Raw genomic sequence first — 56256 nt, 5'->3', positions numbered from 1 at the left:
CGGAGGGCGGCGCGAAGCTTGGTCAGGGTCGCCGCGCAATATTCCTCGCGTTCGCGCTCGAACCGCTCCTGATGCTTGCGGAAATTCGCGATCCTGGCCTGCATCTCGATCCGGAAATCGCCGCCGGGGCGAGGCGGCGGGATCTGGGCGGGCCGGGCTTGGGGGGCGGGCGGAGATGCGGCCGGCGGCAGCTCGGTTTCGACCGCAACAGCCTCCACGGTCACGATCTCCGTGGTGATCGTGAATGCAGCAGGCGGGAGCTCCGGCGGATGGAGCTCATCCTTCTTGCCGGTTACGGATTGGACGAAGGCCAGTGTCTGCGCGATCAGTGCGTCGCGCTCCGCGATCCACTTCATTGGCGACCCCTGTTGGGCCATTTCATCAAAGCTGGAGGGTCGAATCAAGGAGGTAATCCTGCAAGGGGATTGCATATTTTTCCCGGTCGCCCGACAGTGGGTGGATGAATGCCGGGAAAGAAGACGAGTCGCTCGAAGTGGAGGGCTTGAGGCTTGTGCGCGCCTTCCTCTCGCTGCCGCCCGAGAAGAGAGCGGAGGTGATCGCATTCGTCGAGGAGCTGGCCCATATGCATGCCCAGGCCGAGGAGAGCGAGGGCACGCCGGCGAGATGAGTGCTACCGCTCGCGCGGTTTGACGTTCGGCACGAATGGTGCGCCGACCACCCGGACCGCCGGCGGCGCAGCGACATCGGCAGATTTGCTCTCCGCGACCTGCCTCTCCGGCGCCTGCCCAAAGAGGGGCTCGAGCAGCGCAAGCGTGCCGGCCACGATGGTGCAGCAAAGCGTCACCGCTCCCAACAGAAACATGTTTCGATTTTCTTCCCGGATTCGCATCGGGCCGAAAACGATCGACGCGGAGGATTGGTTCCGGTCGGCTGGGCGCCACCAGATGCCGGCAAAACGCGCCCAAGCTTACGCGAAGCTTACGGGGAGGCAGCGGAAGGTTATTTTTCCGTAAGACGACCCGGCCATTTGGTATCAAATTTTAACGTCCGCCGAGCTCCAATGCACGTTGCTGGGATTATGCCCTGCCCGAAAATTCATTGGACGGCTGAGATGAGCTTTTTGAACAATCTGAAGATCGTGTGGAAGGTTGCGCTGATCGTGGCCGTGATGGGCTGCGCGATGATCGCCGTCGCGGGCTTCGGCGCGCGCGAACTCTCCGCGACCGTCGATGGGTTCAGCGAGCTCGCTGCCGCGCAATCCTCCGCCCTCAACCTGACGCGCGCCCAGCGCCGCGCCGAGACCTATCATGCGGCGCTCTATGCGGTCTTCACCGAGGCGACAGAGGCGGGCAACGCCGCCCGTCTGAAGACCGCGAACCAGAACCGCAACGAGATCGGCCAATACCTCGACGTGGCGGAGAAGGACGATCCCTCCCGCGCGAGCCAGATCAGAAGCATCGCGGACCAGCTCAAAGCCGCGTTCGTCAGCTGCGATCCGGTGCTCCAGGCCGGCGCGCAGGCGAGCAGCGTGGAGGAGAACGCCAAGGCTGCCGATCGCGCGCACAAGGAGTGCGATCCGGTGCTGGATGCGGCCCTCGCACGCATCGTGCAGTTCGTGACCGACACTGCGCAGGCGGCGGGCAAGCGCAAGGAAGCCATCAACCGCGATGCCCGGTCTGCGACCTGGACCGTGGTGGGCGTCAGCGCGGGCGGCCTGATCCTCGGAATTGCGATCGCGCTGTTCATCGGCCTCAATGCGATGTCCCGGCCGATCGCCCGGCTCAAGCTCGCCATGGAAGGGCTCGCCCGCAACGATCTCAAGATCGAGGTGCCCGAGAAGGAGCGCCGCGACGAGATCGGCGACATGGCCAAGACCGTCGAAATCTTCAAGACCAACGGGCTCGAGGTCGAGCGGCTCAAGGCGGCGCAGGCCGAAGCCGAGAAGCAGGCAGCCGAGCAGCGCCGCCGCGACATGATCAACCTTGCCGACGGCTTCGAGCGGGCGGTCGGCGAGATCATCGAGACGGTTGGATCGGCGTCCACCGAGCTCGAGGCATCGTCCTCGACGCTGGCCACCACCGCGCATCGCGCGCAGGAGCTGACCTCGGTCGTCGTGGCCGCCTCGGGCGAAGCGACTGGCAACGTGCAGTCCGTTGCGACCGCGACGGAAGAGCTGTCCTCTTCGGTCAACGAGATCAGCCGCCAGGTTCAGGAGTCGGCGCGGATGGCGGGCGAAGCCGTCACCCAGGCGCGCACCACGACCGAGCGCGTCAGCGAGCTCTCGGTCGCCGCCACCCGCATCGGCGACGTCGTCGAGCTGATCAACACCATTGCCGGCCAGACCAACTTGCTGGCGCTCAACGCCACGATCGAGGCGGCGCGCGCCGGCGAGGCCGGCCGCGGCTTCGCGGTCGTTGCCTCCGAAGTGAAGACGCTGGCCGAGCAGACCGCGAAGGCCACCGGCGAGATCAGCCAGCAGATTTCCGGCATCCAGACCGCGACGCAGGAATCGGTGAACGCGATCCGCGACATTTCCGCGACGATCGAGCGGCTCTCGGAAGTGTCCTCGACCATCGCTGCGGCCGTCGAGGAGCAGGGCGCTGCGACCCAGGAGATCTCGCGCAACGTGCAGCAGGCCGCGCACGGCACCCAGCAGGTCTCCTCGAACATCACCGACGTGCAGCGCGGCGCCGCCGAGACCGGCTCGGCGTCCTCGCAGGTGCTCTCGACCGCGAAGATGCTGGCGAACGACAGCACCCGGCTGAAGGACGAAGTCGGAAAATTCCTGCGCACGGTGCGCGCGGCGTAAGGATGAACGGCGGCATTCGTCCCGCCGCACTGATAGCGCCTATTGCGGCAGCAGTAGTGCAAGAACGATAACGAACAGCACGGCCGTCATGATGACGGCCGTAGCCGCACCGGCGACCATCTTGGCCTTTTCCTTGGCGGTGGTGGAAGGCATGGGATGCGCATGCTACCTCATGTTGAACTCTGACCCAACCTGTCGTCAGTAGCCGTCCCCGCGCAGTGCGCGACCAACATGAATTCCCGAAGGTCGATCCATGAACGAAGTCAGCGACGGCCGGACAGCTCAGGCGGTGAGCCTCGCCTGGAAGAACCGCGTGACGCGATCGATCGCATCCGATGTCATCGGGTCGGTGTCGGAGAAATCAAAGCCGTGAGGCTTTCCGGGATAGGGGACGAATTCGGACTCGGCGCCGACCGACTTGCCGAGTTCGACCAGTTGCCGTCCCTCCGAGATGGGGACGTTCCTGTCCGCTTCGCCATGCAATTCGATCAGCGGCGGCAGATGCCTGACCTTGGCGATGGTGGCCTCGGGCATGCCTCCATAGAGCACTGCGAGCGCTGCGAGGCGTTCGTCGCGGGCGGCGGTGTTGGCGGCAACGTAGCCGCCTAGCGAAAAGCCGAGCAGGCCGATGCGTCCCGAACTGTCGGATCGTCCCAGGATGGTCGTCACGGTTGCGGAGACTGCGTCCGCCCAGCCGTCGAACCGTGTCGTGTAATAGGCACTGCGGCTCTGAGGCGTGCTAGTCTTCGACGTGATCACCTCTGTGTCGGCCGGAGTGAGGTAGTGCAAAAAATAGGCGTCGATGCCCTTGGTAGACAGCGCGTCAGCGTATCGCTCGTAAGCGTGGGGCCTGAGCTCGATGCCGCGCGAACCGTGCAGCGCGATCACGGCTGAACGTTTTCCGGCCGCCGCTGCCGCGTAGCGCGACACCGGCAGGCTGTTGCTCCCGGAGGCAATGCCGAGCTGTTCGCTTGGCGCGGCATACGCTCTCCAGGGCGCCAGTAGCGTCGCAAGGCCGCTCAGCGCCGTTCGTCGGGTGATCATCAGCGGGCTCACTTTCAGGAGGTATCAATCGCGATCAGCAACGTCTATTGTGTTTGCGCCGGAATTTCGACATGCGTTTTGTCAGATGATCCCCGATCGTCCTCCCGTGCTCGCTCACGAGCGCTTCGTCGCCGACCGCGACAATTTCGCGGGTCTCGATCTCGCCGCGCGGTTCGTGCGGATCGAGCGGACCAACCTTTGGGGCGCTGCGAGCTCGGTCTCCGGCCTTGGCTCGGAGGATGTCGCAACGAGCGCGATCCGGGAGGCGCTTCCTCCGCTGCTGCAACGGCTCGGCGTGCGCTCGCTGCTCGATGCGCCCTGCGGCGATGCGGGCTGGATCGGCCGCATGAAGCTCGATCTCGACTACACCGGCATCGACATCGTGCCGTCGCTGATCGCGGCCAATAGCGAGCGCGCGGCGCGCGGTGAGCTTTCCGGTCGCTTCGATGTTGGGGATATCACGCGCGATGTGCTGCCGTCCGTCGACCTGATCCTGTGCCGCGACTGCCTGGTGCATTTGAGTTTCGACAACATCTCGCGGGCGTTGCGGAATTTTCGTGCGAGCGGCGCGCGCTTCCTGCTTCTCACGACGTTTCCCGAATGGGACGACAATCGCGATTGCGAGGACGGCGACTGGCGCGCGCTGAACATGGCAAAGACCCCGTTCAACTGGCCCGCGCCGCGCGAGCTGATCAACGAGCGCTGCGAGGAGGGCGATGGCGGCTGGCGCGACAAGAGCCTTGGGCTGTGGCGGCTGGAGGATATCAGATGATCAATGCCAAATGCAGTTGCGGCGCCGTTTCACTTTCGCTTCCAGGACCGACCAGGCTGGTCGCGGCTTGTCATTGCATCGACTGCCAGCGAAGAACCGGGGCACCGTTCGGTGTCGGTGCGTTTTACCCGGTCGAAACCGTCACGATCTCCGGGACGCCGAAGGAGTACGTTCGCGCCGCCGCAAGCGGGGGCGAGGTCCGCTTCTATTTTTGCTCGGACTGCGGCTCGACGGTCTATTGGAAGGCCGACAATCTGCCTGACATGATCGGCGTCGCCGTCGGCGCCATCGCGGACCCGGATTTTCCGGCGCCCGTCAGATCGGTGTTCGAGCAATCGAAACATGCCTGGGTCGAGATCGGCGGCGCCGGCGTCGCACACTTCGAACAGGGCAGCGCGCGGACGAGTTCAGGCTGAGGCGCAGGCATCCGCGGCGGTGTTCGGTCAGGGACGCTGCCTTGCGTTAGACGGCGTTCCTGTCGTCTGTATCGGTTCACCGGGAGCACGGTCCAGCGGCGGGTGAGGCCGGGCGAGTCCGACCGTTCCGGGAGGTGCGTCGTTGCTGGCGGTGCGGGTATTGACGCGCTCTAACGTCACTGTCGATGCCACCACAATGGCGATGGCCAAGGCGACAGCGGATAGGGCTAAGGCTGCTCGATCATTCGGGTCCATCGCTAGACCTCCGCGAGACGGCTCTATGGTGAGAGTATAACGCCGGACTGATGTTTTAGTTCTTGCGTCAGGTCATGACGCTGTGTCGGCTAAACCAATGGTGCCGGCTGAGGGGATTGAACCCCCGACCTTCGGTTTACAAAACCGCTGCTCTACCGCTGAGCTAAGCCGGCGACGCTGGGAAGCGGGGCCGGGCTCGGCATGCGCCGGGGGCTGTCCGCCTGTGCGCGCCGCAATACCAGACTTGATTGGAAAGTGCCAGAACCCGAAGGCTGCATCTCGCCGGGCATGAAACAGGCGGCCCGTTGGGCCGCCTGAAACCGTTCAACCCGATGGAGGAGGGCCTTACTGGCAGAGGTGCCGCCGGCCGTCTTCGCCCTTGATCCAGGTGCCGGGCCTGCAGACGATGCCGTTGCGGGCCGCATAGGCGTTCCAATTGCCGTACCAGCCGGGGCCGCCGCGATCGTAACTCGCGTAGGAATTGCCCCAGCCCTGGAACGGCGCGGCGGCGACCGTTGCTGCGGTTCCGACGGCTGCGCCAGCCACTGCGCCCGCCGTATCGAGCGGCCAGAAGCCCGATTGCCGTCCATCGTTCGGATTCACCTGGTTGCGGGCCATGTGGCGGCGGCGATAGGCGCGGTCGGTGGTGGAATTGGCGGGACCGAGATTCTGGCAATTGGGATCCTGGAATAGCCCCGTGCAGCGGCCCGAATTGTCGACCGTCGTTTGCGCGAAGGCCGGTGTTGCCAGCGTGGACGCGACGATTGCGGCCAAGCCAAGAAGCCTTGGGCTCGTCATGGCATTTTCTCCATGTTGTTGAGACCTGTGCTAAGTGCGACCTCCGGCAGTCGTTCCGCGGATTCTCGCCTGCGGGGTAACATCGACGTGAGCCCGCCCAGGATGTGAAATTTGTGCCACGCAACCTTGCCCGATCCGGCACGCGCCGTGAATTTGCGCCGCGTTAACGCTTCGCTAGCGCGCCTTTCGGCATTTGAGCAGCTGTCGATCCTTACGCGTTAGGCTTACCGGAATTTGGTGAGCAGGCCTTAACCCTCTCGGTGTCGTGATCGGTTAGGTTGTGTTCCGGATAACCGGGGCCTTCTCATGCGCGCTGTGGCGCTCGCTGCCTTTCTGATCGGACTGCCTGCGACGGCGTTTGCCGGCGGCGGCTTCGACATCGTCGTGCCCGGCCGTCCCGGCGTGCCCATCATCATCAACAACATCGATGCGTCCTACGCCGTCGTCGAAGGTGTCTGGGGCCTGGGCAAGAACGTCCAGGTGCAGCCGACGATCTATGGCGGACGCTATATCGCCGAACGGCAGCCTTCCGACGTCGGCCATTATTATCCGACGCTCGGCTTGCGGCCCGGCTACGGCCGGCTCGAGGTCGAGCCGCCCGCGAACCGCAAATTGCCAAAACCCGCCGAGAGCTATCACCAGAGCTGGGGCGCGTCGTCCGCGCCGCTGCCGGCGCAGATGGACGTGCCCGTCGATCCGCCGCCGGTGATCTACGCGCCGGAGATCAACGACCGTCCGCGGCGTCCCCGGCCACGGCCGCATGTCGAAATCCCCGGCAAGCCGCCGGGTTAAGAAGCGTCAAGAATCCAAGACAAATTCCAACAAACGGAAATCAACAGGAGAGAGTAATGCGTCAAATGATTTCGGGACTGGTCGCGGCGGCTGCCGTGATGTTTGTCGGGGCTGCGCCTGCCGCGGCTTGCGGCTTCAGCGCGTGCGCGCCCGTTGCGCCGGTCTATACCGGCTGCAACACCGGCTGCGGCGGCTATGGTTATGGATACGGCTATGGCGCCTATGAGCGTCTCGCCGAGCCGACCACGCAGTACTATTACGTCAACCAGGGCCCGACCTATACCGGCCCGGGCGCCTTCGCGCCGTATCCAACCTATCGTGAGGACGCGGTCGTCGCTCCCGCCAATTACGGCTACGGCTATGGCTATCGCGCCGCCCCCTATCACCGCCCGTACTACCGTCCGTATCGCTACGGCTACGGCCCGCGCTACGGCTATCTGCCGCGCGTGCACTATGGCTACGGCCCGCGCTATGGCTACGCCCACCGTCACGCGCCGTATTACGGCGGTCACCGCGTGCTGCGCCGTTACTACTGATCTCTGATCGGTTGAGATTTGCCAAGCGCCCGTTCGCGTGATGCGGACGGGCGTTTTGTTTTATGGGTGTGCGCGTGGTCGCGATCGGAATCGGTTTTGGCCGTCAGCCCGCCTACGCCTACCGGCTACGGCGTGGCAGCCTTCGCTCGCTTCGCTTAATGATGTTCTGAACTGGCTTGCCTAGCCGTAGCTCGCGAAGCGAGCGAAGGCTGGTGGGGGAGGCAGGACTCGAACCTGCGAAGCCATGAGGCGGCTGATTTACAGTCAGCTCCCTTTGCCACTCGGGACACTCCCCCGCTCGACGGCAGCACAATCGGGCCGGACCTTGCCGGCGGACCGAAGACGGCCATGGAACGTGAAGGCCGCGACAGCCCGGATGGGGGCGCGACCGGGCGCGTTTATGGGCGAAGCGGTGGGGCAAAGTCAACCGAGGCGAACAGCTAAAATCGCCCCTGAAGGCACCGAAATTGCCATATTCCGGCACCCGTGACACAAGCGAGCCCATGAAGGACAAAAAATTCGCCCCGAGGGGCTCCCGCGGCGGGGCTAAGCCCTTCAACAGGCCCGGAAAATCGGCCGGCCGTCCGGCCTGGCGCGACCGCGATTCGCAATCCGATGGGCCCGTCATCCTCTATGGCTGGCACACCGTCACCATGGCTCTGGCCAATCCTGCGCGGCGGATCCGCAAGCTGACGCTGACCGAGAACGCCGCAAGGCGGCTGGCGGAGGAAAACATCGCGACCCGCGTCACGCCCGAGATCGTTCGGCCCCAGGAGATCGACCGCCTGCTGTCGCCCGACGCCGTGCATCAGGGCCTGCTCGCCGAAGCCGATCCTCTGGCTTCGCCTGACATCGAGACCCTGAAGCAGGAAGGCATGGTGCTGGTGCTCGACCAGATCACCGATCCGCACAATGTGGGCGCCATCCTGCGCTCGGCCGCGGCCTTTGCGGTGAAGGCGATCGTCACCACCGCACGTCACAGCCCGGAAGCCACCGGTGTGCTTGCGAAAGCCGCCTCGGGTGCGCTTGAGCTGGTGCCAATGGTGACCGTGCAGAACCTCGCCCGCGCGCTCACCGCGCTCAACGAGCGTGGCTTCCAGACCGTCGGCCTCGACAGCGAGGGCACCGAGAACCTTTCGGACGTCGCACTGCGCGAGCCGCTTGCGCTGGTGTTAGGGGCCGAGGGCAAGGGTTTGCGGCAACTGACCCGCGAGACCTGCAGCGTGGTGGTGCGGCTCGACATGCCCGGCGAGATCAAGAGCCTCAACGTCTCGAACGCCGCCGTGCTCTCGCTCTATGTCGGCGCAAGCCGGCTCGGGCTGATGAAGTAGCCTCGAGGGCTACTCCATCATCTCCCGCACCAGCGGCACCACCTTGCGCCCATAGAGCTCGATGCTCTTCATCAGCTTCTCGTGCGGCAGGGGGCCGGCCGTATATTTCAGCTGGAACCGCGAGATCCCGAGCGCCTTTGCGGTCTTCGCGATCTTGCGCGCCACCGTCTCCGGCGAGCCGACATAGAGCGAGCCGTGCTCGGCTTCGCTGACGAACTCGTCGCGGCCCATCGGCGGCCAGCCGCGCTCCTTGCCGATACGGTCGCGCATGGCCTTGTAATCGGGCCAGAGTTCCTCGCGGGCCTGCGCGTCGGTCTCGGCGACATAGCCGGGCGAGTGCACGCCGATCGGCTGCGCCGGGCGGCCGAACTCCTTGAAGGCGCGGTGATAGAGATCGACGTAGGGCGCAAAGCGCGCGGGATCGCCGCCGATGATCGCGAGCATCAAAGGCAGGTCGTAATGCGCGGCGCGCACCACCGATTGCGGGCTGCCGCCGACGCCGATCCAGGTCTTTAGCCGGCCGTTCTCGACCGGGGGATAGACCAGTTGGTCCTTCAGCGGTGGGCGCAGCTTGCCCTGCCAGGTCACCGGCTGCTGCGACAGCAGTGCGGCGAACAGATCGAGCTTCTCCTCGAACAGCTCTTCGTACTTGCGTAAGTCGAAGCCGAACAGCGGGAAGGATTCGGTGAACGAGCCGCGGCCGAGGATCACCTCGGCGCGTCCGTTGGAGAGCGCGTCCAGCGTGGCAAAGCGCTGGAAGACGCGGATCGGATCGTCCGAGCTCAGCACCGTCACGGCCGAGCCAAGCTGGATGTGCTTGGTCCGCGATGCGATCGCGGCGAGAACGGTCTCGGGCGAGGAGATCGCGAAGTCGGCGCGGTGATGCTCGCCGAGCCCAATGAAGTTCAGCCCGAGCTCGTCCGCCAGCACGGCCTCGTCGACGACGTTGCGGATCACCTGCGCGTGCGGAAGCATCGCGCCGGAGGCGTCCCTGGTGACGTCGCCAAAGGTGTCCAGTCCGAATTCAAGCGGTGCGGTCATCGATGAGGTCTCTTGGCGCACGAACGGCGCCCGTCATGTGGAAGGAAATAGTTGCGGTGCAGCTAGGGCGGGGAGGCCGCTTCGACAATGCTGATCCGGGAAAGGCATCGTTTCCGATTCTTCATCGAACCGCGGGCTCAATCGGCTCTGGCGAACATCTCGACCAGGGTTTCGCGCAGCCAGCGCTGCGCCGGCACGGTGTCGTTGCGCTGGTGCCAGAACAGGCTGACGATGCGCGGCGGCGCCTTGAGCGGAAGCGGCATGGCGTGCAACTGTGGTGCATGCCTCGATTGCGAGCGCAGGTCGCTCGGCATCACAGCGATCAGGTCGGACTGGCGCACGACCTCGTAGGCGGCGCTGTAATGATTGACGGTCGCAACCAGGTTGCGCGACAGCCCGCGCGAGGCGAGGAAGAGGTCGTAGGACGGCATGGTCTTGCCGGCGAGGCTCACGTCGACATGGCCTGCGTTGAGGAAAGTGCGCGTGCTCAGCCGCTTCTGGGCGGCGAGCGGATGGCCGCGACGCATGAAGCAGGCATAGTCGACGGTCCATAGCGAGCGTGAGCGGATGGCCGCCGGCTGCTGCGCCTCGTTGACATAGACGCTGAGCACGCAGTCGACCCTGTTGTCCTCGAGCTGGTCGGCGATCTCGACGACGGTATTGGGCACGGTGTGGACGCGCGACTTCGGTGCGACCTTGCCGAGATGGCCGAGCAGGTTCGGCATCACCAGCGAGGAGACGTAGTCCGACATCGATAGGCTGAACTCGGTCTGTGCTCGTGCGGGATCGAACACCTGCTCGTCGAGCGCGCCGCGGACGCTTTCCAGGGCCTCGCCGATCGGCTCCCACAGCACCACGGCACGCTGGGTGGGACGAATCCCCGTACCGGACCTGACGAACAGGGGATCGCCGAGCGCGTCGCGCAGCCGCGCCAGCGCGTTGCTCACCGCGGGCTGGGTCATCCGCAGCGCATTCGCGGCGCGCGTGACGCTGCCTTCGGTCATCAGCGCCTCGAAGACTTTCAGGAGGTTGAGGTCGAGCGCGCGGAACGACACGAACATTCACCATGGTGATATATCAGATCATGATTATAAATTATGACGATAATGTCACTTTGTCTATGGTTCCCTCCCGAGCGGCGCGCCGGGCCCGTGACGTCAGAGGGGGACTTTCATGTCGATGATATCGGCGCGCATCGAGCGCCTTCCGTTCGCACGCTTCCACACGCACCTGCTGCTGATGGGCGGGCTCGGCTACATGTTCGACGCGATGGACGCGGCGGTGCTGGCCTTCATCCTGCCGGTGCTGCGCACGGCGTGGAATCTGACGAGCGTGCAGATCGGCGTGCTCGGCAGCAGCACCTATATCGGCTTCCTGTTCGGCGCGTTGCTGGCGGGCACGCTGGGCGACCTGATCGGCCGCCGTGCGGTGATGATGTCGGCGCTGGCGCTGTATTGCGCGGCATCGATCGTGAGCGCCGCGGTCGACGCATGGCCGTCCTTCTTCGCCGCGCGCGTCGTGGCCGGCATGGGCACCGGCGCGGAGAGCGCGATCATCGCGCCTTATCTTGCGGAGTTCGTCGCGCGGCGTTACCGCGGCAGCTTCACCGGCGCACTCGCCGGCTTCTTCTCCTTCGGCTTCGTCGCCGCCGCGCTGCTCGGTTACTTTATCGTGCCTTCGTATGAGAATGGCTGGCGCATCGTGCTGGTCATCACTGCGGTGCCGGTCGTCATGCTGCTGTGGTGGCGCCGGGCGTTGCCGGAATCCCCGCGCTGGCTGGAAAGCCGGGGACGGGAGAAGGAAGCCGAAGCCGTGCTGGACAGGATCGAGGCGAGCTTTGCGCGCGAAGGCCGTGTCCTGCCGCCGCCGGTCGTCGAAGTCGCGGCACCCACCGGGACCGGTGGAACGCTGCTCGCCAATTTCGCGGCGCTTCTTGCGGCCCGCCAGGCGCGCATCACCATCATGACCTGGATCATGTGGCTGGCGATCACCTTCAGCTATTATTCCTTCTTCGTCTGGATCCCCGGCCTCCTGGTCCAGAACGGCATGAGCATCACCAAGAGCTTCGCCTATTCGATCGCGATCTATTGTGCGCAGATTCCCGGCTATTTCAGCGCCGCGTATTTCAACGAGCGCATCGGCCGGCAGGCGACGATCGCGACCTACATGGTGCTCGGCGGCATCAGCGCGCTCGGGCTCGCCTTCGCGCAGAGCGACCAGCAGATCATGGCGGCGGGGATCTTCCTGTCGCTGTTCATGAACGGCACCTATGCAGGCGTCTATGCCTACACCGCCGAGGTGTTCCCGACGCCGGTCAGGACCACGGGCGCAGGCCTTGCGTCGGCGATTGGCCGCATCGGCGCGATCGTCTCGCCAATCCTGGTCGGCTATCTCTATCCGAATTTCGGCTTTGGCGGCGTGTTCGGCGTCACCACCACGGTGCTGCTGCTCGGGGCCGTCACCGTCGTGCTGATGGGCGTGCCGACGCGTGGCCGTTCGCTGGAAGAGATCGCGGCGGGTGAGGTGGCATGACGCGGACGAAAGTTACGGCTGATCCGCTGCTCTGCGCTGTCGCGGCTGCGCAGGGCAGGGTGGATCAGCCGGAGGCGCTGTTCGTGGCGCTGGACGAAGCCATGAAGTCGGCGATCGGGCACAAGCTGTTCACGATCCTGACCTATGACGAGGCAACCGGCGAGGTGGCGCGCCTCTACTCCAATCAGCCCGCTCCGTATCCGGCCGGCGGACGCAAGCGCCTCGCGCCGGGCCCGTGGACCGAAGCCGTGCTCGATCGCGGCGAGGCCTATATCGGCCGAACCCAGGATGATCTGCGCACCGTCTTCTCCGACCACGAGCTGATTGCCTCGCTCGGCTGCGAGAGCGTGCTCAACATGCCCGTGCGCTGGCGCGGGCGCACGCTCGGCTCCCTCAATCTGCTTCACGAGGCGGGCTGGTACGGCGAAGATGATGTCGCTGCGTGCCTTCCCTTTGCCCAGCTCACCTTGCCGGCGCTGCTCGCGCCGGCCGATCTCTGACAGGACTGTCGCGATGCCCAGCATCCTCTTCAAGAACGCCGCTCTGTTTGACCCGCTCCAGCCGGACTTGCTGGAAGGACAGCACGTGCTGGTCGAAGACAATCTGATCAAGGAGGTCTCCGACCGTCCGCTCCAGGCCACCGCCGATCGCACCATCGATCTGAAGGGCAAGACGCTGATGCCCGGCCTGATCGATCTTCACGTGCACGCCATCGCGGTCGAGCTCAACCTGGCGCAGCAGGTGCACATGCCGAACGTGCTGGTGACGCTGCGTTCGACGCTGCTCTTGCGCGGGATGCTGCGGCGCGGCTTCACCACGGTCCGCGATGCCGGCGGTGCCGGCCATGCGCTGAAGCAGGCGATCGACACCGGCCTGACCGACGGGCCGCGGCTGTTCGTCTCCGGCCGCGCGCTCAGCCAGACCGGCGGCCACGGTGACATGCGGGCGCGCTCGGATTACCTCGCGAGCGACGCGCCATGTCCCTGCTGCGTGCGTGTCGGTGCGCTGGCGCGCGTGGCCGACGGCGTCGACGGCGTGCGCAAGGCGGTGCGCGAGGAGCTCCAGATGGGCGCCGACCAGATCAAGATCATGGCCTCAGGCGGCGTTGCCTCGCCGACCGATCCGGTCGGCGCCTTCGGCTACTCCGAGGACGAGATCCGTGCCATCGTCGAGGAGGCGCGCGGGCGCCAGACCTATGTGCTTGCCCACGCCTACACCGCAGCGGCGATCGAACGCGCGGTCCGCTGCGGCGTGCGCACCATCGAGCACGGCAACCTGGTTGATGCTCCGACCGCGCGTTTCATGGCCGAGAAGGGCGCCTATGTGGTGCCGACGCTCGTCACCTACGAGGCGCTGGCCAACGAGGGCGCCCAATATGGCCTGCCGGCGGAGAGCGTGGCCAAAATCGCCGATGTCCGCGATGCCGGCCTGCGCTCGCTCGCGATCTATCGCGATGCCGGTGTGAAGATGGGGTTTGGCAGCGATCTGCTCGGGCCGTCGCAGCGCCTGCAGAGCGACGAATTCCGCATTCGTGCCGAGATACTCGGCCCGCGCGCCGTCATCGCCAGCGCGACATTGATCGGCGCCGAGGTGCTCGGCATGGAGGGCAAGCTCGGCCGCATCGCGCCCGAAGCCATCGCGGACCTGTTGGTGGTCGACGGCAATCCGCTGCGCGATGTCGCCTGCCTGCTCGGCCAGGGCGAGCACATTCCGCTGGTGATGAAGGCGGGCAAGGTCCAGTTCGACAGGCTGGACGCGTAACTATCGCCACATCCCGCGCATCTTGGCCCCGATGTCGATCTTCGGCCCTTGCGCTGCGGTGCGCGCTGCACCCGCTGCAGCCTTCGGCCAGGCGGCGCGCTCGAACAGATAGACCAGGGATTCCGGGATGAAGCGGGTGCGCGAGGCGTAGACGTGGCGGTCGCCCTTGGCGGCCTGGCCGTGGACGAAGAAACGCTGCGGCACGACGAGGTGGAGATCGTCCTTGGCGCGCGTCATCGCGACATAGAGCAGGCGGCGCTCCTCCTCGATCTCGGCGCTGGTGCCGGCGCCGAGATCGGACGGCATGCAGCCGTCGACGACGTTGAGCACGAACACCGATTTCCACTCCTGGCCCTTGGCGGAATGGATGGTGGAGAGGATCAGATAATCCTCGTCGCGCAAGGGTGGACCTGATTTGTCGCTGGTCGCATCCGGCGGATCGAGCGTAAGCTCGGTCAGGAACTTTTCGCGCGAGGCATAGCCGCTGGCGATCTGCTCGAGCTGCATCAGATCGGCGCGGCGCGTCTCGGAATCCTCGTGGATGCGGTCGAGATGCGGCTCGTACCAGAGCCGCACGCGCTCGAGATCTACAGGCCATTCCGAATAGCGCAGATTTTCGACCGTGCGGACAAAGTCGGTCCAGTCCGCACCCGTGCGCGCCGGCACCGGGAGGTGGCTGAGCGCGTGCAGCGGATCGGTGCTTTCGGCCATCTGGTCGAGCACGCGCTGAGCGGTTGCGGGGCCGATGCCCGGCAGCAGATGCAGGATGCGGAAACCGGCGACGCGGTCGCGCGGGTTCTCGGCGAAGCGCAGCAGCGCCAGCACGTCCTTGACATGCGCGGCGTCGAGGAATTTCAGCCCGCCGAATTTCAAGAACGGGATGTTGCGGCGGGTCAGCTCGATCTCGAGCGGCCCCGAATGCGAGGACGTCCGGAACAGCACCGCTTGGTGCTTGAGCAGCGCGCCTTGCTCGCGGTTGGCCAGTACCGCTTCGACGATGTAGCGCGCCTGGTCGGCCTCGTCGTGCACGGTGACGAGCTGCGGCTTCTGCCCGGAGCTGCGGTCGGTCCAGAGGTTCTTGGTGAAGCGCTCACGCGCGAGACCAATGACGCCGTTTGCCGCCGCCAGCACCGCTTGCGTCGAGCGGTAATTGCGGTCGAGCGTGATCATTTCCGCGCGGGGCGAGAAGCTCTGCGGAAAGTCCAGGATGTTGCGCACGGTGGCGGCGCGGAACGAATAGATCGACTGCGCGTCGTCGCCGACCACGGTGAGGCCGCGTCCGTCCGGCTTCAGCGCCAGCAGGATCGAGGATTGCAGGCGATTGGTGTCCTGATATTCGTCGACCAGCACGTGATCGAAGCGGCCGCCGATTTCTTCGGCGATCAGCGCATCGCCCATCATCTGCGACCAGTACAGCAGGAGGTCGTCGTAATCGAGCACATGCTGGGCTTGCTTGGCCTCGACGTAAGCCGCAAACAGGCCCTTCAGCTCGGCGGCCCAGCCCGCGCACCAGGGATAGTGCACCCCCAGCACCTTCTCGATCTCCATCTCGGCGTTGACGCAGCGCGAATAGATCGACAGGCAGGTGCCCTTGGCCGGAAAGCGGCTCTCGGTCTTCGACAGGCCGCGCTCGTGCCGGACCAGGTTCATCAGGTCGGCGGAATCCTCGCGGTCGTGGATGGTGAAGGCGGGATCGACGCCGATCCGCTCGGCATATTCGCGCAGCAGGCGCGCGCCGATGCCGTGGAAGGTGCCTGCCCAGGTGAGCGCGTCGCGCATGATCGCGGCGTTGTTCTCGCCCAGGACCTTCCGCGCGATGCGCTCGACCCGGCCGGCCATCTCGGCTGCGGCGCGGCGCGAAAACGTCATGAGCAGGATGCGGCGCGGATCGGCGCCGGCGACGATCAGGTGTGCGACGCGGTGGGCCAGCGTGTTGGTCTTGCCGGAGCCGGCGCCGGCAATGACGAGCAGGGGGCTTCCCACGGTCGCGCCATCGGCCACGCCATGCTCGACGGCGCGGCGCTGCTCCGCATTGAGCGTGTCCAGATATGTTGCCACGAATCGCCCCAGTGAAAGGCCGAGAGTCGGCGATCCCGGCGCGAATCGCAATGCGGCTGGACGGAACCCGAATTAGGATTTAGGGGGAAGCGACGGCCCAAGGTTCCAGCCCGAGAAGAGCACGCCCGGCATGACCGAGCTCAAGCCCGACCAGTTTGAGATGCGGCGCCTGGAGTCGCTCAGCAACACCATTTTCGGCGTCGCCATGACGCTTCTGGCCTACGACCTGCCCAAGGCCGCCGTCTTCACCAGCGCTCCCGGCTGGAGCGATCTCGCCCATGTCTATTCCGGCAAGCTCGCCGGCCTCGCGCTCAGCTTCATCATCGCCGGCGTGTTCTGGATCAGCCATCACCGGCGGCTGGCGCGCCAGCCGGTCGGCAGCCGCGGCGGCGTGATCCTCAATTTGTTCTTCCTGCTCTCGATCGTGCTGCTGCCGGTGACCAACGGCCTCTACACCAATTACGCCATGAGCAGCGCCGTCGCGGTGCTCTATGGGCTGCATCTGACCGCGATCGCCGGGCTCAATGCCTGGCTGTGGTGGACGATCCTGGGCGGCTGGCGCCACGAGATCATGGCCTCGCTGTTTCCGCTGCTCGTGTTCATTCCGGGCACGATCGTGGCGGCATTCGCGCCGCATGTCGCGCCTTTCGTGTGGTTCGTCGCCTTCGGCGGGCTCCTGATCCAGCGCTTCTATGTCGCGCAAACCGGGCCGGACGCGTAGACCGGTGCCTCAGCCTTGTGTCGTGCCGAACCCATCGGACGGCACGTAAAGCTTGACCGGGCGGATTTCGTAGACCGCGGTCGGGTTGACCTCGCGCAGCTTCCGCGCCGCTGCGATCGCCTCATCATCCGTGGCGCAATTGACGAGGTGGAAGCCCAGAAGCTGCTCCTTCGTCTCGGCAAATGGGCCGTCCAGCACCATGCCGGCGCCGGGGCCGCGCAAGGTGCGGGCCTTTCGGGTCTCGTCCAGGCGCGCGGCCGGCCCAAGCAGTCCGCTGGCCCTCATGGGTGCCTGAACCTCGATGACTTTGGCCACGACCGCGGCGTCCTGCTCGGGCGTCCAGGACAGGATTTCGTCTTCCACGTGATAAGCCAGGATGGCGTAGAGCATCGTCACCTCGTTGGTTTTTTGGGCGTACAGGCCCAAAGGACGTATCACCGTGGCCCGCGCCGACAATCCCCTGGCAGAAAAATATTGCGTCGCCGCGTGTGCGACGAAACCGTCCTGAAACCCGATTGGGAGCCCGTGGCGTGAACGCCGCCTGAAGCCGATGCGACTGATGACCACCAAGAAGGCTGAGGAATTCGGAGGCGGCAATGTCGGGTCAGTCCATCAAGATCATCTGCGACGCGCGGCGGGCGGCCCAATCGGGGCCGGCCGATCTGCACGACCAGAGCGGTCACCACCGCTATTACGGCAGCTCGGCCGAGAATGGTGGCGAGCGCACTGTCGAGAGCCGCCGCGGCAAGCGCCCGCGCAATGTCTGCGGCTTCTGAAGTCTCTGGCGAGACAGGCTTCGCGAATGAGCGTCCTGCAAATATCAATCGCCGCGCTGCCGTTCCTGCTCTCGCTGGCAAGCCGGAACGGCAACGCGATCGCGCCATGCCTGGTCACGAGCATATTCACCGTGCTGCTCGGCGAAGAGCCTCACCGGGCGGTCGTGGCCTGGTGCGTCGGCGTGCTCATTGCCGCCGTTGCCTTTCGCGAGCGGCTTCGCGCGACCTGAGCCGGCGCCGCTTACGGTGCGCTCAGGATCTGCTTGACGAGGCGCTCGCGCAGCGTTGCCAGTTCGCCGCTCGCCTCCATCTGCGCGATCACCTTGCCGACCTCAGGCACCAGAGCGCGATGGCGTTCGTGCAGATAGTGATAGATGTGGATGCGCTCGAGCGGTGGCGAGAGCGGGTAGATCCTTGCCTGCAGGTTGAGCTTCCTCACTGCGACGAGCCCGCTGAAGAGGTCGGTGACCATTACGTCGAAACGATCGGCGTCGAGCATCTTGACCATGCTCTCCAAGCTGGTCGTCGCCGTGACGCGGGCCATGCCGCGTGTACCGGCCTCCGATGAGCCGACGCCGCGGACGATGCCGATGCTGTAGTCTCGAATTGAATCCCAACCGGCGACATCGAAGTGGAGCTTCGTCGTGAACACCGCGGGTTCGATATAGTTGATCGCCGGCGTGACCTGGACCAGCGTCGGATAGTCGCGGGAGAGCGTCGCGATCCGCTGGATCTCGCCGTCGACCTCGCCGGCGCTCGACAGCGCGAGCGCCCGCTTGCCGGGAACGTCCTCGAATTCGAGCTTGATGTTCAGCTTGGCGTAGACGGCCCGCAGCATCTCGCCGCCGACATATTGATCGGGGATGTCGGCGATACGCGCCAGCCGGATCAGGTCCTGCGCCTGCGACGGAGCGGCTGCGAGCAAAGACAGCCAGGCGACGGCAATCCGCCACATCACGCTTCTCCTTGGTCGAACCTTGCTACCGCTGGATTCGGAGGCCCGCGCCATCTACCGGGGGTCGCGCCTGCGCGCCGGCCGCAACGACCAACGCTCGCCTGCGACGTGAGGTGCCTCCGGACTTTCACCGATGTCATTCTAGCACGCGAGGTGGTAGCTTGCGCGAGGATCCTGCTGCTGGGCGCAACACATGACCCCGCCGACCTCAAGCCGCCCATGGGCCGACAGGATCACCACGCGCCTCGCGTGAAGAGAATCTCAAGTGTCGAATTGCTCGCGGCCGCGACTGGCCGGCGGAGCAGGTGCCGCCATTCCCGGGACATGGAGCATGGGCAACTCAGGCGATGAGGATTCCAAGCGCAGCCGCGCCGTTGCCCCGGCGGCCGCGAAGCAGGATTTGAGCGGGATCGGCGCTGCACTCGCGCCGGCGATGATCGGAACATTGCTGTCGCGGATCTTCAACTGGTTACGCGGTGGCGTCGGGCCGCGCCTGCTGGCCGCCGTGCTGCTGTTCTCCTCGATCGTCACGCTGGTGCTGACCGCGCTTCAGCTCTATCTCGACTACAACCGCGAGGTCGGCGTCATCGAGACGCGGCTCGGCGAGATCGGCCGCAGCACCACCGGCAGCCTTGGCGAGAGCCTGTGGAATCTCGACCAGAACCAGCTCAGGCTCCTGCTCGACGGTATCCTGCGGCTGCCCGACATCCGCGCCGCCGAGGTGCGCGAGATCGCCGATCGTCCCAATCCGATCCGTGTCGCGGTCGGCGAGCCGAACACCCGTTCGATCGTGACGCGCGACTATCCGCTGACCACCACTGTGCAGGGGGCGGTGCGCACGATCGGCGTGCTTCACGTCGAAGCGACGCTGAGCGAGGTCTATCAGCAATTGCTGAACCGTGCTCTGATCATTCTGGCGAGCCAGGCGGCGAAGACGTTTCTCGTCTCGCTGTTCATCATCTACATGTTCCATCTGCTGGTGACGCGGCATCTGGTCGCCATCGCCGACTTCGTCAGCAAATACAGCCTGGCGCGGCCGCCGCCGCCTTTGCACCTGGAGCGCCGGCCGCCTTACGATCCCGACGAGCTGGACAAGGTGATCGTCGCGTTCAACGCCATGTGCGCCAATCTCGGGCGTGCTTATGGCGAGCTGCGCGAGGCCAACGCCAATCTCGAGCGTGACTTGAAGATCCGCCGGAGCGCCGAAGAAGACGCACGCGCGAGCGAGCAACGCTTCCGCGACTATGCCGAGACCGCGTCCGACTGGTTTTGGGAAACCGGACCGGATCATCGGTTCACCTACATATCGGAACGGGCTGGCGCCTTCGGCATGGACCACAAGGCGCTGATCGGCAAGCGCCGCACCGATGCCGCTTCCGACCACGACGCCGAGCCGGAGAAATGGCGCGCGCACGCGGCGACGCTGGACCGTCACGAGCCGTTCCGGAAATTCGAGTATCGCGGCCGGGATGCGAGCGGACGCATGCGCCATTTCAGCGTCAACGGCCAGCCGGTGTTCGCGTCAGACGGACGCTTCATGGGCTATCGTGGCTCCGCCACCGACTTCACCGCGCAGCACGAGACCGAGGAGCGGCTGCGCCAATCCCAAAAGATGGACGCGATCGGCCAGCTCACCGGCGGCGTCGCGCATGACTTCAACAACGTGCTCACCGTCATCACCGGCACGATCGAGATCATCCAGGAGGGGCTCGCGGACAAGCCCCAGCTGGCCGCCATCGCGCAGCTCATCGACGATGCGGCCGCGCGCGGCGCCGAGATCACCTCGCAGCTCCTGACCTTCGCGCGCCGCCAGCCGATGGAGCCACGCGAGATCGACGTCAATGCCCTCGTGCTGGAGACCGCGAAGCTGCTGAAGCCGATCCTGGGCGAGCATGTCGAGATCGTGACGCGGCTCGCGGACGACGTCTGGTCGGCGATGGCGGATCCGTCGCAGCTTTCGTCCGCGATCGTCAATCTCGCCGTCAACGCGCGTGACGCGATGCCGGGCGGGGGCAGGCTCACGCTCGAGACTGCGAACCGGGAGCTCGACGGCACGGAAGGTGGCGGCGAGGGCGATGTCATGCGCGGCGCCTTCGTGATGGTCGCAGTCGGCGACACCGGCCACGGCATTCCGGCCGATATCCGCGAGCGCGTGTTCGAGCCGTTCTTCACCACCAAGGGCGTCGGCCGCGGCACCGGCCTTGGGCTCAGCATGGTCTACGGCTTCGCTCGCCAGACCGGCGGGACCGTCGCCATCGAGAGCGAGGAGGGGCGCGGCACGGTGGTGCGCTTGTTCCTGCCGCGATCGCAGGGCGAGGCGTCGGCCAGGACGGCGTCGGTTCAGGCGCCCGTCGCAGCGCGCGGGCATGAGATGATCCTCGTGGTCGAGGACGATCCGCTGGTGCAGGGCTATGTCATCGCCCAGCTCGGCAGCCTCGGCTATCGCACGCTTGCTGCCGGCGACGGCGCATCCGCGCTCGCGCTGGTCGACCAGGGCGCCAAATTCGATCTCCTGTTCACGGACATCATCATGCCCGGCGGCATGAACGGGCGAGACTTGGCCGACGCCGTCCGGCTCCGCCGGCCGGGGGTGAAGGTGCTCTACACCTCCGGCTATACCGACGACACCATCGTCCATGAAGGGCATCTCGATCCCGGCGTGGCGCTGCTTCAGAAGCCATACCGCAAGTCGGAGCTGTCGCAGAAGATTCGCGAGGTGCTTGCGGGCGAGCCGTCTGCCTGAGCCGCGCCGGCAGACGAAAAAGGCGCGGCGGGGAGGCCCCGTCGCGCCCGATTTCTTGCTCGCTGGTCCAGGGCTGAGAACGCCCCGATGCCAGGCCCTATTTAAAGCCTAGCGGGCGATCCCAGCGAGGTGACAGCGCTTGAGATAAGACACTGGATCACCTCCTTTCGTTGGTTTCGGGAAATTTCAATATAGGGCGGGATCGCCCGGCCGTTAAGGGGTGGGGCGAAAGGCCGGGAACAAGGGTCGCTCTTGACGCGGGAAAGACCGTCCAGAGGCAGTTGAGACCGCCGCCCGGCCGTGTTAGGGGATCGCCAACGCGGGTGTAGCTCAATGGTAGAGCAGCAGCCTTCCAAGCTGAATACGAGGGTTCGATTCCCTTCACCCGCTCCAATGATTTCAAGCACTTATTGGATTGCTTGATGATCATTCCGACAGGACGGCGGAATCCATCCCGACAAATGTTCACTTTCTGGCCGCTTGCTTGCGCGGCTTGATGTGCGTGATCTGTGCGTCCTGCTTGGCCTGGTCGTCGTGATGGAGGTAGTGCGCCATCGCCTTGGTAAGAGGCTTAGTCTTGCCTGTTAGGCCGCTCCTCTTCCCGAGTCCGTCATCGATGTGTGACCCCAGATGATGAGCTGACCCGTCTCATCGCGAGTGAACGCCTGGTCGGACGGCACGAACGTCGTCGTCGTGGCTTCCTCGACGAGCGCCGGACCTGGAATCAACGATCCGATCGGAAGCAGGTTTCGGTCGTAGACGTTGCAGGCGACCCAACCATTCTCCCTTGCCAGGAAAACGGAGCGTTGGGCCTTGAGGGCACTGTCGAGCGTGTTTTGCGGATCGCCCTGGATGTTCGGCAGGCCGATCACTTCGCTGAGCATCTCGGTTTGCAGATGAAGCGTCGTAATCTCCGCGGTTGCGGACGTCAACGCAAACGAAAAAGCCTTCCGATGGGTGGCATGGAAGTCGGATAACAGTTCCTCGGCACTGCCGCCGGAAATGGCCACGGAGACGCTGTGCTCCTGGCCGTGATATCGCATCTCGGCATAGCGATGGAATTTCAACCTGGCCGTGCCGGTTCCAGCGAAATATGCGATGGCCTCCTGTTCGAGCTCCGCGAACAATTGCGCAATCGAATCCATTTCCTGCTCGCTGACCGTCTTCAACACTGTACGCCTGATATCGGCGCGTGGCCGCGCCGCAAGCATTCCCCAGGCCGAGAAGATACCGGGATGCGTGGGGATCACGGTCCGCTTGACGTTCAGTTCTCGCCCGAGGCTGGCAGCCAGCAGTGGTCCTGCGCCTCCGGATACGATCAATACGAGGTCGCGCGGATCGTGTCCCCGCTGTATCGTGATCAGCTTCAGTACGTTGGTCATGGACTCTTCGGCCACCTTGACGATCGCAAGCGCGGCCTGTTCGACCGAGAGCTTCATCGGCAGGGAGATACGGGCGATCGCCGCCCGCGCACGATCGACGTCGAGCGGCATGCGGCCGTCGGCGAAGGTGAGTGGATCCAGAATTCCAAGGGCGAGTTTGGCGTCCGTCACCGTCGGGGCGGAGCCGCCTCTGCCGTAACAGGCTGGCCCTGGGCTCGATCCCGCACTTTGGGGGCCGACCCGCAGCCTGCCGCTCGGGTCGAGCCAGGCTATCGAGCCCCCGCCGGCGCCGACCTCTACGATATCAACGACCGGGACTTGAATGGTGTAACCAGGAGAGCTTCGTGTCTTCTCGAGGCGATATTCTGCGTTGACCTTGGGCTGTCCTGCCTTGATCAGGGAGCATTTCGCGGTCGTACCGCCGACGTCCAGGTACAGAACGTCGGTTTCGCCGATCTCCGATCCAATACGCGCCGCGCCGGCCACACCGCCCGATGGACCGGATTCAACCAACGTGAGCGGAGCTGTTACCACCTGTTCGAAGCTTGCGATGCCGCCGTTCGATTGCATCGCATAGGTGGGGCAATTTATCCCCTTCCTCTGCAGTGCGGTATCGAGGTTGTCGAAGTAATTTCTGATGATGGGCTGAACATAGGCATTGAGCGCGATCGTGTTGGATCGCTCGTATTCCCGCCATTGCCGCGAGATTTCGTGACTGGCACAAACCGATATCCCACGCAGCTCCTTGCGCAGCAGTTCCGCGCATTGCTTCTCGTGGGCGGGATTGGCGTAGCTATGAAGGAAGATGATCGCGACGGCAGCAACCTGCTGCTCGCAGCATTGCCGGGCGCAGCGCGCGACATCCTCCTGGTCCAGGGTGTGCAGGACCTCGCCTGACGCGCTCATGCGCTCCCGCACTTCGAACCGCAGATGGCGCGGTACGAAGGGCGCCGGAGTCCTGGTACGCAAATTATATAGATCGGGTCGGTTGCCCCTGCCGATTTCGAGCACGTCACGGAAACCAGCCGTCGTAACCAGCGCGGTCTTGACACCTTTGCGCTCGGTTATGGCGTTGATAACGGTGGTGCCGCCATGAACGAAGAAGTCGATGCGGTCAACGCTCAATCCGGATCGCTCGGCCATGGTGATGGTGTCGAGTACCCCGACGGATTGGTCATCGACGGTTGTCAGGCTCTTCGAGAAGACGACTGAGCCACTGGTGTCGTCATAAGCGATCAGGTCGGTAAAAGTGCCGCCCACATCCGTAGCGAGGCGAATCATGCAGTGGACCCCTGGCCAAGTGTCATTGCTGTCTTCCGTAAATGCGCTGCGCATCTTCCCGGGCGATCAGTCCGCTCTCGATATCGGCTGTCACCATTGCGGAGGCCCGGTCCGATGGCGCTCCCCAACCACCGCCGCCGCCCGTCACGATCTTGACACGGTCGCCCTGGCCAACCGGCCTGGTCGGCGATCGGCCGAGCTTCAGGATGTTTCCGTCGGCCTTTACGATTTCAAGATAGTTGACCGATCCGTACTCGCCGCCGTCCATCGGCCATGGCGGCGTGACGGTCCGCCCAAAGCCGCAATAGACCTCGGCGCGCTCGGCCAGGATCCGATACTCTCTCACCAGACCGTATCCGCCACGAAAACGGCCGGCACCGACACCGCCTTCGACATTGAAGCCGTAGCGTTCGACCAGCAGCGGAAACTTGGCTTCGATCAGTTCGATGGAGTAGTTGTAAGTATCGCCGTCGGTCAGCGCGATCAGCGCATTGGCGCCGTCGCTGTCGTGGCAAGCGCCCCAACCTCCGTGCTCGGGTTCGATATGGACGAACAAGTCGCCGGCTTCATCATGTCCGGCGATGTAGGTGACGCAGAGACTGGTGTAGGAGCCGGCGGAAAATCGTTCGGGCAGGATCGGCGCCAGCGCCTTCCAGACCAACTCGGAGGCGTGCACCGACCCTTCATAATACCAGCCGGTGGGAGACGGCCGCTCGGCGGTAAACAGCGTGCCTTGCGGGGCCAAGATCGACAGCGGGCGAAACCAGCCCTCGTTCGAGGGCTCGTAGGGTGCGACCAGGGCTTTGAAGACGGTCTTCACTGCGGAGTGCAGTGCGCCGCGGGCACAATTGATCGGACCGGCGCACGCCGAGGGGCAGCCCGTGAAGTCGACCTCCATGCTGTCACCTGCGATACGAACCGCAACCCTGACCTCGATGGGAAGCGGACTGACGCCATCGCCGTCGATCACGTCGGTGGCGATGTACTCGCCATTCGGCAGCGATCGGATGAGTTCCCTGGCCCTATTCTCGGAATCTCGCAGCAGCTGATCGAACGAAGCGAGCAGTGTGTCAGCACCGTATCGGCCGACCACCTCCTGCAGCCTCTGATCGGCGATTCGGACGGTGGCGAGCTGGGCATGGAGGTCGCCGATGGCCATATCGGGAAGCCGGACGTTCTCGCGGATGATTTCGACGATGCTCTCGACCAATTGATCTCTTTCGGCGATCTTCACGCAGGGCAGCCGCAGCCCTTCCTGAAAGATCGAGGTCGCATTGGGCGGCAGGCTTCCAGGAATCACGCCGCCGACGTCCAGCCAATGCGCGACATTGATGGCAAACGCGATCAGTCGGCCTTCGGCGAACACCGGACGCACGATCGCGAAATCACAGGCATGGGTGCCGCCGCCAAAAGGGTCGTTGGTGACGATCACATCTCCGGGAAAAATCGACCCACCGAACCGGTCGATGACGCTGCGGATCTGCGCGCCGAACGTTCCGGTAAACAGCGTAATCCCGTTGGTCTGCGCGATGAGCTCTCCGCGCGCATTGCAGATGCCGCATGCGAAATCCAGCACCTCGTAGATCACCGGGCTCATGCTGGTCTTCGTCATCACGATCGCCATTTCATCGACGACGGAGAGCAGCTTGCCTTGGATGATCTCGTGGGTGACTGGATCGAACGACGCGGCGGACACGCTGGTTTCAATGGTCAAAATGCGTCACTTTCGATTCTGGGCAGCCGTGCCGTGCGGTCGCACCAGATTGTCGACCCAGGCCTCGGCGATGTGGGAGAGGCTGAGCTCACCCTTGCGGTCGAGCAGCAGTTCGAGCACCCGCGGCGGCGTCAGCGGCAGTTCCTGGACACGCTTTCCGGTCGCGTTCGCCACCGCGCAGGCGATGGTCGCGCCGACGTTCAGGATCGGCACCTCTCCGGCACCTTTGGTGCCGAGCGGCCCGACCGACGGCGCGCCTTCGTACAGGCTGATCTCGACCGGAACGACGTCGAGCGCCAGCGGCAAGCGGTAGGTCTCGAAGCCGTTCTGGCGGACTCGGCCATGTGTGTCGATCGTCACCTCTTCGTGCAGGGCATAGCCCAGGCCTTGCACGACGCCGCCCTGGATCTGGCCATGGATCGCGCGCGGATTCAACGCGCGGCCGACATCCTGCACGACGCGATAGTTCAGTACCTCGACATGTCCCGTCTCGGGATCGACCGCGACATCGCAGTCATGGACAGCGAACACCGGGATATCGATCGCGTCGATGAAGTGTCCGGCGACACAACCCGGCATCGCCGGCACGCCCGCGCCCGTGAAGGCGCCAGTGCCGGAAACCGGACCGAGTTGAGCCTGTGCGCGGGTTGCGACGTCAGCGATTGTACGACCAGAGCCGGGCGCGCCGGCGATCTCGATCCGCCCCTGGCGCATCACCAGGTCCTCGGGCGCCGCTTCGATCATCTCCGAGGCGACCTTCAGCAGCTTGGTTCGCACCTCCTGCGCTGCCGAAAGGCTTGCCGCGCCGAGCGACACTGTGGTGCGACCGCCGCCGACACCGACGTCGTAGCCGGCCGCGTCGGTATCGGCCGCGCGCACCACGACGTCGTCGGGTTTGAGACCGAGCGTGCCGGCGACGATCTGGGGAAGGCTCTGCATCATCGAGCCAGAACCGATCTCGACACCCGATGTCACGAGCGTGACTGTTCCATCGGCATTCATGTTGACGGTCGCGGCCGAGGGGCCGACGAACACGAACCATGTGCCGACCGTGGTGGCGCGTCCGAACAATCGGCCGTCGGCCAGCGTGCGGGAGGGTGCGGCCGCTTCGCGCAGCGTATCCATCCGATCGAGCATCGGGGCGAGCACATTGCCCTCGAACACCTGACCGGTGGCGCCGAGATCGCCGTCGCCGAGCACGTTGCGGCGGCGGAAGGCGAGGGGATCCATGCCGATCCGCGCCGCGATCTCGTCGGTGTGTCGCTCCAGCGCGAAAGTGCAATAGACACCATTGCAGCAGCGGAAGGCACCGTTCGGTGCGGTGTTGGTGTAGACCGCGCGCGAGACTAGGCGCGTCGACCCGAGCCGGTAGTTTCCGCCAAGCGTATGGGCGGTCATGGTGGTCAGGAAGATCTGCTCGCCGCCATAGGCGCCGCAATCCATCAGGACAACCGCCTCGCGTCCGACGATCTCGCCATCGCGCGTCACTGCCGAGCGAATGCGAATCTCGGCGTTCTCGCGGAACAGGCAGGTCAGCATCTCCTCTTCGCGCGAATTGACCAGCCGCACCGGTTGTCCGCTGGCGCGCGCGAGCAGGGCCGCGAATGGCTCGATGGCGAGATCGAATTTGAGGCCGAAGGCTCCGCCCACCGGCGGCACTGTGACCCGTACCTGCGAGGGGGGAACGCCGAGGATCCGCGCGGTCGCATTGCGGATCGTCCAGGGAACCTGTGTCGAGGTCTCGATATGGAATCGCCCGTCCTCATAGCTCGCGACGACAGCGCGTGGCTCGAATGCCACATGGTTCTGGCGGCCAACGCGAAAACTGCTCTCGACGATCTCGACGTCGGATCTTGCGAAGGCGGCGTCGACGTCGCCGCGGACCACCGTTGCCTCCCAGGCGACGTTGCCCGAACGCGCGCCGCCTTCGAACAGCACCTCGTAGTCGCGCCAGTCGGGATGAACCAGCGGTGCAGCCGGTGCGAGGGATTCCGCCATGGTGAGCACGGCCGGAAGTGGCGCGATCTCGACATCGATCGTCGCAAGCGCGGCCTGCGCTTGCGCAAGCGTGTCGGCTGCGATCGCCGCCAACGGCTCGCCGTCATAGCGGATCACGTCGCGGGCAAATAGCGGGTGGTCGGCGATACCGATCCCGATCTTGCCGGGGGCATCCGCCGCGGTGACGATCGCGCGCACGCCGCGCATGCGTGCGGCGCGCGACGTGTCGAGGCGGACGATGCGCCCCGAGGCCACGTTGGCGCGCAGCACAGCCGCGTGCAGCATGCCGGGCAGGTAGCGATCCATGGTGTAGCGCGTGCGGCCGCGCAGCTTGTCGCGCGCATCGCGACGGCGGAAATCCATGGTGGCAGAGATTTCGGACATGGGCAGCCCTCGGTCATTTCACGGCAAGTGCAGACAGCGTGGCGTCGACGATGCGCTCATATCCGGTGCAACGGCAGATGTTGCCGCTCAGCGCAGCGCGGATGTCGTCGCGCGTTGCTTCGGGGGAGGTCGCCAGAAGATGTGTCAGGGTCACCACCATGCCCGGGAAGCACATGCCGCATTGGACCGCGTCGCAGGTTTCGAGCGCGACCTGGATTGCGGTCAGCGCATCGCCAGTGCCAAGACCCTCGACTGTTCGGATATCAGAACCCTCGGCGAGCGCTGCCGGCATCAGGCATGATGGGGTCGGCCTGTCGTCGACCAGCACCATGCAGGCACCGCAAAAGCCTTCGCGGCACACCGGCTTGGTGCCGGTGAGATGGAATTCCTCGCGCAGGATGTCGACCAGTGGGGTCACGGGATCGGCGGCTGAAGCGCGGCGGTCGCCATTCACGGTCAGGCTCAGGGCCATGTTCACCTCCGTAATCTCGTTCAGGCGCCAAGCGCCGCGGCAGTCGCTCGCCGGACGAGGCGGGGCAGCACACTGACGCGATACCAGGGGGGAACCTCGACGCTCTCGCGGCCGACGAATTCACCAGCCAGTTCGGCGGCGACATCCGCGGCTCGTGCGGGGGCGAGCGGGCGATCAAGTAGAGCCGCTTCGAGCCGATCCCAGCGGCGTGCGACCGTCTCGACCGAACCGATCGCGATCCGCGCCGCCCGTACGTAGTTCGCAGTGTCGACATCGAAGGACAGGCTCACGATGGCGACCGGATAGTCGCCAGCCTTACGCAATGGCAGTCGCGCATGCGCAGTCTTGTGCCGGGATCGCTGCACCACGATCTTGGTGAGCAGCCGGCCCGGCGCCAATGTCGATCGCTGCGTCAGGAATGCCTCGAGGCTCATGCGTTCGCGGCCGCTTCGGCTTGAGACTTCGATTTGGGCATCGAGGCAGAGCAGGGCGGGCACGCAATCTGCCGCGGAAAAGTCCGATGTCGCGAGATTACCGCCGATCGTCGCCAGCGAGCGGATCGCCGGGTTCGCAGAGCGGCCCGCGGCGGCCGTGAGGACCGCGAAGTCGGGCAGATCGGCCAAAGCCGAGGCCAGCGCGGCGTGCGTGACTGCCGCGCCGATTTCGATCGCATCGGTGCCGATCCGGATCTCGGTCAGCTCGGGAATTTTCCCGATCGCAACATGGCGGGTCTTGAGCGGTTGATGCCGGATCGGCGCGCGCATGATCCAGGTGCCGCCGGCAAAGGCCGCGCCTTCCGGGCCGTAGTCGTTCAGCGCATCGAGGGCCGCGGCCAACGACGATGCGATATAGAATGTTCCAGTCGCTTCGCCTTGCGCGAGGGTACCAGCTGTCATCGGCGTCGCTCCAGTCGCAGGCGATCGAGCAGCACACCGATGATGACGATGGCGCCGAGCACGACCATCTGGATGTAACCGTCGATGCGAGTGAGATTCATGCCGTTGGACAGGATCGTGACGAACAGGGCGCCGAGCACGGCAGTGCCGACCCCGCCGCGTCCGCCTGCCAGGCTCGTTCCGCCAACCACGGCGCCGGCGATAGCCTGCAATGACAACGAGCCACCGAGGTTCGGCTCGCCCGAGCCGGTGCGCGCGGTCATCATGATCGCGCCGAGCGCGGCGAGCGTCGAACACAGCACATAAGTGCCGATCAGGATCCGCTTGACTGGCAGGCCGGCGACCGTCGCGGCGCGTGGGTTGGTCCCGATGATGTAGAGCGAGCGACCGAACACCGTGCGGCCGAGCATCAGATGCAGCACCAAGCCAATGGCAAGCGTGATGACAATGGCTGCCGGGATGCCAAAAATACTGCCGCTGTAGAAGAGCTGCGAGAACAGTTTGGGCACCCCCTGGACCGGACGCCCGGCGGACAGGGTGGTGGCGACGCCGATCGCGATGTTGTAGCTGCCCAGCGTCGCAACGAAGGGGCTGACGCCAAGCAGCGCGATGACCACGCCATTGAACAGGCCGCAGGCGATGCCGAGGCCGAAGCCGGCGCCGAGCCCGGCGAGCAGCACAGTCGAGGGATCATGGCCGGCTGCCGTGGCGCCGGCCATCGCCAGCGCGGTGCCGACACTGACCATCGAAACGGCCGGCCCAAGTGCGAGGTCGAAGCCGCGGGTGAGGATCACCACGGTCTGCGCCATGGCAAACAGCGCCAGATAGCTGGTCTGTTGCGCGATATTGAGCAGATTGGCCGGGGAGAGCACGCTGCGATCGACGGCGGCAAAGCCGAGCAGCAGCGCAACCAGCGCGATCGGCAGCACCGCGCGCCACAGCCATTCGCTCGAAAACGAATTGTTGCGGTTGGTCTGCTCGGTTGTCATGGACAATTCTAGGTCAGACACGGGCCTTGCTCCGTCGGCTCAGTTCATCCAGCGCCACGGCCGCCACCATGATGATGCCGAGGAAGACCGGTTGCAGACGGGAGTCGACATGCAGCAGGTTGAGCGCATTGCCGAGAATGGTCAGGAACAGCGCGCTGATGGCCACAATCTCGACGCGGCCGACACCGCCGCGCAAGGAGACCCCGCCGATCACGGCCGCAGCGATCGACTGCAGCATCATGCGGTCGCCGCCAAAGCTGGCCTGGCCGGAGCCAACCTGTGCGGTGAGCAGAATACCGGTGAGGGCTGCCAGCACGCTTGACACGGCGTAGGTGCCGACGATGTGGCGCTGGATCGACACGCCTGAGACGACGGCGGCATCGACATTGCCGCCGATCGCATAGACATAGCGGCCGAACAGCGTGCGCCGCTGCACGAACATCATCACGGCAATGACGGCAAGCGCAGCATAGACGGCGGTCGGCAGGCCGAACAGCTGCGCGCGGCCAAATCCCTTCACGAAGCTGTCGGGCATGCCATAAACCGGGATGCCGCTCGTGATCATGAGACCGACACCGGCGGTCGCCGACATCGTGCCGAGCGTGACCACGAAGCCGGAGACCTTCAGCTTCGCGACGCAGAAGCCGTTGACGAGCCCAACCACCAGCCCGCAGCCGATCCCTGCGGCGACCCCGCTTGCGATGACCAGCGCGGTGTTGCCGGGGAATGCGGCGGCGGTCGCCGCCATGGTCTTGGCGGTCACCACGCTTGCCAGCGCGACGACCGCGCCGACCGAAAGGTCAAAGCCGCCTGCGACGATCACCAGCGCCTGGCCGCAGGCGACGATCGCCAGCAGTGAAGCGTTACGCAGGATGTTGAGGATATTGATAAGGCCGTAGAACTGGGGATCGATTGCCGACATGCCAACGATGAGGGCGACCAGCAATGCCGGAAGGAATCCGATCCGCCCGACGATCGATCGGCCGAGATGCGTCGATCGTCGAGGCATCCCGGCGGTCACAACCGTGCTCATGCGACCTCCGTGACAAGATGCTCTCTAAAGAAGCTCGCCAGCACGTTCTGCTCGGTCTTCTCCGCGCCCGTCAGCTCTGCAGCGATTTGCCCATGGTGCATGACGTAGAGCCGGTTCGATAGCGCCAGCACCTCCGGCAGCTCCGACGACACCACGATCACGGCAGCGCCGGCCTCGACCAGGCGCTTCATGAATTCGTAAACCTCGAGCTTGGCGCCGACGTCGATGCCGACGCTCGGCTCATCGAACAGGAACACGGTCAGTTCGCGCGTCAGCGCGCGGCCGAGCATCACCTTCTGACGGTTGCCGCCGGACAGGGCGCCAGCAGTCCGCTCGATGTTCGGCGGCCTGAGCTGCAACTGCTCCATGACGCCCTGGATCGCGGTGCGTTCCACCGCCTGCCGCAGCACGCCGAAGCGGGCGAAGGCGGGCAGGTCGAGCACGGTCATCGATGCGTTCTCGCGGATCGGGCGCGACAGCGCGAGCCCTTCGGCGATCCGGTTGGCAGGGAAGTAGGCGATCCCATGCTTCAGGCTTCGCCGTGGCGCGGGGAATTCGTAAGGCAAGCCATCGATCCGGACCGTGCCGGAGACGATCGGTTCGATTCCGTAGATAGCGCGGATCAGCTCTGACTTGCCGCAGCCAACGAGGCCGGCGACGCCGGTGATCTCACCCGCGCGGGCGTGGAAGTTCACGTCGCCCACGCTTCCGTCGGCCAGTGTCAGGTTCTCGACGTCGACCATGACCTTGTCCGGCTTGTGCGTGATGGTTGGAAACAGCAGGTCGATCTTGCGGCCGGTCATCAGCTCGACCAGCTCGCTGTCGGTTGAAGTCGCGGCATCGAGGGTACGGATGTGGCGGCCATCGCGCAGCACGGTCACGCGGTCGGCGAGTGCGCGGATCTCGCGCATGCGATGCGAGACGTAGATCAGCCCGATATTCTGGCTCTTCAGGCGGGCAATCAGCTCGAACAGCCGGCCGGTCTCGCGCTCGGTCAGCGACGCCGTCGGCTCGTCGAGGATCAGGAGGCGCACGCGGCCGAGTAGGGCCTTGGCGATCTCGGCCATCTGCTGATGCGCACGCGAGAGGTCGTCGACCCGCTGCGAGGGATCGAGATCGAAGCCGAGTTCATCGATCAACGCGGTTGCACGCTTGCGCATCTCGCGGGCATGCAATACGCCGCCGCGCGTGATCTCGCGGCCGAGGAACAGGTTCTCTTCCACCGTGAGGCTTGGGACCAGCGAGAATTCCTGGAATACCGGACTGATGCCGATCGCACGCGCCCGCTGCGGCGTAAGATGGCGGATGTCCTCACCGCCGAATTGGAATGTGCCTTCGTCGGGCGGGAACGTCCCCGACACCACGTTGATCAGTGTCGATTTGCCGGCACCGTTCTCGCCGAACAGCACATGCAACTCGCCGGCATGGACATCGAGGTCGACCCGGTCGAGTGCACGGACCCCGGTGAATCGCTTCGAGATGCCGCGCAAGGCGAGCAAAGGTTCGGCCGGCTTGAGGTCGGTGACGACGTCCATCTGGTCTCCGGGAGGTATTGGTTGAGGAGGCGGGAGCGCAGGTCTCCCGCCTCGATGATTTGCTGGTTACTTGGCCTTGACCGAATAGACCGGCTTCCAGCTACCCGGTGCCAGTACGAGGTCCATCTGCAGTTTCGGAACGGTGGTCTTGTCGACGGCCGACGCCAGTGGCTGGGCGAGGCTCATCACCGGCTTCTTCTCGATCAGGCGCACGGCCTGGTCGACCGAGACGGCGCCTTCGCCGACCGGGTACTGGGTCGCAAAGGCAAGGACGTCGCCGCGGTTCAGCGCGTCGAGCATCGCCTGGTTCTCGTAGGAGGACATGATCTTCATGTCGCTGCGGCCGGCTTCGGCGACCGCACCGATGGCGGCTTCCGCGGTCGGGGCGGTGCCCCAGATCACGTTCATGCTCGGGTAGGCCTGAAGCGCGTCCTGAATCAACTGCAACTGGACCGCGACGCCGGAGTCGCCGAACTTCTCGGCCAGGACCTTGGCGTTGGGATTCTTCGCCACCGCTTTCTTGAAGCCTTCGTTGAAGGACTCCGCCCAGCCCGAGCCGGCGGGCCCAGGGAAGGTCACGATGTTGAGCTTGTCGCCGGGCTTGGCCTGCGCCAGCAGACCGTCGCCGGTGACCTCCCCCATGGCGACGAAGTCGACATAGATGGCGGCGGGCAGGGCATTCGGCGGCAGCGGGTTGGCAACGCCGACCACGGGCACACCTTTGGCCTTCGCCTCCTCGAACTTCTTGCTGAGACCAGCGCCGGAGATGGCACCGACGATGATCGCGTCGGGGCTGCTCGCCATGCAGTCATCGAACTGCGAGAGCTGCTTGGGGAGGTTCTCATAGCCACCGGCTTCATAGAGCGTCATGTTGACGTTCATCGCCTCGGCCTGCTTGACGATGCCATAGGCAACCGCGACCCAGAAACTATCCTTCATATGCGGAAACAGGACGCAGAGCTTGTAGGGCTTCTCGGCCTTGGTCAAAGCCGCGTACTCGGCCGGCTTCGGCGTGCCGGAGGAAGCGTCATACACTTTCATGGGAAACCAGGGCGTCTCGGCGGCAGCGGGCGTCGTCGCGGCGAAGGCGAGGCCTGCGGCGATGCCGAGGGTGGAGCAGATCGGCCGGAGCCGCTCGATGGAAAGGCACGTCGTACGGGTCATAGCTCTATCCTCATGGTTCGAGTGAAAGGTGAGGGCCGACGGCTTCGGTTCCTCTGTTGCACGCAAGCGCCGCGCCCCCCGGGGCGGAGCGGTTGCCGATGGCGATCAGCCCGTTGTCCACTTCGCGACCGAGCGCCGCTCGAAGACCTCGCGGAACTGGCGCGTAGATTCAGGAAGGAGGACACCGCTGCCCCAGTCGAGGATCACGGCGTGCTGGCGGACGGCATCGAGCGCATCGATCTCGCCACCGCGATAGCGCTGCGCAACGACTTCGGGATCGAGCCTGGCCTTGGCGATCCGCTCCGCCCTGATCTTGGTGCGGAGGGCGTCGGTGGCGGCCTTGTCCACCTCGTATTCGCAGAGCTCGGCATCGACAATCTGCACGACCACGCCATAGTCCTTTGCGGCACGTTCGACCGAGACGTAGTCGTCCTTGATGTCCTCGATCACGAGGCGGGGATCGCGCTCGAGCGGGTCACCGAAGCCGCCGCCACCTGCGGTCGGCCGGGAGAAAATGTCGCCTTCGCCGATCGGCACGTCGGAGAAGATCGAGCCGAGGCGTTCTTCGCTCGCACTGCCTTTGCGCTTCAGCGTCAGCCCGTGCGGCATGGAAGGCAGACCGCCCTCGATGCCCCACACCACGGCGCGTTCGCGATCGCAGATGTAGGAGATCACGGTCTTTTCGGCCTGCAGCATGCGCGAGGTCTTCATCACACCGGCGCCGCCGCGCCATTTGCCGGGGCCGGGTGAGTCCTTCAGGATCTCGCACTTCGTGGTCAGGATCGGATTGGCGCGCTCCTGCCCTTCGACGGGCTGCGACATCAGTCCGGTGCCGAAGCAGGCGGTGGTGACGTTGCTGCCGTCCTTGCCGTTGCGACCGCCCCAGCCGCCCGGGAGCCAGTCGTAGAACATGAAGATCGGTTTGTCGGCGCTACGGCCGTCGAACCCGCCGGTGAGCAGATATTCGAGATTGAAGGCGCAGGCGAGTGCGCGCTCGGGCATCAGCTTCGACCACATCTCGTAGATCGAATTCATGATCTTCTCGAACGGCATCAGGAAGCCGGTGACCGCGATCGGCCACTTCGCATCGACGATCGAACCTTCAGGAGCGATGATCTCGAAGCAGCGATAGAAACCGGAGTTAAGCGGTAGGTCCGGGAAGAAGGTCTTCATGCCGGCCGCGACGGCCGAAAATGTCGCACCGAACGCGGAGTTGTAGATGGAGCCGATGGTCGGATGGCTCCCGGTGAAGTCGTAGATCGCCTTATCGCCCTTGATCGTCATCTTGATGCGGATCGGGATCATGCCTTCGCCGCCGGCCGGATCGCGATCGATGAAGTCGACCGTCTCCCATTCACCGTCGGGCAACGCGGCGATGCGCTGGCGCGCGGAGCGCTCGACATAGTCCTGGACCGCGGCCAGACCCGCCTCGACCGTGTCGCGGCCATATTTGTTGACGAGGCGCAGGATCTCGCGTCCGCAGACGGCGGTCGCCTCGGCCTGCGCCTGGATGTCACCGATGATGGAGGCGGGATCGCGGGTGTTGGACGCGATCAAATGCGCCACGTCCTTGCAGAAGCGCCCCTTGTCAAACAGTCGGACCGGCGTGATGCGCAGGCCTTCGCGGAACATGTCGCGCGCCGCGACGTCGAACGAGCCGGGTACGCTGCCGCCCATGTCCGACCAGTGACCGTTGGACTGGCTGAAGGCGATGATCTTGCCATCAGCGAAGATCGGGCGGATCAAGCGTACGTCGGAGAAGTGGGTGCCGCCGGCATAGGGGTCGTTGATTGCAAACACGTCGCCTTCGTGCATGTCGCCTTCGAAGTGGCGCATGACGTCCTGGCAGGTGAAGTGCAGCGTTCCGACATGGACGGCGATGTCCTGATTGCCCTGCGCCGCGCATTCACCCTTGGCATCGTGCAGGGCGCTGGAGAAGTCGCGATTGTAGATCACGAAGGAGTAGCAGGTCCGCAGTACCTGCTCGCCCATCTGGTCGACGCTGGTGATGAAAGAGTTTTTCAGAACCTCGAAGGTCACGGGGTCGAGCGGGAGATCTCCGGCCATGGTTCATTCCTTCACGCGGATGATGATGTTCAGATATTTGTCGACCTCGGCGCCGGCGCCGGGCGGCACGACGGTGGTGGCGTCGACCTGCTCGACGATCGCGGGGCCCTGGAAGGAGAAGCCGCAGGGCAGGTCGTCGCGGGCATAGACGGGCGTATCGAGCCCATTGCCTTCGAACCACACCCTGCGGCGGCTGACCGGCTCAGGGATCGCACCGGTCGGCTTGTGGACGGCGAATTCGGCCTTGGGCACGACGCCGATCGCTTTCAGGTTCAGCCGGAAGAAGCTCACGGGCGAGTCATCGCGACGGAAATTGTATTCGCGCTTGTGCTCGGCGTGGAAACTCTGGACCAGGTCGGAGATCGCGCCGATCGGGCGCGGTGCCTGGACCGCGAGCGAGCGCCATTGGCCGCGATACATCATGTCGATCGATCGCTGCAGCACGATGTCGCCTTCTGCGACGCCCTCGTGGGTGAGCCGGGCGAGCGCTTCCTTCTCCAGCGCGACGAACTGCGCTTCGATATCGGTGGAGTCCGCCTCGTCGGCGCCGACCATGCAGCTCTGCGAGAAGTCGTGCTGCATGTCGACGAGCAGGCAGCCGAGCGCCGAAGTGACGCCGGGATTGGGCGGCACGATCACGACGGGGATCGCAAGCTCGCGTGCCACATCGACGCCGTGGAGGGCTCCGGCGCCGCCGAAGGCAACCAGCGCAAAGTCGCGCGGATCATAGCCTCGGCTGATCGAGATCAACCGCACCGCATCCGACATGTTGGCATTGGCTACCTTGACGATCGCATCCGCCGCCTCATGCAGGCCGAGGCCGAACGGCTTTGCGACGCCGTCTTCGACCGCCTGGCGGGCGAGGGCGGGATCAAGCTTGACCTTGCCGCCGGCGAGATCGGTGCCGAGTCGGCCCAGTGTGACGTTGGCGTCGGTGTTGGTTGGCTGGGTGTTGCCGTTGCCGTAGCAGGCCGGGCCCGGATAGGCGCCGGCCGATTGCGGGCCGTTACGCAAGGAGCCCGCCGGATCGGTCCAGGCCAGCGAGCCGCCGCCGGCGCCGATGGTAAGCACCTCGATGGAGGCAAAGCGGATCGGATAGCCGAACTCGATGTACCAATCCTTGGTGATGCGCGACTGGCCCTCATAAGCCAGCGATACGTCAGTCGAGGTGCCTCCCATGTCGAGGCCGATCGAATTGGGATAGCCGCAGAGGCCGGCGATGTAGCGGCTGGCGATGGCGCCTGCGGCAATGCCGGAGCCGGCGAGGCGGGCGGCGAAGTCCTTCACGGAGGCCGGCGTCATGACGCCGCCGCCGGTGTGGAGCAGCAGGAGATCGCGGGTGTAGCCTTCGTCGGCGAGGCGGTCGCCGAGCCGGCTCGTATAGTTGACGACAACCGGGCTCACGACGGCGTTGGCAACTGTGGTCGAGAAGCGTTCGTGCTCGAAGATCTCAGGCAGGACTTGCGAGGAGATCGAGACGGGTACGTCGGGCATCTCGGCGAGCAGGATATCGCGCATGGCGCGTTCATTGGCGCCGTTGAGATAGGCGTTCATGAAGCATACGGCGATCGCGGCGACACCCCGGCGCTTGAGAATGCGCGCGACGTTGCGCGCCGCTTCGACATCGAGCGGCTCGATCACGATGCCGCCTGCATCGACACGTTCGGGCACGGTCAGGCGGTCGCGCCGCGGCACGTAAGGGCGCACGACATCCTTGTAGGTATCCCAGAGATCTTCCTTGTTGGCGCGCCGGATCTCGATCACGTCGCGGAAGCCCTGGGTCGTCACCACGGCGGTGCGGGGCAGCCTGCGTGTGATCAGCGCGTTGGTCGCAACCGTGGTGCCGTGCGAGAACAGGGCGACCTTGGAAAGATCGATGCTGGCCTTGGATACGCCGCCCATGATCCCTTCGATCGGGTCGCGCGTGGACGAAGTCTTTTCGATGCGGATGAGACCGGTCGCCTCGTCCATGATGCAGATGTCGGTGAAAGTCCCCCCGACATCGACGGCCACACGAAGGTTCTGCACCATGCGTCTTCCTTTCCGGCAAGCGTTTCGCCGATCATAGGCAGACCGGCGGCTTGGGCGCTTGACGCTGAGTGCAGGAAGATTTGTGCGAGAGAGCGAACTCCGCCCGTGCCTGGATCGACGGCTGGTTGCCTAAGGATCGGCCAGACCGGGGCGGCGTGGGGCCGTCAGGAGGTCGAGATGCGCGAGGCCGCGCGTGCTTCGCTCGGGGTGCAACCGAACCGGCCGCGATAATTCCGGCTGAATTGCGCCTGGTCGGCGAATCCCCATTGATAGGCGATTTCCGAAATGCTCTTGCGGCAGTTGGGGTCGCGCAACAGAGAATCGCACATCGACAGACGCTGATTGCGGATATAGGCGCAGACCGTCAGGCCTTCGCCTTCGAAGATCTGGTGCAGGTATCGAAGCGAGATGCCGCAGCCGTCGGCGATGGTCTGCGGCGTGAGCCGCATGTCTTCGAGGCGGGTTCGGATGAAATGCTCGCAGCGGAGCAGATGGCCGTTGCGCACGGAGGACGAATGGCCGGTCAGGACGCGGTCGTCGGATTCGATGGCCATCGCGAGGAGCTCGACGAGGTGCTTGCCCATCAACGTGCGCGCCATGTCGTCCATTTCGCTGATGCGCTCCCCGGCAAGGCGCAGCGTGTCGACGAACAAGGCGCCGACGCTGCGGCTTGCATCGAACTGAAGCGTCGCGAGACGTTCGGGTCGCGAGATGCGCGCACGCAGGACCGCGCTTGGGATCTTTAGCACCCACAGTGCCGTCGTATCCTGATGACTGAACTCGTATGGCAGATGACTGCGCTCGATCAGAAATGCGCCTGGCCGACATTGCACAACCTTGTTGTCCTGCTCGAAGCGGATTTCGGCAAGCTCTGGCACTGTGATCAGGAAGGATTCTTCGCGCTCGCTTTGGAGATGCCGTTCATGGCGTTTGTAGAGCAGGCCATTTGCGATGTTGCGGGATACTGCAACGGGCCCCATCGACCACGCGCCGAGGCGCGCATCGAAATCGCGGCCGCTCGGAAAGCGCAAGTCCAGTGAGAAATAGGTCCTGGAGACGATGTCCTGCCAGTATTGCTGCCGGCTGTGCGCTGGAATGTCGTTGGTCGCGTAACTGACTTGCATTGCTGCGCTCCCCGCTGCCGGCTGCTTCTCCGGCCGCCAAGCCCATGGTGAGTGTGGCGAGGACGGCTGGATCGCGTCAAGTCGAATAAAACGGAAACCGATATCTCAGACTTCGATCCTCTCTTCGGCGTGGTGCCGGTGGTCGACGCCGATCGGCGGTCGGCCGGGACCTACGCCCGCCACCGCAAAGCGCATGAAATCCCGGAATGCCTTCGCGGCTTCCGACAGCTTGATGTCGCGGCGCCAGGCGAGGCCGATGTCCATGGTCGGTATCTCGTCCTCGATCACCCGGGTCTCGATCCGTTGTCCTTCCAGCGACCAGGGCCGGTAGATCAGGTCCGAGAGGATTGCGATGCCCATTCCGCCGGCGACCATGGAGCGTACGGCCTCGACCGAAGACGTGCGGAAGACGGTCTTCGGCTCGAGCGAAGCGTTGTTCCAATAGCGCATCGATGTGTGCTTGGCTTCGTCCACGGTGAGCATGACGTAGGGATACGTCGCGATTTCGGCGAGATGGACGTGCTCGGTGCGGGTGAGCTGATGGTCGGGAGCGAGCCACAGGCGTCGGGGCGAGCGCAACAACGTTTCGCTGCCGAGCATGGCGTTGTCGCGCAGGTTGGAGACCAGCATGACCGCGAGATCGAGCGCGCCATCGACAAGCGCACGTTCGAGGACGTCGCGCGGGGCCTCGAACAGCTCGACCGTGATGCCCGGGAAGCTCGCCTGAAAACGCATCTGGTGGCGAGGCAGGAAATAACCGGACACGGTGTAGGTGACACCGATGCGGACGGTCCCAAAGAGCGGGCCCGCGGACATGTGCGTGCTGCGGACCGCTTCGGCCACGGCTGCCAGTATCTGCCGGCCCTGGGACAGGAAGCGGCTGCCTTCCATGGTCACGGTGACGCCGTTGGGCGTGCGCTCGAGGAGGCGTGTGCAGACGGTCGCTTCGAGCTGCTGAATCGCCGCCGTGACCGCAGATTGCGAGACATTGAGGTCCATGGCCGCCTGGCTGATGCGGCCGGTCTCGGCCGCGGCGACGAAATAGCGGATCTGTTTCAGTGAAACGGACATCGCGGTTGATCCGATGTTTGCACAAGTCATGCGCAGTTGAGCGTTACTCCTCAGCCCAGTGGTATTCGCTGCAACTCTCGTGCCGGGGGTCGGAAAGATGACGGTCGCGCCACGCTAGATTTAAGGATTGATCGCGGACAGCCGCAGGTTTGAGGACCGTGCCATGCGGTAGCACCCCGGCCATCGGAGGCCGAGGTGTAGCAAATGTCGTGCAATCTGCGCAGCTTATGTCAGCGCGTTGCGCAGCTTGCCAAGCAACTCCGCACGGCTCTTGCGTGCTGCCAGGGCTTGATCCATCCCGACCTTGACGAACCGCACCGGCGTATTGGGCTGGAGCTGGCCGATCAGATCCATGTCCGCGGAGATGACCGTACCGACCATGAAGTAGCCGCCGCCCGAGACCGCGTCGCGATGCAGTACGATCGGTTCGGTGCCGCCGGGAACCTGGATCGAGCCGTAGGGATAGCAGGCGTCGGTGATGTTGGATGGATCGGAGCCGGCGCCGAACGGCGGCTCGCGCGGCACGAATTGAAGCGGCTTGCCGCCCTTGAAGCGATAGCCGATGCGATCGGCTTCCGGTGCGACCTTCCACGTGTCGGCGAAGAATTCGTTGCCAGCCGCCTCCGTAATGCGGTGCCAGTAGAGGCCCGGCATGACGCGCAGCTCCGTCGGCATTGCGGCTGGCTGGCCGCGCAGCTCACTTGCGACCACGCGCCCATCCTTGACGGAGGCCGCAGCCTTGCCAACCGGCAACTCGTCTCCGGCTTCGAGTTTGCGCCCCTTGAACCCACCGAGCGCACCGAGTGCGTAAGTCGAGCGCGAGCCGAGCACGACCGGCACGTCGATGCCGCCGGCCACCGCGATATAGCCGCGCGCTCCCTGTTTGAGGAAATCGAAGGAGAGGACCTGGCCGCGCCTGACCTTGAAGCTCGTCCAGGTTTCGCGCGGCTCGCCATCGAGCTTCGGCGGCAGCTGGGCGCCGGTGATCGCGACGGTCGCATCTTCGGTGAATTCGAGTTCCGGTCCCATGAAGACCGCTTCCAGGACGGCTGCGCCCTCTTCGTTGCCGACGAGGAGGTTGGCGGCGACGAGTGCGTGACGGTCCATGCCGCCGGAGAGGGGGATACCGATGTGATAATAGCCGGGACGCCCGAGGTCCTGGACGGTGGTCGCAAGACCCGGCTTCAAAACCTTAATGGCCATGGAGGACTCCGTCGAGCTTGCGGTTGTAGGCATCAATGTCGCGGTTGAACTCGGTCAGCGAGAACGAGACGTCGCGGATGACGGGTGCGAAACGCCCGGCGTCGACATCGGCAACCGCCTCGTCATAGGCCGGCCGGTCGATCGGCTTCCATTTCACGATGTCGCCTGGCCGGAACAGGCACATGAAGTCGTGCAAATAGCTGATCTTCTGGTTGGGGTCGTAGATCGGCATCGGCGTGATGCCGAACATCTGGTACCCGCCCGCTCCGCGCACCGAGTAGATGCAGGAGAAGCATCCGCCATGACCGATGGTGAGCCTTGGCGTATCGGTACGCGGGCGCAGGTATTTCGGCGCCTGGATCTGCCGCTGGCGTTCGACCATCTGATAGAGGAAGGGTAGGCCGGCCACGAAGCCGACCATGGAGACGAACCACGGTGCGTTGGAGTGCGCCTTGATGAAGGCGTCGACGCTGTCGAGGCCATTGATCTGCGCGGCGTATTCGAGATCGGTGCCGTTCGGATTTTGATGGCGTTCCCGGAAGCGCATCAGGGTCTCGTGCGTCCAGGGATCGTTGTAGAGCACGGGGATTTCGATGATCCGTGTCTTGATCACCGGTTCGGACTTCTCGGACGCGGTGTCCAGCCGTTTCAGTTCCGCGAGGAGGTCATCGGGCCTGATCTGATCGGGGTCGAACTTGACCTGATAGGACGCGTTCGCCGGGCAGATCTCGGTTACGCCCTTGATCCTGGCGTCGCGCACTGCGTTGGTGATGAAGAGGCTCTTGAAGAAGGCCTCGAGCGACATTGCATCGTCGACTTCGGCGAAAATGTGCTCATCGCCGCCGAAGGAAAATCGAGTTTGCATGGCTAGCAGCCTCCTGTTGTGGGTAGGGCGGGTTCTCTCGCGATCATAGGGCAGCTCTTGCGGCCGGTGACGCTTGGTCCGTGGCGAGGGTCGACGCATGGAGCTCCAACCACGGTTCGAGCCATGCGGTATGAAATCGTCCGGCCTGCACGTCGGCATCGCGGGCGAGCGCCTGATGCAGCGGTTTCGTCGTTGCGAGTCCTTCGACGCCAAGCTCGGCTAGCGCACGCGCGAGCTTTCGTATTGCGCTCGGCCGATCTTTGTCGTGCACGATCAACTTGCCCAACAGGCTGTCGTAGAAAGGAGGCACGGTGTAGCCCTGATAGAGCATGCTGTCGAAGCGCACGCCGTCGCCGCCGGGGATGCTGAGCGCGCTCACCGTGCCCGGATTGGGCATGAAATTCCTGGTGGGATCCTCGGCATTGATGCGAACCTCGATCGAATGTCCGGTCACGCGGACGTCGTCCTGGCGGATGCGCAGGGGCTCGCCGCCGGCAATCCGGATCATCTCGCGAACGAGATCGATACCTGTCACCATCTCGGTCACGGGATGCTCGACCTGGATGCGGGTGTTCATCTCCAGAAAATAGAACTCGTGGGTCCTGTCGTCGTAGAGGTACTCGAGCGTTCCGGCGCCGCGATAATTGACAGCCTTGGCCAGCGCGACCGCAGATATGCAGAGTTTTTCGCGGATGGCGGGTGTCAGCGAGGGCGAGGGAGCCTCCTCCCAGACCTTCTGGCGGCGGCGCTGCAACGAACATTCGCGTTCGAAGCAATGGATGACCTCATGTCCGTCACCAAGCACCTGCACTTCGATGTGTCGTGCGCCCTCGATCAGCTTCTCGACATAGAGTCCGCCGTCACCGAAGGCGGCAAGCGCTTCGGCCTGCGCCTGCGGCATCAGATGATTGAACTCCTCTGCTGAGCGCGCAACGCGTATACCGCGTCCACCGCCGCCGGCGGCTGCCTTGATCATGACGGGGAAGCCGGTGGTCTCGACCAATGCAAAGGCGGCTTCCGCCGATTCCAGGCGCCCCCGACTGCCCGGAACGGTCGGCACTCCGGCGGTAGCGGCAGCTTCGCGCGCCGCGACCTTGTCGCCCATGAGCCGGATCGATTGTGCGGTCGGGCCAACGAAGGTTAAACCTGCGGCCTCGGCGGCCGCGGCGAACTCGGCATTTTCCGCGAGGAAACCATAGCCGGGATGGATGGCGTCGGCCCCGCTGGTCTTGGCTGCGGCGAGAATGGCCGCCTGGTTGAGATAGGACTTGGACGCCTGCGGCGGACCGATGTCGATCGATTCGTCGGCGAGCTTGACCGCGAGCGAGTCCTTGTCGGCCTTGCTGTAGACCTGAACGGTCGCAATGCCGAGCTCGCGCGCCGCGCGGTTGATACGCACAGCGATTTCGCCGCGATTGGCTATGAGGAGCTTCTTGATGGCCATGAAAGGAACGGACGGTCTCAAACGTCGATTTCGGCGATAGGCTGGCCAGCCATCACGGCTTCCTCGTTCTCGGCCAGGAATCGCAAGATCTTGCCGGCGGCACCGGCCTTCACCTCGTTGAAGGACTTCATCACTTCGATGAGCCCGATCGTGTCGCTGTGCGCAACGACATCCCCGTCGTTCTTGTAGTCCGGCTTGTCGGGCGCGGGCTTGCGGTAGAAGATGCCCGGAAGCGGCGAGAAGATTTGCTGTGTCGTCATGGTATCCTCGTGATGTTTTTTTGGGGGGCTTGCCGGCGTCAGCTCAAGGGGTGGTCAGATAGGGACGGACCGCTTCGCGAACGGCCTCGGCGATAGCGACGGCGTTAGGGGTATCCGAGTGGATGCAGATTGAATCGGCGCCGACCACAATGTCGTTTCCGGCCACCGAGCGTGTCTTGCCTTCATTGACGGCCCTCGCGCAGCGGGAGGCCGCATCGGTCGGATCCTTGGCCTCGTGCTCGCGCGTGATGATCAGGCTGCCGTCGGCATTGTAGTCGAGATCGGCATAGTACTCGGCCACGAAGGTGTGGCCACGCCGCTCGTAGACCTTCTGGTGCAGTGTGCCCTTCATGCCGAGCAATGGCACCTTGTAGACGTCGGCAGCATCCGCGACGGCCTCGGCGATCTCCTCGTTGCGTGAGGCCATCCCGTAGAGCGCGCCGTGCGGCTTGATGTGATTCAACGGCATGCCCTCCGCATCGAGGAACGCCTTGAGCGCGCCGATCTGATAGAGCAGGCAGTTGGCCAGTTCTTCGCGGCTGATCTTCATCTCCCTGCGACCAAAGCCCTGCAAATCCGGCAGCGAGGGGTGTGCGCCGACCTTGACGCCGAACTCCTTGGCGAGCCGCACGGTTTTACGCATGTGGTTGAAGTCCGAGGCATGAAATCCGCATGCGACGTTTGCGACGTCGATATGCGGCATCAGTGCCTTGTCGTCGCCCATCTTGTAGAGGCCGTAGGCCTCGCCCATGTCGCAATTGATCACGACCATCTCCTGATTTCCTCTCAACAGCGCTTGCGTCGATCCGAGGTGACGCCTCCCGGGGGCTTGCCCCGGGAGGCGCGTGGTTGGCTTACTTGGACACCAGATAATCCAGCGGGATCTTTTCCGAGATCGTCCACTGATCGATCACGCGCGGCTTGCCGGCTTCCGTGTCGACGATCAGGTAACGGCCCTGGTTCTGGTGGTGGATGTCCCTGGTGAACGTGCGCGGCCCGAACAGTGTCGGCTCGTTGGTCATCTTCTCGAGCTCGGCCACGACAGGCGCGGCATCCGTTGACTTGGCGCGTTCGACCGCTTTGGCCCAGACGTCGATCAGGACATAGCCCGGATAGACATATTGGCTGGATGGATCACCGCCGGTGACGTCCTTGTACTTCTTGTTGAACTCGTTGACCTTCGGGTTCGGATCGTCGCCGTAGACGGAGCCCTGGACGGGAACATAGAAGTTCGACAGGTCAGGCACGGCGTTCAGCCAATAGCTGCCGTCGACGCCGGATCCGTTGACGATCATCGACTTGATGCCGGCGGCGCGGATCTGCTTGATGGCGGAAACGGCGCCCGGCATCATCGTGCAGAGCATGATGGCGTCGGGCTCCTTTGGCAGGCTCTTGATGCGTGTAATCTGCGAGGCGATCGAGGCGTCATCGTTCTTGAAGGTGTCGCTGCCGGCGAGCTTCGCTTCGTTCAGGCGTGGCAGCATCCAGTCGAAGCCGTCGCAGATTCCCTTGTTGTAGACGGTCCAGCTATCGAGCAGACGGTAAAAGGTACGTGCGTTCTTCTTTTCGTAGGCCCATTCTGCCATGGTCGCGCCCTGCACCGCCGCGAGCACAGACGCCGAGAACGAGAAGGGACCGACGCCGGGAATGCCCGCTTTGATGGACTCCGCGCACAGGAAGAAGGAGACCTTTCCGGCGGCCTGTGCCTGCAGGGCCGCCGGTGCTCCGAAATCGTAGTCGCAGGAGACGATGACGAGGTCGGCGCCCTGGTCGAGCACGGCGAGGCCGGCCTTGGCGCCCTCGGCCTGATCGGTCTTGGTATCGGCGAAGACTGGCTTGATCTTCTTGCCAAGCAGGCCGCCGGCCTTGTTGATCTCGTCGATCCGGATCAGCGCCGCATCCTGCGCCGGCTTGTCGTAAGCCTGCATGAAGCCGGATGCAGCCGTTGCAAATCCGACGACAATTTCGTTGGCCGCCTGGGCGGGTGTGAACCAGAGCGTGGATGCTCCGGCAAGAACACCGAGTACTGATCCGAGACGCATGAGAAACTCCTCCAATTTGTACGAAAGGACGTCAGTTCAGTTCTTTCAATGCCGTCTGTGCAGGGCGCCGCAGGCGCCGCTGCAACGGCCATCCGCGCCAGCGGAATTCCAGGTTGCGGGTCAATCCCGTCGGCAGGTACATCAGGATGACGATCGTGATGATGCCGATCGCGATTTCCTGGACACCGTTCGGCAGCGCAATCGTGTGGCTACCGAGGCCGACGCCCTTCTCCAGGTTGCGGAACAACTCGATCAGGACCGACATCGCGACCACGCCGGCGACCGCGCCGCTGAGGCTATACATGCCGCCGACCACCAGCATCGACAGGGTGACGAAGGTTGTCCGGAGATAGAATGCGCCGGGATTGACGATGCTCAGGAAATGCGCGTAGAGCGCGCCGGCAAGGCCGATGATGAACGCGCTGACGACGAAGGCGATCAGCCGTTCGCGAACGATATCAATGCCGGAGGCGCTTGCCGCGACCGCCTCGTCACGTGTGGCGCGTAGCGCCAGCCCGGAGCGCGAGATCGCATAAAGATAGGCGATCACGATGGCAACGGCCGCGCCGATCCATCCGGTCCAGACATTCATGGTGGGCGGAATGCCGACGATGGAGCCTTGGCCGCCCGTGACGGAATCCCAGTTCGAATAGATGTTGTTGACGACACCGAGCAGGCCAAAAGTCGCGATAGATGCGGCAATGCCCGACAGGCGCATGATGATGCGTCCGATGATCAACGCAATCAGCGCTGCGAAAAATCCCGAGATCGGCGTCGCGATCCACATCGGCAATTGCGCATGCAACAGCCAGACGGGAAGTCCCTTGAGCGTGATCGACTTCATCACCGGGGGGATGGTCAGCCAGGCTGTCATGTAGGCGCCGAGACACATGAAGCTGATGTGACCGAACGACAGCAGGCCTGAATTGCCGACGAAGACGTAGAGGCCGACGACGATCATGATGTTGATGAACATCTCGACGGCCGTGCGGTTGAAGGCCCGGCTGCCGAAACAATAGGTGAGGGCGGCCATGACGAGCAGCGCCGCGATCAGCACGATCGGCGTGAGGATCGTTTGCCGGATGACGGAGGGCCGCTGCGACATCGATCAGACTCTCTGCTTGGCGGATTTCGGTGTGAACAGGCCCTGCGGCCGCACCAGAAGGACGATGATGACGGCGCCATATACAAAGGCGTCGCGGAACACGCGCGCGTCGTGCGGCAGGGTGGCCTGGAACACGACGCTCGCCGCGCCGATCAGAAAGCCGGCGGCAACGGCGCCGGGAATGCTGCCGAGACCGCCGATCACGGTTGCGATGAACGCGATCAGCATCACATTGGCGCCCATGCCGATGTCGGTGGTGCCGGAATTGGTAGCGAGGATCAGGCCGATCGCCGCCGCCAGCATGCCGCTAATGGCGAAGGCGAGCAGTATCACCCCGTTGGCGCGGACGCCGAGCATGCGCGCCATGGTGAAATTCTCGGCTGCTGCACGCATCTCCAGGCCATAACGGGTGCGCTTCAGGAACAGCACCAGTGCGGCGAGCACGATCAGCGTGATGATGATGGTCACGACCTGGAGCATTGGGATGTGGGCGCCCAGGAATTCGACCGGCAGGCCGAGGCTCGGCCACAGCGTGACCGATTTCGGCCGGCTCGAATACAGCATCAGCAGAAGGTGGCGGATGACGAAGCCAAGCGCGAACGAGGCTATCATCATCGTGGCGGGATTGGTGTTGCGGAAGCGGCGGAAGACGATGAGCTCCGATAGAACCGACAGCGTAGCGCCGATCAGCAGCAGAAGCGGGATCAGTAGGTAGGACGGCAGTTGACCGGCAAACACGATCGCGGCCGCGTCGGTCGACGGCCACAGCATGGCGAAAACGCAGAAGGCGATGAAGTCTCCATGGGCGAAGTTGACGAGCCGCATCACGCCGAAAATCAGTGCGATGCCGAGCGCGCCGAGGGCGTACAGGCTGCCGAGGCTCAACGCGTCGAAGACGATCTGGAGGACCGCTGTCATCTCAGTGGTCTCCAAACCCGAAATATGCCTGCTTCAGGCGGTCGTCCTTGACCATGTCGGCGGCCGCCCCCTCGAGCACGATACGGCCGCCCCGGATGAGGACCATCCGTCCACCCGTCATGAGGGCGCGCGTCGAGCTCTGCTCGACGATGAGCAGGGTCAGCTTGCGCTGGGCGCGCAGCCGCACCAGGATCTCGTAGACTTGGTCGATGATCTTCGGCGCAAGCCCGAGCGATGGCTCGTCGATCGCCATGATGCGGGGCGCGGCCATCAAGGCGCGACCGATGACGAGCATCTGCTGCTGGCCGCCGGAGAGCATCCCTGCCGGAGTATGGCGGCGCTCGGCCAGCATCGGGAATTCCTCGTAGACGGATTCAAGGTCGTCGGCGATCTTCCTGCGGTCGGTCCGCATGCCGGTACCGACCTTCAGGTTTTCCTCGATCGTCAGGCCGCCGAAGACGTTGCGACCTTCGGGCACCAGCGAAAAGCCGCGTCGCGCGATATCCTCTGGCGAGGCGCCGGTTACCGTCGCGCCGTCGACGGTGATGGAGCCCGACGCCGGCGGCACGACGCCGGCGATGGCATTGAGCAAGGTCGATTTGCCCGCGCCGTTCGGACCGGTCACGAACAGGACCTCGCCCTCATCGATATTGAGCGTGACGCCGCGAAGGGCCGTCAGGCGCCCATAGCTGACCGTGATGTCGTTGACCGCGAGCAGCGTCATGACGCGACGGCCTCTTCGGGGGTAATTGGCGGAATCAATTCGTCGCGTTGCGTGCCCATATAGGCGTGCCGCACCTCGTCGCTGTTGCGGATTTGCGCGGGAGAGCCGACCTCGATGATCTGTCCGGAATCGAGGACGAAGATGCGTTCGCAGAGTTCGAGCACGAGGCCGATATTGTGCTCGATCAGCAACACGCCGACGTTGAGCTCTCGGGCGATTCGCCGGATGATGGTGGCCAGATCGTGGCTCTCATGCTCCGACATTCCCGCTGCGGGCTCGTCGAGCAGGAGGTAGCGCGGCGCGCACATGATGGCGCGGCCGATAGCGACGCGGCGTTCGTCCGTGTAGGGCAGGGCGCCCGCGACGGTGTTGGCGAGATGAGAAATGCCGAGCCAGGCCATCACGCGATCGGCTTCCGCGATCGCGTCGCGACGGGTCTGACCAAGGCCGACACCGGTCACCTCGAGGTTGTCGATGACCGGGAGATCGCGGAAAAGGCGGCCTGATTGGAATGTGCGTGCAACACCCGTTCGTCTGAGCTTGTGCGCCGCAATGCCGTTGATCGGCTCGCCTTCCAGTTCCAGGGTGCCAGCGCCGACCGGTTGGAAACCTGTCAGCACATTGACAAGGGTGGTTTTGCCGGCCCCGTTGGGACCAATCAGGCCGGTGATGCGTCCGCGCGGCACGGCAAGTGTCACGCCCGACAGCGCTTTCAAGCCTTCGAATTGGACGCTGACATCGCGAGCGACCAACTCCAAGCCATCAGACATCTATCAGCGCCTTCTCACCCACGAACCAATGGATTGATTTTTCCGTTCCACCGGGGGATTGTAAAATTCGAAATATCGTTCACTGATATCGGAAATTTTGATGTCTCTGACGTTTCGTCAGGTTCGGCACTTTATTGCAACGGCCGAGACAGGACGGGTTTCGGCCGCGGCGGCAGCTCTGAACGTGACGCAGTCGGCGGTCACGGCGTCCATCAAGGCGCTCGAAGCCGAGCTCGGGCGCAAATTGTTCGATCGCCACTCGAACGGCGTGACACTTACCTTTGACGGACAGGAGTTTTTGCAGCGCGCCCGCGCCATCGAGGCCAGCGTGTCCGACGCGATGCGGGGGCCGCATCGCTGGGGATCACAGGTCGATGGAACGGTCGATGTGGCGGTCAGCTATACGATCGCGGGATATTTCCTGCCGCCGCTGTTGTCGCGCTTCTGGCGATCCTTTCCGGGTATCACCGTGCGTCTGCACGAGTTTCAGCGCGATGCGATCGAGCAGAGCCTGATCAGCGGCAGTGTCGATGCGGCGGTGATGCTGGTCTCCAACCTGCATGATCGACTCTCTATCCGTTCGCGCCTGTTGCTGCGCTCGCCCCGTCGCTTGTGGACCTGTGCCAATCATCCTCTGCTCCGAAAGGAGAGTATCAAGCTGGAAGATCTGGCGAGCGAGCCCTATCTGATGTTGACCGTCGACGAGGCCGAGCGCTCCGCCATGCGTTACTGGCAGCACACGTCGCGGGTCCCAAACGTCATCTTCCGGACCCTGTCGGTCGAAGCTGTTCGCAGCATGGTCGCGACTGGTATGGGAATCACCATTCTTTCCGACATGGTCTACCGGCCCTGGTCGCTCGAGGGACATCGCATCGATCTCAAGACGCTCGATGACGATGTCCATACCATGGATGTCGGGCTTGCCTGGAAGAGCAAGGCAGAGCTCTCTCCGGCGGCGCGTGCCTTCTGCGAATTCGTCGCTCATTCCTATCCCGGATCGGAACCGGCCCAGTTCGACTGATGGGATTGCTCGTGCTCGACGCGGTGAAGCGTCGTTGCGGCGGATTCACGTGACGATCACCTGCAATCCGTCACTGATCTCCGTATAGCCATCGATGACCGGCGCTCGAAAATGGGTATGCCATTCTCGCCAACAGCGCAGCAGCGCCTGTCACAGCTTGCGGGAAGGATCTTTGGACCCGCCGCTATGCCGGTCGCTTTAGTCGGCCGCGTTCCGCGCCCGTGGCACCAACTTGCACAGTTTTGCTACACGCCGACACGAATTGCGGCAATCTTCGCTGCAACAACGCGCTTGACATAATATCCGATCTCAACGACCGTAACGTACAAGCGTCGGGCAAGACAGCCCGTCAACGCGAACAAAGTTCAAACCATTTCCAACGCCACGCGCAAGCGTGTCTGGTTGGCGGCGAAGGCGCCCTCGGCTTCACAGCCGGCGGGCGCTTTTTTGTTTTGGATCGAGTGATGGCGCGAAGGCATTATCGGATCGGTGCGATGTTCTCGACGACAGGCTCCTACAGCGTCGTCGCGCGTTCGATCCTCAACGGCGCGTTGCTGGCGTTCCAGGAGGTCAACGCGAGCAGCTCCGACATCGAGCTGGAGCCGGTCGTGGTCAATCCCTCCGGGGACCTCGCGCGCTATCGTTCGCTCAGCCTCGAATTGCTCGGTTCCGGCATCCGTCAGGTTGTCGGCTGCTACACCTCGTCGAGCCGCAAGGAGGTGATCCCGTGCTTCGAGAAGTTCGACGGGCTGTTATGGTATCCCTCGCATTACGAGGGTTTTGAAAGCTCCGACAACGTCATCTACACCGGCGCCGCGCCCAACCAGCACGTGCTGCCGCTGGTGGACTACCTCGCATCCCGGGTCGGATCGCGCGCCTTCTGCATCGGCTCCAACTACATCTGGGCCTGGGAGAACAACCGCATCTTCCGCGAGGCGCTGATTGCGCGCGGCGGCACCGTGCTGGCCGAGCGCTATCTCTCGGTCGGCGATACCGAGGTCGACCAGGTCATTGCGGCGATCATCGACCAGCGCCCGGACTTCGTCTTCAACAACCTGATCGGCACCAGCGCCTATGCGTTCTTCCGCGCGTTCCGGGCCGCCTGCCGCGCGCGCGGTATCGATCAGGCCGCGGAAATCCCGGTTGCGAGCTGCACGTTGTCCGAGCCGGAACTGCCGGAGATCGGCCCCGATGCGATCGACGGGCATCTGTCGTCGAGCGTCTATTTCTCGTCGCTTAATTCGCCGGAGAATGCTGCCTTCATCGAAGCCTACACGCAATCCTTTCCCGACGGGCCGGTCACCTCGGCCGACGCGGAGTCGTCCTACATCGCCGTGAAGCTGCTTGCAGCCGCGTTGTCGCAGGCGGGCACCGATGACGCGCGCAAGGTGCGTGCCGCCGTCGCCGATCAGCGGCTGCGCGCGCCGCAAGGAGAGGTCAGCATCGACCGGCAGACCTTTCACGCCTGGCTTACGCCGCGGATTGGCCGTTCGGCCGCCAACGGGCAGTTCGAGGTGTTGCTCGAAGCCCGCGAGCCGATCGCGCCGGATCCCTATCTCGTCCAGTCGTCGCCGCGCTTTGCCAGCGCAATGCGCTCTCCGCTGTTGAAAGTGGTGCAATCATGAGCTCTCGACTGCTACAGAACTTCAAGGGCGGCCGCGCCATCGTCGTTATCAGGCGAGGCGGATGGGAGAGCACACTCGAAACGACGCTTGCCAAGCTCGGCGTCTCCACCGAATACCCTGAAATCATCGACGGCCGCGCGCAGATCGATATTGCGAGCCTCCGGGCCGACCGCGACATCCTCTTCGTCGACGGCGACCTCGAAGGCGCCATCGCGATCGAGGTTCACCCGGCCTCGCGGTTGCCGCCGGTGCCCGTGATTGGCCTCGTCGGCGTCGAGGCGCCGAGCCGGCTGAAGGCGCTCGTCAACCTCGGTGCAACCTCGTTCCTGCGCAAGCCGGTGCATGGCGGCGCGGTCTACACGTCTCTCTTCATGGGCATCAACCAGTTCCTGTTGCGCGCTGAGATGAGCGAGCGCCTGCAGGACCTCGAGGAGCGCCGCCGCGGCCGCCGCGCGGTGATCCGGGCCGTCATCCTGCTGATGCAGCAGGGCGGCCTCGACGAGGAGGGTGCCTATTCCCAGCTCCGTCGCGAAAGCATGCGCGCGCGGCAGAACATGGAACTCTACTGCGAGGAGTTTCTGAGCAAGCGGGCGAAGCCGCCCGACACGACCGGCCGCACGACCGGCATCATGCTGCAAGGCGGCAACAAGCAAGCCATCTAGGAGAAGCAAAATGAGCAAGTCTGTATTGCGGGGGCTGCGTGCCGCAGCCCTCACGGGGACGCTTGTCCTTGGATCAACGCTGGCACACGCGGCGGAGAACCCGATCAAGCTCGGCGTGCTGGAGGATCAGTCCGGCGACTTCGCCGCCGCGACGATCGGCAAGGTCCACGCCATCCAGCTCGCCGCCGACGAGATCAACAAGGCCGGTGGCATCATGGGCCGGCCGCTGGAACTCGTGACCTACGACACCCAATCCGACAACACCCGCTACCAGGAGTTCATGCGGCGCGTGCTCCAGCGCGACAAGGTCGACGTCGTGTTCGCGGGCTTCTCCTCGGCCTCGCGGGAGGCGTACCGCCCGATCGTCGACCAGTTCAACGGCTTCGCCTTCTACAACAACCAGTACGAAGGCGGCGTCTGCGACGGCCACATGATCGTTACCGGTGCCGTGCCGGAGCAGCAGTTCTCCACGCTCATCCCCTACATGATGGAGAAGTACGGCAAGAACGTCTACACGCTGGCCGCCGACTACAATTTCGGCCAGATCTCGGCGGAATGGGTGCGCAAGATCGTCAAGGAGAACGGCGGCAAGATGGCCGGGGAGGAGTTCATTCCGCTCGGCGTGTCGCAATTCTCCCAGAGCATCCAGAACATCCAGAAGGCCAAGCCGGACTTCGTCGTCACGCTGCTGGTCGGCACCGCGCAGGCCTCCTATTACGAGCAGGCGGCCTCCGCCAACGTGAACCTGCCGATGGCCTCTTCGGTCAACGTCGGGCAGGGCTACGAGCACAAGCGGTTCAAGCCGCCGAGCCTGAAGGACATGTACGTCACCACCAACTACATCGAGGAAATCGACTCGCCCAAGAGCAAGGAATTCTACGCCAAGTTCAAGGCCAGGTTCCCGAGCGAGCCCTATGTGAACCAGGAGGCTGAGAACTCCTATCTCGCGGTCTATCTCTACAAGCAGATGGTGGAGCGCGCGAAGTCGACCAAGCGCGAGGAGATCCGCAAGGTGATCGCGCTGGGCGACGTTTGCATGGACGCGCCGGAGGGCAAGGTCTGCATCGACCCGAAGAGCCAGCACATGTCGCACACGATCTATCTCGCCAAGGTCGGAGCCGATCATTCGATCTCGTTCCCGAAGACCTGGGAGGACATCAAGCCCTACTGGCTCGGTGAAGCCGGCTGCGACCTCACCAAGAAGGATCCGATGGCCCAGTACACGCCGTCGAATCCGCCGCCGAAACCCTGACCCGGCGGCTGATCGCTCCGGCCCTCGCGGCGGGCCGGGGCGATCGTGGACACCCTACTGCGCTTTTCTCCAGACTGGTTGGTTCATGGACATCGCGACCCACGTCTTCTCGGCGTTCTATCAATTCGGCGACGCCTTCGCGTTCTTGGTGCTCTCGGCCTGCGGGCTCGCGGTGATCTTCGGCATGATGGGCGTGATCAATCTCGCCCATGGCGAGTTCATCATGTGCGGCGCCTACGTCACCGCCGCGACCGTGCATGCCGGCCTGCCGCTGCCGCTGGGAATTTTGGCCGGGACGATCGTGTCCGCGCTTGTCGGCGTCCTGGTCGAGCTCGCGGTCATCCGCCATCTCTATGACCGCCCACTGGATACGATCGTCGCCACCTGGGGGCTCAGCCTGATCGCAACGCAGGGCACACTGATCATGGTCGGCTCGACCATGGCCGGCGTCGGCACGCCCTTCGGCAGCTTTCAGGTCGGCGACTACTCCTATTCGATCTACCGCATCGTGCTGTTCTGCGCCGCGCTCGGCGTGCTCGCTGCGCTCTACGCGCTGTTCAACTGGACGCGCTTCGGTGTGCTGGCGCGCGCCACCATCCAGGTGCCCCACATGGCGGCAGCCCTCGGCGTCGACACGCGTCTGATCTACAGCCTCACCTTCGCCTGCGGGGCAGGGCTGGCCGGCCTTGCCGGCGGTCTCTATGCGCCGACCATGACGCTGGTGCCGACGATGGGGGCGACCTTCATCATGGAGGCCTTCGTGACCGTGGTGATCGGCGGCGCCGACGTCTTCCTCGGCACCGCGCCGGCCGGCGGCGTGCTCGCGGTCGTGAAGTCGGCGATGACGTCGTGGCAGGGGCAGCTGTTCGGCCAGATCGGATTGCTGGTCGCCGTCATCATCGTCGTCCGGGTGCTGCCGAAGGGCATTTCCGGCTTCGTGCTGCGCGAGCGCACCTGACGGAGTGATGGCGTCGTGACCGGTCTCCTCGCAATGTTCCGGCGTCTCGAAGGCCCGCAGACCGTCGGTCGCGGTCCGGCCTTCTGGGGCCTGTTCGCACTCGTGCTCGCCGTCGCCCTCGCTTATCCGCTGTTCAGCGACGGCTACACGGTCGGCAACACGGTCTATTTCTTCGTCTGGGTGTTCATCGCGCTCAGCCTGTGCCTGATCTGGGGCTATGGCGGCTCGCTCTCCTTCGGCCAGACTGCCTTCTTCGGGATCGCCGGCTATAGCTACGGCATCCTCACCATCAATTTCGGCTCGGGCTATGGCTTCACGTTGCTGGCACTGGTGATGGCGGTGGCGATCGCGGCGCTGTTCGCGGTGCTGCTCGGCTATTTCATGTTCTTCGGCCGCATCGCCGGCGTCTTCCTCGGCATTGTCACGCTCGCCGTGACGTTAATGCTGGAGCGCTTCATGGCGCAGACCGCGGGGCCTGAGTGGCATATCGGAGCTGCGCGCCTCAACGGCTTCAACGGCATGAGCGCGATGCCGCCGCTGACCATCCCCTGGCCGGGCGAGCCGATCGTGCTGTTCGCCGATGTCGGGCTCTACTATCTCGTGCTCGGCCTTCTGGCGTTCGTCTATCTCGCCTTGCGCATCCTGATGAACTCGTCGTTCGGCAACGTCATCGTCGCCATCCGCGAGAACCCTGAAAGGGCGGAGATGCTCGGCTACGACGTGCGCAAGTATCAGCTCATCACCTTCGTGATCGGCGCCGCGCTCGCAGGGCTCTCCGGCGTGCTCTACACGGTGTGGGGGCAGTACATCACGCCGTCGAGCATGGGTATGACGGCGGCTGCGCTGCCGCTGATCTGGGTCGCGGTCGGCGGCCGCAGCGATCTGACGTCGACCGTGATCGGCACGCTGGTGGTGCTGGCCGCGTTCCAGGCGCTGACGATCTACGGCAGCCAGTATGCGCTGGT

At 64.4% G+C, this 56256-nt stretch carries 52 protein-coding genes and 3 tRNA genes (2 of these 55 running past the window's edge); 21 read left to right on the top strand and 34 right to left on the bottom strand.

Annotated elements, in window-relative coordinates; translation table 11 throughout:
• A protein-coding gene (locus JQ635_RS26545; RefSeq protein ID WP_211412724.1) for a hypothetical protein crosses the window boundary here: on the bottom strand, positions 1–356 show its 5' portion. 34 nt of this gene lie to the left of the window's left edge; only the first 356 of its 390 coding nucleotides appear in the window; it begins with the start codon at positions 354–356; its stop codon lies beyond the left edge, outside the window.
• 104 nt (positions 357–460) lie between these two features.
• Between JQ635_RS26545 and JQ635_RS26540 the strand changes: the two genes are divergently transcribed.
• Positions 461–628, top strand: a complete 168-nt coding sequence (locus JQ635_RS26540; RefSeq protein ID WP_211412723.1) for a hypothetical protein — start codon at positions 461–463, stop codon at positions 626–628.
• A gap of 3 nt (positions 629–631) precedes the next feature.
• Here JQ635_RS26540 and JQ635_RS26535 read toward each other — a convergent pair whose 3' ends face one another.
• On the bottom strand, positions 632–823 hold the full coding sequence (locus JQ635_RS26535) for a hypothetical protein (RefSeq protein ID WP_211412722.1): 192 nt from the start codon (positions 821–823) through the stop codon (positions 632–634).
• Between the two features lie 249 nt (positions 824–1072).
• Here JQ635_RS26535 and JQ635_RS26530 point away from each other — a divergent pair, with 249 nt between their 5' ends.
• The gene (locus JQ635_RS26530) at positions 1073–2770 is read left to right on the top strand and encodes a methyl-accepting chemotaxis protein (RefSeq protein WP_211412721.1); all 1698 of its coding nucleotides are present in this window, start codon (positions 1073–1075) and stop codon (positions 2768–2770) included.
• Between the two features lie 282 nt (positions 2771–3052).
• On the opposite strand, the gene JQ635_RS26525 is transcribed toward JQ635_RS26530, so the two are convergent.
• On the bottom strand, positions 3053–3814 hold the full coding sequence (locus JQ635_RS26525; protein ID WP_246583781.1) for a dienelactone hydrolase family protein: 762 nt from the start codon (positions 3812–3814) through the stop codon (positions 3053–3055).
• An 85-nt stretch (positions 3815–3899) separates the two neighbouring features.
• On the opposite strand from JQ635_RS26525, the gene JQ635_RS26520 reads away from it, so the two are divergent.
• Positions 3900–4586 (top strand): class I SAM-dependent methyltransferase, encoded by a 687-nt coding sequence (locus JQ635_RS26520; RefSeq protein WP_211412720.1) that lies wholly within the window; start codon positions 3900–3902, stop codon positions 4584–4586.
• On the top strand, positions 4583–5002 hold the full coding sequence (locus tag JQ635_RS26515; RefSeq protein WP_211412719.1) for a GFA family protein: 420 nt from the start codon (positions 4583–4585) through the stop codon (positions 5000–5002). Before JQ635_RS26520 ends, JQ635_RS26515 begins: the two co-directional genes overlap by 4 nt.
• Positions 5003–5355: 353 nt before the next feature.
• Here JQ635_RS26515 and JQ635_RS26510 read toward each other — a convergent pair.
• Together JQ635_RS26510 and JQ635_RS26505 are read right to left on the bottom strand one after the other, a co-directional pair.
• A tRNA-Thr gene (locus JQ635_RS26510) sits at positions 5356–5430 on the bottom strand.
• Between the two features lie 172 nt (positions 5431–5602).
• Positions 5603–6055 (bottom strand): hypothetical protein, encoded by a 453-nt coding sequence (locus JQ635_RS26505; protein WP_211412718.1) that lies wholly within the window; start codon positions 6053–6055, stop codon positions 5603–5605.
• Positions 6056–6361: 306 nt separating this feature from the next.
• On the opposite strand from JQ635_RS26505, the gene JQ635_RS26500 reads away from it, so the two are divergent.
• On the top strand, positions 6362–6847 hold the full coding sequence (locus tag JQ635_RS26500) for a hypothetical protein (RefSeq protein ID WP_211412717.1): 486 nt from the start codon (positions 6362–6364) through the stop codon (positions 6845–6847).
• A 56-nt stretch (positions 6848–6903) separates the two neighbouring features.
• Entirely contained in the window at positions 6904–7383 is a 480-nt protein-coding gene (locus JQ635_RS26495) for a hypothetical protein (protein ID WP_211412716.1), read from the top strand.
• Positions 7384–7593: 210 nt separating this feature from the next.
• Here JQ635_RS26495 and JQ635_RS26490 read toward each other — a convergent pair.
• Positions 7594–7679 (bottom strand) — tRNA-Tyr (locus JQ635_RS26490).
• Between the two features lie 207 nt (positions 7680–7886).
• Between JQ635_RS26490 and rlmB the strand changes: the two genes are divergently transcribed.
• Entirely contained in the window at positions 7887–8714 is an 828-nt protein-coding gene (gene rlmB, locus JQ635_RS26485; RefSeq protein ID WP_211412715.1) for a 23S rRNA (guanosine(2251)-2'-O)-methyltransferase RlmB, read from the top strand.
• Between the two features lie 9 nt (positions 8715–8723).
• Here the strand turns inward: rlmB and JQ635_RS26480 are convergent, their stop codons facing one another.
• The gene (locus JQ635_RS26480; protein ID WP_211412714.1) at positions 8724–9755 is read right to left on the bottom strand and encodes an LLM class flavin-dependent oxidoreductase; all 1032 of its coding nucleotides are present in this window, start codon (positions 9753–9755) and stop codon (positions 8724–8726) included.
• A 137-nt stretch (positions 9756–9892) separates the two neighbouring features.
• Entirely contained in the window at positions 9893–10816 is a 924-nt protein-coding gene (locus tag JQ635_RS26475) for a LysR family transcriptional regulator (protein WP_211412713.1), read from the bottom strand.
• Positions 10817–10928: 112 nt separating this feature from the next.
• On the opposite strand from JQ635_RS26475, the gene JQ635_RS26470 reads away from it, so the two are divergent.
• The 3 genes from JQ635_RS26470 to JQ635_RS26460 are packed head-to-tail and all read left to right on the top strand — an operon-like array spanning position 10929 to position 14048.
• The gene (locus tag JQ635_RS26470; RefSeq protein ID WP_211412712.1) at positions 10929–12287 is read left to right on the top strand and encodes an MFS transporter; all 1359 of its coding nucleotides are present in this window, start codon (positions 10929–10931) and stop codon (positions 12285–12287) included.
• Complete coding sequence (locus JQ635_RS26465) at positions 12284–12787, top strand: GAF domain-containing protein (protein ID WP_211412711.1); 504 nt, start codon at positions 12284–12286, stop codon at positions 12785–12787. Before JQ635_RS26470 ends, JQ635_RS26465 begins: the two co-directional genes overlap by 4 nt.
• A gap of 13 nt (positions 12788–12800) precedes the next feature.
• Positions 12801–14048, top strand: a complete 1248-nt coding sequence (locus tag JQ635_RS26460) for a metal-dependent hydrolase family protein (RefSeq protein WP_211412710.1) — start codon at positions 12801–12803, stop codon at positions 14046–14048.
• On the opposite strand, the gene JQ635_RS26455 is transcribed toward JQ635_RS26460, so the two are convergent.
• Positions 14049–16106: an ATP-dependent helicase gene (locus JQ635_RS26455; RefSeq protein ID WP_211412709.1), complete on the bottom strand. Its 2058-nt coding sequence runs from the start codon at positions 16104–16106 to the stop codon at positions 14049–14051. It lies immediately after the preceding gene.
• A gap of 130 nt (positions 16107–16236) precedes the next feature.
• On the opposite strand from JQ635_RS26455, the gene JQ635_RS26450 reads away from it, so the two are divergent.
• Positions 16237–16827 (top strand): TMEM175 family protein, encoded by a 591-nt coding sequence (locus JQ635_RS26450; RefSeq protein ID WP_211412708.1) that lies wholly within the window; start codon positions 16237–16239, stop codon positions 16825–16827.
• Between the two features lie 9 nt (positions 16828–16836).
• On the opposite strand, the gene JQ635_RS26445 is transcribed toward JQ635_RS26450, so the two are convergent.
• Positions 16837–17217 (bottom strand): YciI family protein, encoded by a 381-nt coding sequence (locus JQ635_RS26445; RefSeq protein ID WP_211412801.1) that lies wholly within the window; start codon positions 17215–17217, stop codon positions 16837–16839.
• A 206-nt stretch (positions 17218–17423) separates the two neighbouring features.
• On the opposite strand from JQ635_RS26445, the gene JQ635_RS26440 reads away from it, so the two are divergent.
• Both JQ635_RS26440 and JQ635_RS26435 read left to right on the top strand, forming a co-directional pair.
• Positions 17424–17603, top strand: a complete 180-nt coding sequence (locus JQ635_RS26440; protein ID WP_211412707.1) for a hypothetical protein — start codon at positions 17424–17426, stop codon at positions 17601–17603.
• Between the two features lie 26 nt (positions 17604–17629).
• Entirely contained in the window at positions 17630–17833 is a 204-nt protein-coding gene (locus JQ635_RS26435; RefSeq protein ID WP_211412706.1) for a hypothetical protein, read from the top strand.
• A gap of 11 nt (positions 17834–17844) precedes the next feature.
• Here JQ635_RS26435 and JQ635_RS26430 read toward each other — a convergent pair whose 3' ends face one another.
• Positions 17845–18558 carry a substrate-binding periplasmic protein gene (locus JQ635_RS26430; protein WP_211412705.1) on the bottom strand — a complete coding sequence of 238 codons (714 nt, stop codon included), beginning with the start codon at positions 18556–18558 and terminating at the stop codon, positions 17845–17847.
• A 331-nt stretch (positions 18559–18889) separates the two neighbouring features.
• Here JQ635_RS26430 and JQ635_RS26425 point away from each other — a divergent pair, with 331 nt between their 5' ends.
• Both JQ635_RS26425 and JQ635_RS26420 read left to right on the top strand, forming a co-directional pair.
• Positions 18890–21301 carry an ATP-binding protein gene (locus tag JQ635_RS26425; RefSeq protein ID WP_211412704.1) on the top strand — a complete coding sequence of 804 codons (2412 nt, stop codon included), beginning with the start codon at positions 18890–18892 and terminating at the stop codon, positions 21299–21301.
• A 319-nt stretch (positions 21302–21620) separates the two neighbouring features.
• Positions 21621–21694 (top strand) — tRNA-Gly (locus JQ635_RS26420).
• 191 nt (positions 21695–21885) lie between these two features.
• Here JQ635_RS26420 and JQ635_RS26415 read toward each other — a convergent pair.
• From JQ635_RS26415 to JQ635_RS26305, 23 genes are all read right to left on the bottom strand, one after another.
• The gene (locus JQ635_RS26415) at positions 21886–23964 is read right to left on the bottom strand and encodes a hydantoinase/oxoprolinase family protein (protein WP_211412703.1); all 2079 of its coding nucleotides are present in this window, start codon (positions 23962–23964) and stop codon (positions 21886–21888) included.
• Positions 23965–23986: 22 nt separating this feature from the next.
• On the bottom strand, positions 23987–25678 hold the full coding sequence (locus JQ635_RS26410; protein WP_246583780.1) for a hydantoinase B/oxoprolinase family protein: 1692 nt from the start codon (positions 25676–25678) through the stop codon (positions 23987–23989).
• A gap of 6 nt (positions 25679–25684) precedes the next feature.
• A complete protein-coding gene (locus JQ635_RS26405; protein ID WP_211412702.1) occupies positions 25685–28060 on the bottom strand; it encodes a xanthine dehydrogenase family protein molybdopterin-binding subunit in 2376 nt (791 codons plus the stop codon).
• A gap of 13 nt (positions 28061–28073) precedes the next feature.
• Positions 28074–28532, bottom strand: coding sequence for a (2Fe-2S)-binding protein (locus tag JQ635_RS26400; RefSeq protein ID WP_211412701.1), 459 nt, complete (start codon positions 28530–28532; stop codon positions 28074–28076).
• A 20-nt stretch (positions 28533–28552) separates the two neighbouring features.
• Entirely contained in the window at positions 28553–29428 is an 876-nt protein-coding gene (locus JQ635_RS26395; protein ID WP_211412700.1) for an FAD binding domain-containing protein, read from the bottom strand.
• Entirely contained in the window at positions 29425–30417 is a 993-nt protein-coding gene (locus JQ635_RS26390) for an ABC transporter permease (protein ID WP_246583778.1), read from the bottom strand. The genes JQ635_RS26395 and JQ635_RS26390 overlap by 4 nt, the downstream gene beginning before the upstream one ends.
• A 13-nt stretch (positions 30418–30430) precedes the next feature.
• Positions 30431–31450 carry an ABC transporter permease gene (locus tag JQ635_RS26385; RefSeq protein ID WP_246583777.1) on the bottom strand — a complete coding sequence of 340 codons (1020 nt, stop codon included), beginning with the start codon at positions 31448–31450 and terminating at the stop codon, positions 30431–30433.
• The gene (locus tag JQ635_RS26380; RefSeq protein ID WP_211412698.1) at positions 31447–32985 is read right to left on the bottom strand and encodes a sugar ABC transporter ATP-binding protein; all 1539 of its coding nucleotides are present in this window, start codon (positions 32983–32985) and stop codon (positions 31447–31449) included. Before JQ635_RS26380 ends, JQ635_RS26385 begins: the two co-directional genes overlap by 4 nt.
• A gap of 66 nt (positions 32986–33051) precedes the next feature.
• The gene (gene torT, locus JQ635_RS26375) at positions 33052–34149 is read right to left on the bottom strand and encodes a TMAO reductase system periplasmic protein TorT (RefSeq protein ID WP_211412697.1); all 1098 of its coding nucleotides are present in this window, start codon (positions 34147–34149) and stop codon (positions 33052–33054) included.
• A 105-nt stretch (positions 34150–34254) separates the two neighbouring features.
• Entirely contained in the window at positions 34255–36216 is a 1962-nt protein-coding gene (locus tag JQ635_RS26370) for a hydantoinase B/oxoprolinase family protein (protein WP_211412696.1), read from the bottom strand.
• Between the two features lie 3 nt (positions 36217–36219).
• Positions 36220–38244, bottom strand: coding sequence for a hydantoinase/oxoprolinase family protein (locus JQ635_RS26365; RefSeq protein WP_211412798.1), 2025 nt, complete (start codon positions 38242–38244; stop codon positions 36220–36222).
• Between the two features lie 167 nt (positions 38245–38411).
• The gene (locus JQ635_RS26360; RefSeq protein WP_211412695.1) at positions 38412–39371 is read right to left on the bottom strand and encodes a helix-turn-helix domain-containing protein; all 960 of its coding nucleotides are present in this window, start codon (positions 39369–39371) and stop codon (positions 38412–38414) included.
• Positions 39372–39476: 105 nt separating this feature from the next.
• Positions 39477–40442: a LysR family transcriptional regulator gene (locus JQ635_RS26355; protein ID WP_211412694.1), complete on the bottom strand. Its 966-nt coding sequence runs from the start codon at positions 40440–40442 to the stop codon at positions 39477–39479.
• 225 nt (positions 40443–40667) lie between these two features.
• Positions 40668–41645 carry a biotin-dependent carboxyltransferase family protein gene (locus JQ635_RS26350; RefSeq protein ID WP_211412693.1) on the bottom strand — a complete coding sequence of 326 codons (978 nt, stop codon included), beginning with the start codon at positions 41643–41645 and terminating at the stop codon, positions 40668–40670.
• Positions 41635–42510 (bottom strand): 5-oxoprolinase subunit B family protein, encoded by an 876-nt coding sequence (locus tag JQ635_RS26345; RefSeq protein WP_211412692.1) that lies wholly within the window; start codon positions 42508–42510, stop codon positions 41635–41637. Before JQ635_RS26345 ends, JQ635_RS26350 begins: the two co-directional genes overlap by 11 nt.
• A gap of 43 nt (positions 42511–42553) precedes the next feature.
• Complete coding sequence (locus tag JQ635_RS26340) at positions 42554–43954, bottom strand: acetyl-CoA carboxylase biotin carboxylase subunit (protein ID WP_211412691.1); 1401 nt, start codon at positions 43952–43954, stop codon at positions 42554–42556.
• Between the two features lie 17 nt (positions 43955–43971).
• Positions 43972–44214 (bottom strand): acetyl-CoA carboxylase, encoded by a 243-nt coding sequence (locus JQ635_RS26335; RefSeq protein ID WP_211412690.1) that lies wholly within the window; start codon positions 44212–44214, stop codon positions 43972–43974.
• Between the two features lie 43 nt (positions 44215–44257).
• Positions 44258–44986: a LamB/YcsF family protein gene (locus JQ635_RS26330; RefSeq protein ID WP_211412689.1), complete on the bottom strand. Its 729-nt coding sequence runs from the start codon at positions 44984–44986 to the stop codon at positions 44258–44260.
• Positions 44987–45068: 82 nt separating this feature from the next.
• On the bottom strand, positions 45069–46256 hold the full coding sequence (locus JQ635_RS26325) for an ABC transporter substrate-binding protein (protein WP_211412688.1): 1188 nt from the start codon (positions 46254–46256) through the stop codon (positions 45069–45071).
• A gap of 31 nt (positions 46257–46287) precedes the next feature.
• Positions 46288–47361: a branched-chain amino acid ABC transporter permease gene (locus JQ635_RS26320; protein WP_211412687.1), complete on the bottom strand. Its 1074-nt coding sequence runs from the start codon at positions 47359–47361 to the stop codon at positions 46288–46290.
• Between the two features lie 3 nt (positions 47362–47364).
• Entirely contained in the window at positions 47365–48279 is a 915-nt protein-coding gene (locus JQ635_RS26315; RefSeq protein ID WP_211412686.1) for a branched-chain amino acid ABC transporter permease, read from the bottom strand.
• Between the two features lies 1 nt (position 48280).
• The gene (locus JQ635_RS26310; protein ID WP_211412685.1) at positions 48281–49003 is read right to left on the bottom strand and encodes an ABC transporter ATP-binding protein; all 723 of its coding nucleotides are present in this window, start codon (positions 49001–49003) and stop codon (positions 48281–48283) included.
• Positions 49000–49773 (bottom strand): ABC transporter ATP-binding protein, encoded by a 774-nt coding sequence (locus tag JQ635_RS26305; RefSeq protein ID WP_211412684.1) that lies wholly within the window; start codon positions 49771–49773, stop codon positions 49000–49002. Before JQ635_RS26305 ends, JQ635_RS26310 begins: the two co-directional genes overlap by 4 nt.
• A gap of 100 nt (positions 49774–49873) precedes the next feature.
• On the opposite strand from JQ635_RS26305, the gene JQ635_RS26300 reads away from it, so the two are divergent.
• The 6 genes from JQ635_RS26300 to JQ635_RS26275 form a co-directional block, all read left to right on the top strand.
• Positions 49874–50794 carry a LysR substrate-binding domain-containing protein gene (locus JQ635_RS26300; protein WP_211412683.1) on the top strand — a complete coding sequence of 307 codons (921 nt, stop codon included), beginning with the start codon at positions 49874–49876 and terminating at the stop codon, positions 50792–50794.
• A gap of 464 nt (positions 50795–51258) precedes the next feature.
• The gene (locus JQ635_RS26295) at positions 51259–52419 is read left to right on the top strand and encodes a transporter substrate-binding domain-containing protein (protein ID WP_211412797.1); all 1161 of its coding nucleotides are present in this window, start codon (positions 51259–51261) and stop codon (positions 52417–52419) included.
• Complete coding sequence (locus JQ635_RS26290) at positions 52416–53081, top strand: ANTAR domain-containing response regulator (protein ID WP_211412682.1); 666 nt, start codon at positions 52416–52418, stop codon at positions 53079–53081. The genes JQ635_RS26295 and JQ635_RS26290 overlap by 4 nt, the downstream gene beginning before the upstream one ends.
• A gap of 10 nt (positions 53082–53091) precedes the next feature.
• The gene (locus JQ635_RS26285; RefSeq protein ID WP_211412681.1) at positions 53092–54333 is read left to right on the top strand and encodes an urea ABC transporter substrate-binding protein; all 1242 of its coding nucleotides are present in this window, start codon (positions 53092–53094) and stop codon (positions 54331–54333) included.
• 85 nt (positions 54334–54418) lie between these two features.
• Positions 54419–55291: an ABC transporter permease subunit gene (locus tag JQ635_RS26280; protein WP_211412680.1), complete on the top strand. Its 873-nt coding sequence runs from the start codon at positions 54419–54421 to the stop codon at positions 55289–55291.
• Between the two features lie 33 nt (positions 55292–55324).
• Positions 55325–56256 carry the 5' portion of a branched-chain amino acid ABC transporter permease gene (locus JQ635_RS26275; protein WP_246583789.1) on the top strand. Its footprint extends 115 nt past the window's final position, so 932 of the gene's 1047 nt are visible here — the first part of the coding sequence; it begins with the start codon at positions 55325–55327; its stop codon lies off the right edge, out of view.

It is taken from the genome of Bradyrhizobium iriomotense, assembly GCF_018130765.1.
GTDB classification, from domain to species: Bacteria; Pseudomonadota; Alphaproteobacteria; order Rhizobiales; family Xanthobacteraceae; genus Bradyrhizobium; species Bradyrhizobium iriomotense_A.
Note: the sequence above shows the minus strand (reverse complement) of the source record. Positions and strands in the feature narration are given on the sequence as shown.

Bases quoted from the DNA above. Each gene is read 5' to 3' on its own strand.
- JQ635_RS26540 (WP_211412723.1), top strand. From the start codon at position 461: ATGAATGCCGGGAAAGAAGACGAGTCGCTCGAAGTGGAGGGCTTGAGG.
- JQ635_RS26535 (WP_211412722.1), bottom strand. From the start codon at position 823: ATGTTTCTGTTGGGAGCGGTGACGCTTTGCTGCACCATCGTGGCCGGC.
- JQ635_RS26530 (WP_211412721.1), top strand. From the start codon at position 1,073: ATGAGCTTTTTGAACAATCTGAAGATCGTGTGGAAGGTTGCGCTGATC.
- JQ635_RS26525 (WP_246583781.1), bottom strand. From the start codon at position 3,814: ATGATCACCCGACGAACGGCGCTGAGCGGCCTTGCGACGCTACTGGCG.
- JQ635_RS26520 (WP_211412720.1), top strand. From the start codon at position 3,900: ATGATCCCCGATCGTCCTCCCGTGCTCGCTCACGAGCGCTTCGTCGCC.
- JQ635_RS26515 (WP_211412719.1), top strand. From the start codon at position 4,583: ATGATCAATGCCAAATGCAGTTGCGGCGCCGTTTCACTTTCGCTTCCA.
- JQ635_RS26505 (WP_211412718.1), bottom strand. From the start codon at position 6,055: ATGACGAGCCCAAGGCTTCTTGGCTTGGCCGCAATCGTCGCGTCCACG.
- JQ635_RS26500 (WP_211412717.1), top strand. From the start codon at position 6,362: ATGCGCGCTGTGGCGCTCGCTGCCTTTCTGATCGGACTGCCTGCGACG.
- JQ635_RS26495 (WP_211412716.1), top strand. From the start codon at position 6,904: ATGCGTCAAATGATTTCGGGACTGGTCGCGGCGGCTGCCGTGATGTTT.
- rlmB (WP_211412715.1), top strand. From the start codon at position 7,887: ATGAAGGACAAAAAATTCGCCCCGAGGGGCTCCCGCGGCGGGGCTAAG.
- JQ635_RS26480 (WP_211412714.1), bottom strand. From the start codon at position 9,755: ATGACCGCACCGCTTGAATTCGGACTGGACACCTTTGGCGACGTCACC.
- JQ635_RS26475 (WP_211412713.1), bottom strand. From the start codon at position 10,816: ATGTTCGTGTCGTTCCGCGCGCTCGACCTCAACCTCCTGAAAGTCTTC.
- JQ635_RS26470 (WP_211412712.1), top strand. From the start codon at position 10,929: ATGTCGATGATATCGGCGCGCATCGAGCGCCTTCCGTTCGCACGCTTC.
- JQ635_RS26465 (WP_211412711.1), top strand. From the start codon at position 12,284: ATGACGCGGACGAAAGTTACGGCTGATCCGCTGCTCTGCGCTGTCGCG.
- JQ635_RS26460 (WP_211412710.1), top strand. From the start codon at position 12,801: ATGCCCAGCATCCTCTTCAAGAACGCCGCTCTGTTTGACCCGCTCCAG.
- JQ635_RS26450 (WP_211412708.1), top strand. From the start codon at position 16,237: ATGACCGAGCTCAAGCCCGACCAGTTTGAGATGCGGCGCCTGGAGTCG.
- JQ635_RS26445 (WP_211412801.1), bottom strand. From the start codon at position 17,217: ATGCTCTACGCCATCCTGGCTTATCACGTGGAAGACGAAATCCTGTCC.
- JQ635_RS26440 (WP_211412707.1), top strand. From the start codon at position 17,424: ATGTCGGGTCAGTCCATCAAGATCATCTGCGACGCGCGGCGGGCGGCC.
- JQ635_RS26435 (WP_211412706.1), top strand. From the start codon at position 17,630: ATGAGCGTCCTGCAAATATCAATCGCCGCGCTGCCGTTCCTGCTCTCG.
- JQ635_RS26430 (WP_211412705.1), bottom strand. From the start codon at position 18,558: ATGTGGCGGATTGCCGTCGCCTGGCTGTCTTTGCTCGCAGCCGCTCCG.
- JQ635_RS26425 (WP_211412704.1), top strand. From the start codon at position 18,890: ATGGGCAACTCAGGCGATGAGGATTCCAAGCGCAGCCGCGCCGTTGCC.
- JQ635_RS26415 (WP_211412703.1), bottom strand. From the start codon at position 23,964: ATGATTCGCCTCGCTACGGATGTGGGCGGCACTTTTACCGACCTGATC.
- JQ635_RS26405 (WP_211412702.1), bottom strand. From the start codon at position 28,060: ATGTCCGAAATCTCTGCCACCATGGATTTCCGCCGTCGCGATGCGCGC.
- JQ635_RS26400 (WP_211412701.1), bottom strand. From the start codon at position 28,532: ATGGCCCTGAGCCTGACCGTGAATGGCGACCGCCGCGCTTCAGCCGCC.
- JQ635_RS26395 (WP_211412700.1), bottom strand. From the start codon at position 29,428: ATGACAGCTGGTACCCTCGCGCAAGGCGAAGCGACTGGAACATTCTAT.
- JQ635_RS26390 (WP_246583778.1), bottom strand. From the start codon at position 30,417: ATGACAACCGAGCAGACCAACCGCAACAATTCGTTTTCGAGCGAATGG.
- JQ635_RS26385 (WP_246583777.1), bottom strand. From the start codon at position 31,450: ATGAGCACGGTTGTGACCGCCGGGATGCCTCGACGATCGACGCATCTC.
- JQ635_RS26380 (WP_211412698.1), bottom strand. From the start codon at position 32,985: ATGGACGTCGTCACCGACCTCAAGCCGGCCGAACCTTTGCTCGCCTTG.
- torT (WP_211412697.1), bottom strand. From the start codon at position 34,149: ATGACCCGTACGACGTGCCTTTCCATCGAGCGGCTCCGGCCGATCTGC.
- JQ635_RS26370 (WP_211412696.1), bottom strand. From the start codon at position 36,216: ATGGCCGGAGATCTCCCGCTCGACCCCGTGACCTTCGAGGTTCTGAAA.
- JQ635_RS26360 (WP_211412695.1), bottom strand. From the start codon at position 39,371: ATGCAAGTCAGTTACGCGACCAACGACATTCCAGCGCACAGCCGGCAG.
- JQ635_RS26355 (WP_211412694.1), bottom strand. From the start codon at position 40,442: ATGTCCGTTTCACTGAAACAGATCCGCTATTTCGTCGCCGCGGCCGAG.
- JQ635_RS26350 (WP_211412693.1), bottom strand. From the start codon at position 41,645: ATGGCCATTAAGGTTTTGAAGCCGGGTCTTGCGACCACCGTCCAGGAC.
- JQ635_RS26345 (WP_211412692.1), bottom strand. From the start codon at position 42,510: ATGCAAACTCGATTTTCCTTCGGCGGCGATGAGCACATTTTCGCCGAA.
- JQ635_RS26340 (WP_211412691.1), bottom strand. From the start codon at position 43,954: ATGGCCATCAAGAAGCTCCTCATAGCCAATCGCGGCGAAATCGCTGTG.
- JQ635_RS26335 (WP_211412690.1), bottom strand. From the start codon at position 44,214: ATGACGACACAGCAAATCTTCTCGCCGCTTCCGGGCATCTTCTACCGC.
- JQ635_RS26330 (WP_211412689.1), bottom strand. From the start codon at position 44,986: ATGGTCGTGATCAATTGCGACATGGGCGAGGCCTACGGCCTCTACAAG.
- JQ635_RS26325 (WP_211412688.1), bottom strand. From the start codon at position 46,256: ATGCGTCTCGGATCAGTACTCGGTGTTCTTGCCGGAGCATCCACGCTC.
- JQ635_RS26320 (WP_211412687.1), bottom strand. From the start codon at position 47,361: ATGTCGCAGCGGCCCTCCGTCATCCGGCAAACGATCCTCACGCCGATC.
- JQ635_RS26315 (WP_211412686.1), bottom strand. From the start codon at position 48,279: ATGACAGCGGTCCTCCAGATCGTCTTCGACGCGTTGAGCCTCGGCAGC.
- JQ635_RS26310 (WP_211412685.1), bottom strand. From the start codon at position 49,003: ATGACGCTGCTCGCGGTCAACGACATCACGGTCAGCTATGGGCGCCTG.
- JQ635_RS26305 (WP_211412684.1), bottom strand. From the start codon at position 49,773: ATGTCTGATGGCTTGGAGTTGGTCGCTCGCGATGTCAGCGTCCAATTC.
- JQ635_RS26300 (WP_211412683.1), top strand. From the start codon at position 49,874: ATGTCTCTGACGTTTCGTCAGGTTCGGCACTTTATTGCAACGGCCGAG.
- JQ635_RS26295 (WP_211412797.1), top strand. From the start codon at position 51,259: ATGGCGCGAAGGCATTATCGGATCGGTGCGATGTTCTCGACGACAGGC.
- JQ635_RS26290 (WP_211412682.1), top strand. From the start codon at position 52,416: ATGAGCTCTCGACTGCTACAGAACTTCAAGGGCGGCCGCGCCATCGTC.
- JQ635_RS26285 (WP_211412681.1), top strand. From the start codon at position 53,092: ATGAGCAAGTCTGTATTGCGGGGGCTGCGTGCCGCAGCCCTCACGGGG.
- JQ635_RS26280 (WP_211412680.1), top strand. From the start codon at position 54,419: ATGGACATCGCGACCCACGTCTTCTCGGCGTTCTATCAATTCGGCGAC.